52 protein-coding genes (1 of these 52 running past the window's edge) are annotated in these 57671 nt (G+C 45.3%); 29 read left to right on the forward strand and 23 right to left on the reverse strand.

Going from position 1 to position 57671, the window contains the following annotated elements:
* Positions 1-17 precede the first annotated feature (17 nt).
* The 7 genes from GCHA_RS05265 to GCHA_RS05295 all read right to left on the reverse strand — a co-directional run bounded on the left by GCHA_RS05265 (position 18) and on the right by GCHA_RS05295 (position 7962).
* On the reverse strand, positions 18-536 hold the full coding sequence (locus GCHA_RS05265) for a PepSY domain-containing protein (RefSeq protein WP_007985873.1): 519 nt from the start codon (positions 534-536) through the stop codon (positions 18-20).
* Positions 537-756: 220 nt separating this feature from the next.
* Entirely contained in the window at positions 757-1932 is a 1176-nt protein-coding gene (locus GCHA_RS05270) for an exo-beta-N-acetylmuramidase NamZ family protein (protein WP_007985875.1), read from the reverse strand.
* Complete coding sequence (gene murQ / locus GCHA_RS05275) at positions 1929-2852, reverse strand: N-acetylmuramic acid 6-phosphate etherase (protein WP_007985876.1); 924 nt, start codon at positions 2850-2852, stop codon at positions 1929-1931. Before murQ ends, GCHA_RS05270 begins: the two co-directional genes overlap by 4 nt.
* A 17-nt stretch (positions 2853-2869) precedes the next feature.
* Complete coding sequence (locus tag GCHA_RS05280; RefSeq protein ID WP_007985877.1) at positions 2870-3751, reverse strand: glucosamine kinase nucleotide-binding domain-containing protein; 882 nt, start codon at positions 3749-3751, stop codon at positions 2870-2872.
* Entirely contained in the window at positions 3748-5328 is a 1581-nt protein-coding gene (locus GCHA_RS05285) for a sodium:solute symporter (protein WP_007985878.1), read from the reverse strand. Before GCHA_RS05285 ends, GCHA_RS05280 begins: the two co-directional genes overlap by 4 nt.
* A gap of 6 nt (positions 5329-5334) precedes the next feature.
* A complete protein-coding gene (locus tag GCHA_RS05290) occupies positions 5335-6783 on the reverse strand; it encodes an NlpC/P60 family protein (protein WP_007985879.1) in 1449 nt (482 codons plus the stop codon).
* A 12-nt stretch (positions 6784-6795) separates the two neighbouring features.
* On the reverse strand, positions 6796-7962 hold the full coding sequence (locus tag GCHA_RS05295) for a DUF819 family protein (protein WP_007985884.1): 1167 nt from the start codon (positions 7960-7962) through the stop codon (positions 6796-6798).
* A 153-nt stretch (positions 7963-8115) separates the two neighbouring features.
* Between GCHA_RS05295 and nagB-II the strand changes: the two genes are divergently transcribed.
* Genes nagB-II through GCHA_RS05310 form a run of 3 tightly spaced genes read left to right on the forward strand, consistent with a single transcriptional unit; the run spans position 8116 to position 11585 of the window.
* Positions 8116-9099 carry a glucosamine-6-phosphate deaminase NagB-II gene (nagB-II, locus tag GCHA_RS05300; protein ID WP_007985886.1) on the forward strand — a complete coding sequence of 328 codons (984 nt, stop codon included), beginning with the start codon at positions 8116-8118 and terminating at the stop codon, positions 9097-9099.
* Between the two features lies 1 nt (position 9100).
* The gene (gene nagA, locus GCHA_RS05305; protein WP_007985887.1) at positions 9101-10231 is read left to right on the forward strand and encodes an N-acetylglucosamine-6-phosphate deacetylase; all 1131 of its coding nucleotides are present in this window, start codon (positions 9101-9103) and stop codon (positions 10229-10231) included.
* A gap of 16 nt (positions 10232-10247) precedes the next feature.
* Entirely contained in the window at positions 10248-11585 is a 1338-nt protein-coding gene (locus GCHA_RS05310) for a sugar MFS transporter (RefSeq protein WP_007985888.1), read from the forward strand.
* Between the two features lie 37 nt (positions 11586-11622).
* Here GCHA_RS05310 and GCHA_RS05315 read toward each other — a convergent pair whose 3' ends face one another.
* Positions 11623-12693 carry a S66 peptidase family protein gene (locus tag GCHA_RS05315; protein ID WP_007985890.1) on the reverse strand — a complete coding sequence of 357 codons (1071 nt, stop codon included), beginning with the start codon at positions 12691-12693 and terminating at the stop codon, positions 11623-11625.
* Positions 12694-13010: 317 nt separating this feature from the next.
* Here GCHA_RS05315 and GCHA_RS05320 point away from each other — a divergent pair, with 317 nt between their 5' ends.
* Positions 13011-14054: a GGDEF domain-containing protein gene (locus tag GCHA_RS05320; protein ID WP_007985892.1), complete on the forward strand. Its 1044-nt coding sequence runs from the start codon at positions 13011-13013 to the stop codon at positions 14052-14054.
* Positions 14047-14268: a histidine kinase gene (locus GCHA_RS05325; protein WP_007985893.1), complete on the forward strand. Its 222-nt coding sequence runs from the start codon at positions 14047-14049 to the stop codon at positions 14266-14268. The genes GCHA_RS05320 and GCHA_RS05325 overlap by 8 nt, the downstream gene beginning before the upstream one ends.
* 53 nt (positions 14269-14321) lie before the next feature.
* Here the strand turns inward: GCHA_RS05325 and GCHA_RS05330 are convergent, their stop codons facing one another.
* The 5 genes from GCHA_RS05330 to GCHA_RS05350 form a co-directional block, all read right to left on the reverse strand.
* Positions 14322-15926, reverse strand: a complete 1605-nt coding sequence (locus GCHA_RS05330) for an ABC-F family ATPase (RefSeq protein ID WP_007985894.1) — start codon at positions 15924-15926, stop codon at positions 14322-14324.
* Positions 15927-16072: 146 nt separating this feature from the next.
* Positions 16073-16621, reverse strand: coding sequence for a DUF6436 domain-containing protein (locus GCHA_RS05335; RefSeq protein WP_007985896.1), 549 nt, complete (start codon positions 16619-16621; stop codon positions 16073-16075).
* A gap of 36 nt (positions 16622-16657) precedes the next feature.
* Complete coding sequence (locus tag GCHA_RS05340) at positions 16658-18154, reverse strand: methyl-accepting chemotaxis protein (protein ID WP_007985897.1); 1497 nt, start codon at positions 18152-18154, stop codon at positions 16658-16660.
* A gap of 140 nt (positions 18155-18294) precedes the next feature.
* Entirely contained in the window at positions 18295-19380 is a 1086-nt protein-coding gene (locus GCHA_RS05345) for a DUF2855 family protein (protein WP_007985899.1), read from the reverse strand.
* 1 nt (position 19381) lies between these two features.
* Positions 19382-20800 (reverse strand): NAD(P)-binding protein, encoded by a 1419-nt coding sequence (locus GCHA_RS05350; protein ID WP_007985901.1) that lies wholly within the window; start codon positions 20798-20800, stop codon positions 19382-19384.
* Positions 20801-20953: 153 nt separating this feature from the next.
* Between GCHA_RS05350 and GCHA_RS05355 the strand changes: the two genes are divergently transcribed.
* The gene (locus tag GCHA_RS05355; RefSeq protein ID WP_007985902.1) at positions 20954-21544 is read left to right on the forward strand and encodes a TetR/AcrR family transcriptional regulator; all 591 of its coding nucleotides are present in this window, start codon (positions 20954-20956) and stop codon (positions 21542-21544) included.
* Between the two features lie 54 nt (positions 21545-21598).
* Here GCHA_RS05355 and GCHA_RS05360 read toward each other — a convergent pair whose 3' ends face one another.
* Together GCHA_RS05360 and rpmE are read right to left on the reverse strand one after the other, a co-directional pair.
* Positions 21599-22846 carry a malic enzyme-like NAD(P)-binding protein gene (locus GCHA_RS05360; RefSeq protein ID WP_007985904.1) on the reverse strand — a complete coding sequence of 416 codons (1248 nt, stop codon included), beginning with the start codon at positions 22844-22846 and terminating at the stop codon, positions 21599-21601.
* 335 nt (positions 22847-23181) lie between these two features.
* Positions 23182-23397 (reverse strand): 50S ribosomal protein L31, encoded by a 216-nt coding sequence (rpmE, locus tag GCHA_RS22475; RefSeq protein ID WP_011576878.1) that lies wholly within the window; start codon positions 23395-23397, stop codon positions 23182-23184.
* Between the two features lie 225 nt (positions 23398-23622).
* On the opposite strand from rpmE, the gene priA reads away from it, so the two are divergent.
* The 4 genes from priA to hslU all read left to right on the forward strand — a co-directional run bounded on the left by priA (position 23623) and on the right by hslU (position 28591).
* On the forward strand, positions 23623-25800 hold the full coding sequence (gene priA, locus GCHA_RS05365; protein ID WP_007985908.1) for a primosomal protein N': 2178 nt from the start codon (positions 23623-23625) through the stop codon (positions 25798-25800).
* Between the two features lie 132 nt (positions 25801-25932).
* On the forward strand, positions 25933-26463 hold the full coding sequence (locus GCHA_RS05370; RefSeq protein WP_007985910.1) for an SPOR domain-containing protein: 531 nt from the start codon (positions 25933-25935) through the stop codon (positions 26461-26463).
* A gap of 194 nt (positions 26464-26657) precedes the next feature.
* Positions 26658-27182 carry an ATP-dependent protease subunit HslV gene (gene hslV / locus GCHA_RS05375; RefSeq protein WP_007985912.1) on the forward strand — a complete coding sequence of 175 codons (525 nt, stop codon included), beginning with the start codon at positions 26658-26660 and terminating at the stop codon, positions 27180-27182.
* A gap of 77 nt (positions 27183-27259) precedes the next feature.
* A complete protein-coding gene (hslU, locus tag GCHA_RS05380) occupies positions 27260-28591 on the forward strand; it encodes an ATP-dependent protease ATPase subunit HslU (RefSeq protein WP_007985913.1) in 1332 nt (443 codons plus the stop codon).
* Positions 28592-28665: 74 nt separating this feature from the next.
* On the opposite strand, the gene GCHA_RS05385 is transcribed toward hslU, so the two are convergent.
* From GCHA_RS05385 to nhaA, 5 genes are all read right to left on the reverse strand, one after another.
* Complete coding sequence (locus GCHA_RS05385) at positions 28666-29808, reverse strand: EstA family serine hydrolase (RefSeq protein ID WP_007985915.1); 1143 nt, start codon at positions 29806-29808, stop codon at positions 28666-28668.
* Between the two features lie 582 nt (positions 29809-30390).
* Positions 30391-31401 (reverse strand): PA2778 family cysteine peptidase, encoded by a 1011-nt coding sequence (locus tag GCHA_RS05390; protein WP_007985919.1) that lies wholly within the window; start codon positions 31399-31401, stop codon positions 30391-30393.
* A gap of 27 nt (positions 31402-31428) precedes the next feature.
* Positions 31429-31803: a PA2779 family protein gene (locus tag GCHA_RS05395; RefSeq protein ID WP_007985921.1), complete on the reverse strand. Its 375-nt coding sequence runs from the start codon at positions 31801-31803 to the stop codon at positions 31429-31431.
* Between the two features lie 554 nt (positions 31804-32357).
* A complete protein-coding gene (locus GCHA_RS05400) occupies positions 32358-32876 on the reverse strand; it encodes a hypothetical protein (protein ID WP_007985923.1) in 519 nt (172 codons plus the stop codon).
* Between the two features lie 52 nt (positions 32877-32928).
* Positions 32929-34146, reverse strand: coding sequence for a Na+/H+ antiporter NhaA (nhaA, locus tag GCHA_RS05405; protein WP_007985925.1), 1218 nt, complete (start codon positions 34144-34146; stop codon positions 32929-32931).
* Positions 34147-34268: 122 nt separating this feature from the next.
* On the opposite strand from nhaA, the gene GCHA_RS05410 reads away from it, so the two are divergent.
* From GCHA_RS05410 to secF, 8 genes are all read left to right on the forward strand, one after another.
* Positions 34269-35156, forward strand: a complete 888-nt coding sequence (locus tag GCHA_RS05410; RefSeq protein ID WP_007985926.1) for a LysR family transcriptional regulator — start codon at positions 34269-34271, stop codon at positions 35154-35156.
* Positions 35157-35326: 170 nt separating this feature from the next.
* Complete coding sequence (locus tag GCHA_RS23185) at positions 35327-35623, forward strand: SH3 domain-containing protein (protein ID WP_318248938.1); 297 nt, start codon at positions 35327-35329, stop codon at positions 35621-35623.
* Between the two features lie 38 nt (positions 35624-35661).
* Complete coding sequence (locus GCHA_RS05415; RefSeq protein WP_318248939.1) at positions 35662-36735, forward strand: N-acetylmuramidase domain-containing protein; 1074 nt, start codon at positions 35662-35664, stop codon at positions 36733-36735.
* Between the two features lie 49 nt (positions 36736-36784).
* Positions 36785-37216, forward strand: a complete 432-nt coding sequence (locus GCHA_RS05420; RefSeq protein ID WP_007985927.1) for a 3TM-type holin — start codon at positions 36785-36787, stop codon at positions 37214-37216.
* Between the two features lie 567 nt (positions 37217-37783).
* A complete protein-coding gene (locus GCHA_RS05425) occupies positions 37784-39958 on the forward strand; it encodes a glutamine synthetase III family protein (RefSeq protein WP_007985928.1) in 2175 nt (724 codons plus the stop codon).
* A gap of 223 nt (positions 39959-40181) precedes the next feature.
* Complete coding sequence (locus GCHA_RS05430) at positions 40182-40766, forward strand: hypothetical protein (RefSeq protein ID WP_007985929.1); 585 nt, start codon at positions 40182-40184, stop codon at positions 40764-40766.
* Between the two features lie 173 nt (positions 40767-40939).
* Complete coding sequence (gene secD, locus GCHA_RS05435) at positions 40940-42766, forward strand: protein translocase subunit SecD (protein WP_007985930.1); 1827 nt, start codon at positions 40940-40942, stop codon at positions 42764-42766.
* The gene (gene secF / locus GCHA_RS05440) at positions 42763-43749 is read left to right on the forward strand and encodes a protein translocase subunit SecF (RefSeq protein ID WP_007985931.1); all 987 of its coding nucleotides are present in this window, start codon (positions 42763-42765) and stop codon (positions 43747-43749) included. Before secD ends, secF begins: the two co-directional genes overlap by 4 nt.
* Before the next feature lie 88 nt (positions 43750-43837).
* On the opposite strand, the gene GCHA_RS05445 is transcribed toward secF, so the two are convergent.
* Positions 43838-44638: an RMD1 family protein gene (locus GCHA_RS05445; protein WP_007985932.1), complete on the reverse strand. Its 801-nt coding sequence runs from the start codon at positions 44636-44638 to the stop codon at positions 43838-43840.
* A 305-nt stretch (positions 44639-44943) separates the two neighbouring features.
* Positions 44944-46293 (reverse strand): glutathione-disulfide reductase, encoded by a 1350-nt coding sequence (gene gorA, locus GCHA_RS05450; protein ID WP_007985934.1) that lies wholly within the window; start codon positions 46291-46293, stop codon positions 44944-44946.
* Between the two features lie 266 nt (positions 46294-46559).
* Between gorA and prlC the strand changes: the two genes are divergently transcribed.
* From prlC to ubiB, 5 genes are all read left to right on the forward strand, one after another.
* Positions 46560-48602 (forward strand): oligopeptidase A, encoded by a 2043-nt coding sequence (gene prlC, locus GCHA_RS05455; RefSeq protein ID WP_007985936.1) that lies wholly within the window; start codon positions 46560-46562, stop codon positions 48600-48602.
* Positions 48603-48633: 31 nt separating this feature from the next.
* Positions 48634-49341, forward strand: coding sequence for a DNA-3-methyladenine glycosylase I (locus GCHA_RS05460; protein WP_007985939.1), 708 nt, complete (start codon positions 48634-48636; stop codon positions 49339-49341).
* Positions 49342-49474: 133 nt separating this feature from the next.
* Positions 49475-50275: a bifunctional demethylmenaquinone methyltransferase/2-methoxy-6-polyprenyl-1,4-benzoquinol methylase UbiE gene (gene ubiE, locus GCHA_RS05465; protein ID WP_007985941.1), complete on the forward strand. Its 801-nt coding sequence runs from the start codon at positions 49475-49477 to the stop codon at positions 50273-50275.
* Positions 50276-50929 (forward strand): ubiquinone biosynthesis accessory factor UbiJ, encoded by a 654-nt coding sequence (locus GCHA_RS05470; RefSeq protein ID WP_007985942.1) that lies wholly within the window; start codon positions 50276-50278, stop codon positions 50927-50929.
* Positions 50930-50932: 3 nt separating this feature from the next.
* Positions 50933-52567, forward strand: coding sequence for a ubiquinone biosynthesis regulatory protein kinase UbiB (ubiB, locus tag GCHA_RS05475; protein WP_007985944.1), 1635 nt, complete (start codon positions 50933-50935; stop codon positions 52565-52567).
* Positions 52568-52614: 47 nt separating this feature from the next.
* Here the strand turns inward: ubiB and GCHA_RS05480 are convergent, their stop codons facing one another.
* Positions 52615-53556 carry a hypothetical protein gene (locus tag GCHA_RS05480; protein WP_007985946.1) on the reverse strand — a complete coding sequence of 314 codons (942 nt, stop codon included), beginning with the start codon at positions 53554-53556 and terminating at the stop codon, positions 52615-52617.
* A gap of 119 nt (positions 53557-53675) precedes the next feature.
* On the opposite strand from GCHA_RS05480, the gene GCHA_RS05485 reads away from it, so the two are divergent.
* The 6 genes in view from GCHA_RS05485 to GCHA_RS05510 are tightly spaced (at most 14 nt apart) and all read left to right on the forward strand, a layout consistent with a single transcriptional unit that may run on beyond the window.
* Positions 53676-53930, forward strand: coding sequence for a twin-arginine translocase TatA/TatE family subunit (locus GCHA_RS05485; RefSeq protein WP_007985948.1), 255 nt, complete (start codon positions 53676-53678; stop codon positions 53928-53930).
* A 14-nt stretch (positions 53931-53944) separates the two neighbouring features.
* The gene (tatB, locus tag GCHA_RS05490) at positions 53945-54244 is read left to right on the forward strand and encodes a Sec-independent protein translocase protein TatB (RefSeq protein WP_006995013.1); all 300 of its coding nucleotides are present in this window, start codon (positions 53945-53947) and stop codon (positions 54242-54244) included.
* A gap of 6 nt (positions 54245-54250) precedes the next feature.
* Entirely contained in the window at positions 54251-55045 is a 795-nt protein-coding gene (tatC, locus tag GCHA_RS05495) for a twin-arginine translocase subunit TatC (protein ID WP_007985954.1), read from the forward strand.
* Entirely contained in the window at positions 55042-55572 is a 531-nt protein-coding gene (locus tag GCHA_RS05500) for a hypothetical protein (protein ID WP_007985956.1), read from the forward strand. Before tatC ends, GCHA_RS05500 begins: the two co-directional genes overlap by 4 nt.
* Before the next feature lies 1 nt (position 55573).
* Positions 55574-56362: a TatD family hydrolase gene (locus GCHA_RS05505; RefSeq protein ID WP_007985958.1), complete on the forward strand. Its 789-nt coding sequence runs from the start codon at positions 55574-55576 to the stop codon at positions 56360-56362.
* 6 nt (positions 56363-56368) lie between these two features.
* Positions 56369-57671, forward strand: the 5' portion of a protein-coding gene (locus GCHA_RS05510) for a sensor domain-containing diguanylate cyclase (protein ID WP_007985960.1). It continues 593 nt past the right edge of the window; the window shows 1303 of its 1896 coding nt (coding positions 1-1303); it begins with the start codon at positions 56369-56371; its stop codon lies beyond the right edge, outside the window.

Here is a 57671-nt window from a genome sequence, read left to right on the forward strand (position 1 = left end):
CTTTTTTATATATTCAGTTACGAGCCGAAAATAACCACAAGTAGGGCAAACAAAAACCCAGCACTCGCTATTTTCAAACCGTTTTTAAACAACTTCGCTTTGGGCAAAAACATCAAAAAAGCGGAAACCACAAAAAACAGCAACACCACCCCAAAGGTAATATTCAACACAAACAGTGGGCTGTTGGTTGTCGCTTTATGCAAACTGACTAATTTTCTCAGTACCAGCGGATAATCCTGTTTAGTGACTTCGGCCTGTCCTGTGGCTTTTTGATAAACCCCATAGTTAAAGCGGATTTCAGTTTCGTTTTCCTGTTGAAATTTATACCCTTTAAGATGCAGTTCTTTTTGCAGCGCTTGAGGGCTCAGCTCGGCTGCGAGTTCATGAACTGTGGTGTATTCATACTTTAATAAATCTGTGCTTCTGAAAATTAGCAAAATACCACTTGTCGCATAAACAGCCATAATACCTGCGAGAAAAAACCCCAACCATCTGTGATACTGCCTAAAGGTATTGTGAAACTTTGCTGATGCCATACTGCCCTCTGATATTAAAATGAACGTGCGTCTAAAAAGCCGCAGCATTTAACCACAGTGGGGGAAATATGTCTGAAATCTTTACTTAAAATGACAGCATTAAAATAGCTGTTTTAAAAACCTGGCTTAAAAAAATGTGTCTTAACAAGAGAGCCCTGAAAAAGCGGCTTGAAAAGAACATCAAGCCTACTCGTAAGTCCCGAAAGATTAGGGGTATATATTAGGGGTATATAAGGTACGGCTGACGCTGTTTTTTGAATTTAGCCAAGTCAGGCTGCCAGCTTTGTTTAATTTGAGCTGAGCTTTGGCCCGCTTCAATGGCTTTGCGCAGCGCATCGGTACCGGCTAATTTGTCCATAAAATCAGGACGAGTAAACAAGCTCATATCATGCTCAGCAAACTGCTGCTGCGCGTTTACAAGCCAAGATAAATCAAGCCCTCTTTTTGTGCTGTCTCGCAAGTCAATCCCCAGCAATTGTTTACCTTCTAGTTTGGGGTGCAGCGCGCTGCCAGGGCGAGATTCTGGACTAAACGCAAACTCTCCTAACGGAATATCGTCGAAACCGATAACCTGAAACGGAAAGTCGGTACCGCGCCCGACACTAATGGGCGTGGCCTCAAAGAAGCACAAGCTTGGATACAAGCCAATACCTTGGTCGTTAGGTAAATTAGGGCTAGGGGCAACAGGTAATGAATAATGCATCTTTCGGGTGTAATTAGCCACAGGAACTGTCACTAAATCCAAAGCTTGCGCCTGGTTTATCCAGCCCTCCCCTTTGATCATCTGCGCCAACTCAGCCACTGTCATCCCGTGTAAAATAGGAATGGGGTGCATACCCACGAATGAGCGAAACTCAGGCTCAAGGACTGGCCCATCAACGAAGCGCCCGTTAGGGTTTGGCCTATCAAGCACCATAAACTGAATACCCGCTTCAGCCGCCGCTTCCATCATGTAGTGCATCGAACTGATATAAGTGTAAAAGCGCACGCCCACGTCTTGAATATCGAACACCACGACATCAAGTTGTTGCAGCATCTCTACGGGTGGCTTCTTGAATTTTCCGTAAATAGACGTAATAGGAATACCGGTTGCGGCATCTATTTCGCTGTTTACATGAGCTCCAGCATCGTGATCACCACGAAAACCGTGCTCAGGAGCAAAAATACGCGCAACATTAATTGATTTATCCAGCAGATAATCCACTAAGTGTGAGCCACCTACCTTCGAGGTTTGATTCACCACTAAGCCAACACGTTTACCTTGCAGCTTTGGCAGGTACGCTTGGGGGCGCTCAGCCGCCACTTTGAGCTCATGAGTATTATCCGCTTGAATATCAGGGCTTGCAGTGCAACCCCCTATCAGCAAAATAAAGCAGGCGAGAAGCGCAATCCTCATAAGGGTTCCTGTGATACAGCATTACGTAAAAAGCCCTTTTCCTTCGCCAACGTTTCCCTGGCCTGTTGAGCATTGACCTGTGTAAGAAGCATCAAAATAGCCACTTTTACTTCGTTATTTGCTTGGTCGAGGGCGTCGTAGGCGGTTTGTTCATCGCAGTCAGTGGCTTGCATCACGATGCGCACCGCTCTTGCGTGTAACTTTTGATTACTTGCTTTTACGTCGACCATTAAGTTTTGGTAGGTCTTACCAATGCGGATCATGCTCGCTGTGCTAAGCATGTTTAAAACTAACTTTTGTGCAGTGCCCGACTTTAAACGGGTAGAGCCCGTCAGCACTTCAGGGCCAACTTGGGCGCAAATGTCGATGTCGGCAATTTGCCCGATCACCGAGTTAGGATTACAGCTAAGTGCGATGGTTTGCGCATTGCATTGCTTTGCGTACTCAAGCCCAGCTGCCACATAAGGGGTGCGCCCGCTTGCTGCAATACCTACCAACACATCTTTATGGCTAAAATTCAGCGCTTTTAAATCAGTCACGCCCTTTTCGCGGTCATCTTCGGCCCCTTCAACTGCGTGGATCACCGCATTTTCACCTCCGGCAATTAACCCAATGACCATCCCTTCAGGTACACTGAAGGTAGGCATGCACTCTACTGCGTCGAGTATGCCTAAGCGCCCGCTTGTTCCTGCTCCCATGTAAATTAACCTACCACCTCGGTTAAAGCTCGACACAATGGCATCGACCCCTAGGGCAATATCGCTTAATGCATCATTCACTGCGCCGGCAACTTTATGATCTTCTTGATTAATTTTTTCTAAAATCGCCAAAGTGGGCAAAGTGTCTATGTCGAGCGTATCTAAATTGCGCCCTTCAGAAGCAATGCGATTTAATTCACTGAGCAAATTTAATTGGGTCATAAAATCAGTATTTTCGGTTAGTTAGTGATTGCTGGCGAGCATAATTGCTTGGCCAACAAACAAGCGCCATCAAGAGAATTCCCCTTAGAAGGCATGATTAAATTGCGATAAGTTTCGCTGAGCAAGGCCTGACTTGGCTCAGCCAAGCCTCCCATTAACACCAGAGGTAAATTACTGGAGCCGCAGGTACGTTTTATTAATTTTTCGATCATGGTGACATGGGCGGTAAGCACTTCTAGCGCTACCACACAATCATCTTTTAAGCTGAATATATGTGGGGCAAGTTTTGCAAAATCTGCGGGTTTAGCGAGCGCCAGCCATTGCAAGATTGAGTGACGGCTGTAACCAATTTGACTGGCAACATATAGACTCAAAGTGCTTTTTGCCACACCGTTTAAGTCCATTTCTAGCAGTAGTTTTTGTACCGCTAAATAGCCCAGCTTAGCGCCGCCGCCTTCATCTCCGATACAAAACCCCCAGCCGCCTATCATCTTTTCAGTACGATTTTCATCCATACGCATACCTACCGAACCTGTGCCCAATGCAACAACGGCCACGGGTTGACCGGCATTAGCGCCATACAGGGATGTCTTGGCGTCAGACACCACTTTTAGCTGTGCAAAATTAAACGGTAAATCACGCAGTAGCTTCACCACCAATGATTTATCCCCTGCACCTGCCACGCCGAAAACCGCTGAAACCTGTTCAGCATTGCAGCCTGCTTCTGCCAAGAGTTGTTCACAAGCATCTGTGATGCTGCTCAATGCTAATGAATAATCGTTACTTAACGAAGTGGCTCCAGCGTTAACTTGCCATTGCATGGAAGTGCGCAGGTTGACGAGTCGGGCGACCGTTTTGGTCCCTCCGCCATCTAACCCAAGTATGTATTGAATGCTCATGCTTTCTGTCCTTGAAATTGCACTTCGCTGCTGCCTTTAGCGGACAAACACACTAGGCTTGCCACCAAAGTGGCGATACATAATTGCCATGTAAAGCCGATGTGTACTATCCACTCTTGAGGCAAGTACAGCGTCATAATATAAGGTTGAAATAAAAGCGTAGTCATAAAGCCGCAAATTAGCGCCGCTAAGACGCTTTTGGGACTACCACGCTTAGTGAAAATGGCGCTGAAATATACCCCTAATAAACCACTATAAGAAAATACCATCACCCCTAATGCAAATTGTAATAAAGGGGTGTCTGTGTATTGTTGCCAGTAAAAGCACAGGCAAGCCATAGCGCCTAGTGCCGTTGCCACCAACGCCATTGCCACACGCCCTGCACTGACAAAATGCATATCACTGTGACGCTTACCTTTCTTTTCTTGCCAAGGTGCGTAAATATCTTGAACCAATACCGACGCCATAGAATTCAATCCTGAATTAAGAGTCGACAGTGCTGCAGCAATAATGCCAACCGTGACCAAAGCTTTAACGCCAGACGGGATATGGTTCAGCACGTAATACATAAAAATGGTAACGGGTTCACCGTCAAACGTAGGTAATACCTCGCCTGCAGCGCCACTTTGCATTAAATCTGGGCGCTGATAATACACATACAAAAGCAGGCCAATAACAATAAAAAGCAGCATAATGGGGATGACCATGACGATAGAATACAGCATGGCTTTACTGCCTTCTTTGGCATTTTTACAGGTTAGTACCCTTTGTGTCATATCTTGATCAAGACCGAAGGCCGCTATATTCAGCAGCACAAAACCGGTAAATACCGACCAAATATTAAATACGCCTGCAGGGCTAAAATCCCAATCAAATTTGAACAGTGCCAGCTTTGACGCTTCACCTGCACCAGGCTGTGCGAGTACGGCTAACACGCTAGAAATATCACTGGGGATCGCATCTAACAAACAATAGATAACAGCAACCGCAGCCCCAACGTAAACACCACATTGAATAACATCGCTGTAAATAACGGTTTTTATCCCGCCGTAGACTGTGTACAGCAAACCGGCAACGGTCAAAATGCAAGTGGCTGTGATCACATGTGCGGCTTCTATGTCGGCAAATAAAATCATCGATACGGCAATAGCCGCCATGTATAAGCGCGCCCCACTTGCGAATATTCGCCCACAAAGATACATCAAGCCCGCTTGTTTCTTGGCATTAGAGCCAAAACGGACTTCTAGTAATTCATACACTGTGTACACATTGAATTTATAAAACTTGGGGATGAGAAAAGTAGCCACAAAAAATGCGGCCACAAACGCGCCTAGGTTAGTAGCCAAATAAGACAAATCACCACGATAACCTTGATCTGGCCCACCTAAAAAAGTGGCTGCTGACTGAGATGTCGCTAACACCGAGATTGCAACCGCCCAGACTGGCATAGTGTTACCACCGCGAAAATAGTCTTGGCTGTTGGCTGAACGACGATTAAAAAACCACCCCGAGCCAATGAGCAACAAGCCATAGGCAGCAAACACTAACCAATCTAATCCTGCGTACTGTGCGCTCATTTATGCTTACCGAATACGTTTAATGTTGTACAGACGATCCACATAGCTGTTTTTCTCTGACAATCTAAGGGGCATTAGCGGCGTAACAGACACACCATTTAGCGTACCTTTATACAGCTTTTTATTCTCGTCGAAGTAAGCTAGACCTTTCACATCGTGGATCACAAAGGGTTGCCCGTTTTCATCACCAAGATAAAGCATAACGTGACCGGGGATATAAAGAAGATCGCCCACTTCCATGGCATCAATCGCTTTACGCTTCTCATCCATTTTGGATTGCTTGTTAAAACGTGTATCGATGCCAAAGTCAGTTCCGCCTTGGTCACCTGAATTACGCGGCATTAGAATACCGAATGAGCGATAAATTTCTCCTACAAATCCGGTACAGTCACGGCCATTATAATCATGTCCCCATCCGTATCGTTCGCCCAAAAATTTAAACCCTTGGCGAATGACGTTAGCTTTGGTGTATGCCATATACCCTAAATGCACGTCTTGGCTGCGCCCGATAAGCGCTTTTTGTAACTTCAACTGGCCTTGCTCTGTACGCGTAGGAAGCCAAACCACATAATTAGCATAGGGATTTTGCGCGTATAGCGCTGTGGGCACCTCATCTTTTGCCACCAATGGCAAACGTACACTCATGTCCAGTTGTTGCTGTGAAATTGCGGGCATTTCGGGCACATATTGAGTGAACACCTTGGCACCGGTGACGACCAGAAAATCATCTTGCTTGGTAAATTCTGCCACTTGCTGTTTACTGCCAAGGGCGAAATTTTCAACTCGTGTCCAGGCCAAGTAATTAAACCCTTGTACCAATGCCCACTTCTTATCTTTGCTGTAGGTAAGAACGGCTACTGCGTCGCCTGGAAACAAAGCGCTTTCTTGAAAACGGTCAAGGTCCACGTCCATTGCCGAATTAAGCACTCTGTCATCCGTTGGAAACGTGCGCAGTGCAGCGCGTTGCACAATCAATCCAAACTCAACTTTATGCCCATTAGGCGCTGAATCAAAACGCATGTTGTCTTGATAAAGCCCAAAGTCTTTGCCAGTTAATTGGCGACCATCCACAAAGAAACGCGCACTTTTGGGCACCTTACTAATGCTGTTAATCTTGCTTGTTAGCTGCTTATCGCTGAGCACATTTGAGCTAGCAAGGGGATCGTTTACAAAACGATTGTGTTCGACTAAGGCTTTGTTGTGAGCGCTTATTTGCGCTTTGCTCATAATCACTTGGTTTGGGCTGGGTAATTTTGCTAACCAGTGTTGTGGGTCTAATTGCGCTTGGGTTACGTTCATCACATCAGTTCCCCAGTTTTCTTGATAAGCAGTGGCTTTCTCTTGCTGGGCCCTCGATTCTTGCTGGGCCCTCGATTCTTGCTGAGCATTGGCAGAGTGAGTCGCACTGCCCACGGTAAAGAGCATTGCCAGCCCGATTGATAAAAAACGTTTCATATAGTTCTCCGTTTAGACTGCGCTTAGCCATGCTAACGCGCGCCCTACTAATAAACCGCCGCCAGTGCCTATGATGTAACCCAGCATAGCCATTAGCACGCCCACGGGGATAAGCGCACGAGAATACGCAGCAGCGAGTATTGGCGCTGACGCCACACCACCAATATTGGCTAATGAGGCGATACCACAGGTGAATAAATCAAGTTTGAATACTTTTGCTACCACCAGCATTAACCCGCCGTGAATAGCCAAAATGAATAAGCCGAGCAGGATATAGATAGGCGCTTGGGTTAACTCGTTAAAATTTGCGCGAGAGGCAATCAAGCCGATAATGAGATACAGCATGATAGATGAAATCTCTTTACCGCCCCACATTTTACTAATGGGTGTCAGTGCACATATTACCCCTAGTACCGTCACTAGCATCACGGTCCAAGCGGTTCTGGTGAAAAATGCTGTGACAGGCAAGGTCGCAGCAAAGTATTGGCATAAAATGGACACCAACATGGCCCCTGACAACAAGACCAACATAGACGTGGTTTTATTGCCCGTATATTCCTGCTGCTTACTCGCCAAGTTCGCACTGACTTCTTCTAACGCTTTGCCATCTGCTTTGGTCCAGTGGTTAAAACGACTTGCTATAGGCACCAATGCCAGCAAGAACATGACCCACATGGCGTAATCAATTGAGTCAATAAGTAAGGTATACCCCATGCTTGAATCAGGCACATTTAATGCCGCCTGCACGGCAGCCATATTGCCTGTGCCGCCCATCCAACTACCGCTCAATGCCGCCAGCGTCTTCCACGCCTCTGGCGCCAAAAAGCCTTTAAATAATCCAAAGCCGAGAATAAATGCACAGCCAATGCTGATGGCAGCAGCAAAAAATGCCAAGAGCATTTTAGCGCCTAAACGTTTGATCTGGCGCAGGTCAGCATCCAGCAGCATCAAAAAGATCATCGCCGGAAGAATATTCCCTTTTAGGGATGAATACGCCTGATTTATCTCGGTCGTTTTGCTCCACAAACCTAGCGTAGACATCATCATCACTGTGAAATACAGCAATACGATTGCCGGCAGGTAATGAAAGAGTCTCCAACGTGTTTTTTCTTCAACAAGGGCTAACGCTCCCGCAATGAAGAGCAAAACACTGATGTAGGGAAAAGCAGTCGTGATCATAAAAAATTTGATTAGTTTGCAGTAAGCAAACAGTACCCAGTTGAGGCCTATTTGTAAATAACTATTATAAAATATAGAAAAATAAAGAATAATTTATTATTCTGACTTTAGAGAGCAATTTTTCAACATAAGGGGTTCCCATTGAGTAGCTTCATGGCGCAAGAAACTGCGCAAACACCATCCGTTATACGTCAGCAACTCATTCGCAACGCTAAGGTATGTGAAACTCTCGTCCGCCAGATAAAGGCGAAAAACCCGAGTTATGTGTTGATGATAGGCCGCGGCTCATCAGATCACGCTGGGGTTTACGCCAAGTATTTACTGGAAACAGAGCTCGGTTTACCTGTTATGGCCTCGGCTCCTTCGGTATTTGGCATTTATCACAAGAAGGTTGATCACAAAAACGCGCTAGTCATTGCGATCTCCCAATCTGGTCGTAGCCCAGATATTGTTAATCAAGTAAAGTCAGCCAAGGCCAGTGGCGCTATGTGCGTGGCATTAGTGAATGATGAACAATCTCCCCTCGCCCAAGCTGCAGATTCAGTATTGCCAATGTGCGCCGGATTAGAACAGTCAGTTGCCGCCACCAAAAGTTACTTAGCCAGTTTGAGCGCTTTGTTACAGCTATGTGCGTATTGGAATAACAACCAAGCGTTACTCAATAGCTTACAGACTTTGCCCGATGCGCTAGATGATGTACTAGCGGCCCCTGCTCAACTGACCCCAGAAAGACTGGAAAATACACAACACTGCGTCATGTTAGGGCGTGGTTTTGGCTATGCGATTTGCCGCGAAATGGCACTGAAGCTAAAAGAAGTGTTGGCCATACATTGCGAGGCTTTCAGCAGTGCAGAGTTTATGCATGGCCCCTCAGCAATGCTTGTTAATCAATTAGATGTGATTGATGTTCAAGTTGAAGATGAATCAGCTGACGTGCATAGTAGCCAGATACAGACCTTCGCCCAACAAGGGGGTCGTGTTGTATCTCTTTCACACCCTAAGCTTTCGCTTCATCCGCGCTGTTTGCCGTTATTAGTGGTATTGCGATTTTATGTGGACGTTGAGCGCATAGCGCTCGCTTATGGCCGAGATCCCGACCGTCCTCAGGGCCTTAAAAAAGTAACAGAGACCCATTAATATGCAGTTTAAATGTGAACGCTTACTCACTTCAAATGCCTGGTTAAATAACCAAACCATACACGTTGAACACGGCTTCATTCGCAGCATTAGAGACACAGCCTCACAAGACGCACATCTAGATTTCATCACAGGCTCTTTAGTACCTGGCTTTATTGATGTGCAAGTTAACGGCGGGGGCGGTGTGTTGTTCAATCAGGCTCCCAGTGTGGCTGGTTTAACAAAAATCAGCCACGCCCATAGAAAGTTCGGCACCACTGGCTTGATGCCCACCCTAATCACCGATGAATTACCTGTTATGCAAAGTGCTGCGCAGGTCATGGCCGATGCAATCAGCCAAGAAGTAGAGGGGATCCTTGGTGTGCATTTTGAAGGGCCGCATTTAAGCAAACCGAAAAAAGGCGTTCATGATGAATCCTTTATTCGGCCAATAACTGATGAAGAGTTGGCGCTCTATTTACGTAAAGATTTAGGCAAGGTGATCGTGACATTAGCACCGGAGAATGTCAGCCCTGACGTTATCAAGCACCTAAGTCAAAATGGGGTTAAGGTCTGTTTAGGTCACTCGAATGCCGATGCGGATACTGTGCTCAGGGCGATTGAAGCCGGCGCAGATGGATTCACTCATTTATTTAATGCGATGTCTGCCATGCAATCACGAGCACCAGGCATGGTAGGGGTAGCACTAAATACACCAACCACCTTTGCCGGCTTAATTTTAGATCACTATCACGTAGATCCGATTTGCAGTGAAATAGCGATGAAAATCAAAGGCAAAGAAAGGTTAATGCTAGTCACTGATGCAATGGGGTTAATCGGTACAGAGCAAGACAGCTTTATGTTTGGCAGCCAAAAAGTGACCCGAGTCGGGAACAAATTAACCACGGATAACGGCACCTTAGCAGGCTCGCATTTAGATATGCTCAGCGCAGTGAAAAACGCTGTGAATGACATTCACCTACCACTAGAAGACGCCATTACCATGGCCAGTACAACTCCTGCCCATTATCTAGGATTACAGGAAACCCACGGTGATATTGCACTTGGTAAACGAGCAGATTTTGTTGCACTTGATGATGACTTAAACATCACAGCTTTGTGCCAATCAGGGCAATTTATAACAAGAACATAATAAAAAGGGACAACCCATGACACACTCATCTTCAAACGCGCGCTCGAGCATATTACCCATGTGTATTATTGCACTGCTGTTTTTTATATTCGGTTTTGTCACATGGCTCAATGGCGCGCTAATTCCGTTTTTGCAAGTGGTGTGTCAGTTATCTGAAACTCAAGCCCTGATGATTGCCTCGTGTTTTTATTTTGCCTATGTAGTGATGGCCTTACCCATGGCGATGATCTTAGAACGGGTTGGGTATCAGTCTTCCATGGTATTAGGGCTAAGCATCATCGCTCTTGGTTTACTAGGCTTTATTCCGGCAGCGCTGTTGCAAGAATTCTGGATATTCCTTGTGGCGCAGTTTGTGATTGGCAGCGGTTTAACTATTTTACAAACGGCAGCAAATCCTTATGTGGTGAACGTGGGGCCAACCCAAAGCGCTGCTGCGCGTATTGCCATAATGGGGTTGCTCAATAAAGGGGCCGGCATCTTAGCCCCGCTGCTATTTACCGCATGGGTACTTGGCGGCTTTAGTGACATTAACCTTGCCGCGGTCAATCAATTACCAGCTGGGCAGCAACAAGTGCAAATCGAGAGCATGGCACATCAGTTGATTGCGCCATACATCGGCATGGCAATAGCACTGCTTGTACTAGCTGGCGGTTTGTCTCGTATTTCCCTGCCAGATTTGGCCTTACTAGAACTTGAAAGCACTGATAACCTCGCTCAAGACAAACCAGCTTCACAACAGATGAAACGCACAATATGGCAATTTCCTCAGTTGGTTCTTGGGGCAATTGCTTTATTCTTTTATGTGGGCGTTGAGGTTATCGCAGGTGATACAATCGGCCTGTACGGCGCGAGTATAGGGGTGGCTAATGCGACTACGCTCACCTCATACACTATGGGCTTTATGGTACTGGGCTATTTGCTGGGCTTAGTGTGTATACCGCGCTTTATTTCTCAGGCGAATGCGCTGCGCGTAAGTGCGCTAGCAGGTTTGGCGATTACCACTGTACTCTTGCTCTCATCAAATGAAGCTACGTTCATCGCCACTATATTGTGGGGTTGGTCGGGCATAGCAACCGTACCAGATTCTATTGCCCTCATTGCCCTTTTGGGCTTGGCAAATGCCATGGTATGGCCGACTTTGTGGCCCCTAGCTCTGGCCGATTTGGGCCGATTTACCCCTAAAGGCTCGGCTATTTTAATCATGGGAATAGCCGGCGGTGCCTTAATGCCGATCATTTACGGCGAATTAGCCCAAGCGAGCAACAGCCAGCAAGCTTATTGGATACTGCTGCCCGGCTATTTCATCATTGCCTTTTATGCTTTTTACGGCCACACGCTGCGCAGCTGGCGCTGAGTAAATAGAGTAACCTAGGTACCAACAAGACGCAGTGTTAAAGCACTGCGGCTTCATCTAGGGTTAAGCGCTGCTTGGTAGCATCTAAAGTTGCCAATGCGCCAACCGGTACGGTTGCCATATCGTCAATATGCCCAATCATCACGCCGCTTAGCACAGGTACCTTTAAATCACCCAAGCGGTCTTTAAGCACATGCTCGACGCTAAACGAAGGCCCGCTACCCGGTTCACAATCAGTGCACTTACCAAAAACGATACCCGCTACTCTATCTAACCTGCCGGCTAACTTAAGGTGAGTAAGCATGCCATCTATACGATAAGGCGCTTCTTCAACGTCTTCTAAAAACAAAATCTTGTCGGTGTAGTCTGGCTCATAAGGGCTGCCCACCAATTTAACCATAAGCGACAAGTTGCCGCCAATCAGCACACCAGAAGCCTTACCTTTGGTAACTGTGGTTAAACGATTCTCTTTTTCAGCTTGGCCCTCAGCCGGTTCAAATGCTGGTGGTGTTGCCAGCACCATACTATCAACAGGATTAAACAATACGTTTTTGAATTCACCCAAGGTGTATTCAGTAAAACTTTGCTTTGCTATGGGCCCATGAAAGGTCATGATGCCGCTTCGGGTATAAATCGCATTGAGTAGCGCAGTTACATCGCTATAGCCAAGAAACACCTTAGGGTGCTGGCGAATTAAATCATAATCTAAGTAAGGCAAAATACGCGGTGAACCATACCCTCCACGCAAACAGAAAATGGCATCGACTTCATCATCCGCAAACATACTATTGACGTCGTTCGCTCTGTCTTTGTCAGTTCCCGCCAGATAGGCAGTGCGATCAAAAAGATGAGTAGCCGTTTTTACCTTGAAACCAAACGAACGAATGATATCCATGGCGAAGTAAATCTCTTGATCTTCCCAGGTGTTGCTGCTCGGCGCGATAAGCCCAATCGTTTGGCCCACGCGCAAACGTTTAGGTTTTCGAATTACATTAGCGCCCATGGGGATATCTTCTGCGGCTATGGCACTCATAGGAACAACAGGTAACAAGGCACTGGTTAATGCAGACGAAATAAAGGCTTTCAGTAACGTTCGACGGTCTAACATGATTTCTCTCGCTTTTTTTGTTTAACTTAGCAAATTAGCGGCTACGCCAAAAGAAATAATTATTACAAAATATAAGAAAAACAAGAATAATGTAGTAACCCATAATTACCGTTTCAGTCTTTTGAAGTATGTAAAGACTACAATTCCCTTTCGTAAGAATGCGCAATTCCTGCTAATTTAAACGTATCTGGTAACAATTATCCGTGTAAAAAACAAAAAATATCAATAAGTTATCCGTTATTGTCTAGGTTGGCACTTAAGCTGCTTAAAGAACGATTTACTCACCAAATTATAAACTTAGAAACGGGGAAGCCACCATGAGCGTATCTGAACTACGCCCGAATCAGGAAATCGATGCCAGTGCAGTAGCGCTATCCTCTGGAACTTCGGTGGCCAACAGCGAGTTGCGTAAGCAAACCCTGATGGTGGTTGACGATTATCAAAGTAACTTACAGGCGATGAACGCCCTTTTCGAGTATCAATATCAAGTGGTGCTGTTTGATAATGCCAAAGATGCCTTAACGCACGCTCAACAGGAGTCTGTAGATTTAATTCTATTAGATTTAGACATGCCAGATATGCACGGATATGAAGCCTGTACAGAATTGAAGTCAAACCCACTGACTGCGCATATTCCGGTTATATTCGTTACCGCTTCTGACAGCACAGACGACGAGGCTCATGGGCTATTACTCGGTGCGGTAGATTACATCACTAAACCGGTTAATTTGACCATTTTACGCGCTCGTGTGCGTAATCACATGGAGCTGGTGTATTACCGTAAACAATTGGAATTTTTATCCAGTGTGGACGGGTTAACCGGCGTGGCAAATCGTCGCCAATTAGATACGGTTTTATTGCAACAATTCGCCTCTACCATTCGTTTTGGCCGCTGTTTGACCTTAATGATGATCGATATTGATGACTTTAAACCTTACAACGATTTTTATGGGCATATGCAGGGAGACGACTGTTTAAAGCGCGTTGCGCATGCCATTCAATCGGTACGACGACGAGAGTCCGACTTTGTAGGCCGTTACGGCGGAGAGGAATTTGCCATGGTGTTGCCAGATACGGACTTAGAGGGTGGCCTTGTAGTGGCACAAAAGCTACTGCAAACCGTCCGAGGTTTGAATATTGAACATCAAGGGGCAACCGCCGCAGACCGAGTGACAATCAGTATTGGTTTAACCGTATATGAGGCGAAACAAGACTACCCTGAACATATTTCGGTAGAAGAACTGATTAAACTAGCGGATAGACAGCTATATGCAGCAAAACGGGACGGTAAAAATCGGGTGAATTATTACCAAGTTCCCAAACTTCCCACACCCATCAAGGACGATACCCAACATGAATGATGATGAAGCAACAAAAATTCGCAAACATATCCACAATGTACGCAACCCATTGAACAGTATCGCGCTGCATGCAGAACTGGGCAATATGCTGTTAGAAGGGCACGCCAGCAACAAAGAGCTGCAAAATGCTTTTTCGGTTATCTTGCAGCAATGCCGACAATGTGACACTGAGCTAGGTAAAATTCGTAACTTGGTTGTTTCTGAGCGACCTTAAAAAGCGAGCAAACACCTGACATTTGTCCGCTCGGCTAGACTCCCCAAAAGCGCCTAAGCTGCGACACTTGCCTCTTTACGACTTGCAAAGTACTCATCGTAAGTGCCTTGGAAGTTAATCACTTCTTGGTCTTTTATTTCAATCACACGCGTGGCTAACGACGATACGAACTCGCGGTCATGACTGACGAAAATCAGTGTTCCGTCAAACTTTTTAAGTGCGCTGTTTAGCGCTTCAATGGCTTCCATATCCATGTGGTTGGTTGGCTCATCCATAATCAAAACATTGATATCAGACATCATCAGCTTACCAAACAGCAAACGGTTCTTTTCACCACCAGAGCACACATTCACTTTTTTGTTGAAATCATCAGCACTGAACAACAAACGTCCCAACATGGCGCGAACGGCCAAATCGTCGTGTTTAGGTGTTCTCCACTGTGACATCCAGTCGAACAAAGTGATATCCATAGCAAAATCTGCAGAGCTATCCTGTGGACAGTAACCAATCACGGCGTTCTCTGACCATTTTATTGTGCCTTCGTTGAGTTCAAGCTCATTCACAAGGCAACGTAAGAAAGTGGTCTTCCCCACGCCGTTTTCGCCGGTAATCGCTAAACGCGCGCCTGCTTCTAAGATCAACTCCCCTCCACTGAACAAAGGCTGGCCGTCAAAGCCGTGACCGAAATTTTCTAAGATCAGTGCTTGGCGATGCAATTTACGATGCTGCTTTAAGGTAATAGACGGCGTGCGACGACTAGAGGATTTCACCTCGTCTAACTGAATTTTTTCAAGGCGTTTTGCCCGCGAACTGGCTTGTTTAGCTTTTGAAGCATTCGCAGAGAAACGCGCAACAAACCCTTGCAGGTCTTCCATCTCAGCGGTTTTCTTGGCATTGCTGGTCAACAATTGTTCTTGAATTAAAGACGATGCTTCAATAAAGGCCTCATAGTTACCTGGGTAAATACGCAGCTCACCATAGTCAATATCTGCCATGTGAGTACAGACTGAATTTAAGAAGTGGCGATCGTGAGAAATGATAATCATGGTGCACTTACGTTGATTCAGCACATCTGCTAACCAAGAGATAGTGTAAATATCCAAGTTGTTGGTCGGCTCATCAAGCAGCAAAATATCAGGGTTTGAAAACAACGCTTGCGCTAATAACACACGTAGCTTCCAGCCTGGAGCCACTTGGCTCATTAAGCCATAGTGATAATGCTCTGCAATACCCGCTTCTAATAATATGTCACCGGCGCGTGCTTCAGCTGTGTATCCGTCCATTTCAGCAAAGTCAGTTTCTAGCTGCGCGACTAACATGCCGTCTTCTTCTGACATTTCGGCTTTAGCGTAAATTTCGTCTCGCTGCTGCTTAACCTTCCACAATGCGGCGTCACCCATAATCACTGCGTCAACGACACTGTATTGCTCAAAAGCGAACTGGTTTTGACTTAAAATACCCAGTTTGTCCCCTGGCGTAATAGACACATTACCCGAGGAGGGTTGCAAATCACCGCTTAGAATTTTCATAAAGGTCGACTTGCCGCAACCGTTAGCACCAATAAGGCCATAACGATTACCTTGACCAAATTTGGCCGAAATATTTTCAAATAAAGGCTCAGCGCCAAATTGCATGGTGATGTTTGCGGTAGATATCAAAAGAAAATTCCTAGGGATGGTGTCAGTATGTCAAATAAAGAGGGAGTCATAATAAAGCCGTTAAGGCTTAGCGCGGCGCACTATAAAGAAACACGGGCAATATGTCGAGGTATGTTGCTTATTTTATCAACAAAAAACAGAAACAATCAGGCTTTATTATTTGCACAATAACAGCCATAACCTTCACTGACCACCGCGCTACCTAGATGTTTATCAGCAAGGATATTGTCAAGAAATCGATCAACGATTGCAGTGTCTGCGGAGCAAAAATAACCAGATGAATAAGGGCCAAAATACCCTAACTGGCCTTGCTCATCGAAGACCATAATAGCCGGTAGCGAGGGTAAAATAACCTCATCAGGAATGCCGCTAGGGGCAACATGAAGTGAGCGATAGCCCGAGTGGCCTAATGTATAGTCAAGGCGGTCAACATGTATATCATTGGAAAAATTACAGCTGCACCCGGCTTGCTGAATGTGAATAACGGTTTTACTTAAAGCGGGGTATTGCTGCGCCATCATGATGGTAACATTGGGGGCAAATTCAGCACTCATAGCGGCCAAAGCAAATTTTTGCTCCGGATCGAATTCCACCTGACGTTGTAAGCCCGAGTACGCAAGCCCACCGATAACCACCATAACCCATATGATAAGCCCAAAATAAACCAGTGCCTGCTTTAACGGTTTTGACATCATACGGGTTTAGTTATTTTTTAACCTGACACTCGCGCATTAGGAGCGAAAGCTCGACAATTGGCGATTTAACGCTTCGCTCATATCATTTAACACTTGGGCATCTTGATTCATCGCTGAGATGGTATCGAGTTCAGTACTGTTGCTTTCTTTTAGCGTCAGCGCTGCATGATGTATTACATCGCTATTGCACGCTTGTTGTTCACAGGACTGACTCATCAAGGCCACTGAATCAGATACTTCTTGAATGTTATGTTGTATTTCAGATATCAGCTCACTCACTGAACCTGTGTGTGCGCTAGTCACTTGGCTGAGCTCAACACAGTTGGTCATTGAGCTACTGGACTCTTTTGAAGAGCTTACCAAGTTAACAATGATTTCGTTGATTTCTTCGGTGCTGGATTTTGTACGTGAAGCAAGTGTACGCACTTCATCCGCGACAACAGCAAAACCGCGACCATGCTCACCTGCTCGTGCGGCTTCAATGGCAGCATTTAAGGCCAGTAAGTTAGTTTGATCGGCTATCGATTGAATGGTTTCGAGTACTTTAGAAATATCCTGGCAATCTGCCGCTAGCTTCTGGATCGTTGCACTGGTTTGCTCAAGTTTTTCACCTAGCTGGGTGACATCATTGTGGGTTTGAGCCATCGTTTGCTGGGCATCTTCGGTATTCGCCCTGGCTTTGTCAGATGCTGATTTTACCTGTTCATTGTTATTATTCATCGCGTTGGTTGATTGCATCATCTCTTGCGACGATACCTCAATATGTGCCACTTCTTGAATGCTTTTCTCTTTGGCTTGGCGCAGAGAAGTATTGTACTGGCTGTTCGACGTCGAATTTTGGTCAATTTGCTGCGCGGCCAAACGCATATTGGTAATCAACCCATTAAATAAATCGAGTAAATTATTAAATGCAGGAACCGAAGTGGAACCCATTTGTTCATTTGCGCGAATCGTCAAATCAATGGCTTTTTTGTCTTGCATGATGGTTTCAACGCTCGATACCAACGATGCAGTGGCTAGCGACTCTTTACGATTGTCATTGGCCATCTTACCTAACATGGTTGCTTGCAAAATTGCGTACAGGGCGTGCACGCCAATTAGCCAAAATGCCAGCCCCCCATCGAGTAACACGTAAACCGGCACACCATTTTTTTGCAAAAAGAAAAATGACACGTGATGCACTACAACCACAATTATCGCCGTGATATACACATGCCAATTGCGGTAGTAGGCCAAAAATGACAACAGCACGAATACCCCAAAATGCATTTCAACTAAGCCATGCATTTGATGAATTTGCAGCGCACTGTAAAGCATTAAACCAACGGCAACTATGTGCTGAGTTAAGCGTGATTGTGGCTTAAGGCGGATCGCAGCGATCCCAATAAGAGACGTAGACACACCCACAAGAATAGCTTCCCACCAGGTTTCATTTACCCCTGCTATGGCCAAACTGATCACAAGCAACGCGACGAATGTCACCTGCATACCCTTATTTGCGCTATCTACCCATGGGCGGTCAATATTGTTCAATGCGCTTCTCCACTAGAAAAAATATAGGTGCAAGACTAATACACGCCTTGTGCTTATCAATTACACACAATAGACAAAAAATCGCGATCAAGCAGACACTTAACCGCGATACACTTATATTTGTTATCGGACCATACGCATTAAAGTTTAATAATTAACCCCTGCTCCGGGGGAATTTGTCCTGCACACACTTGCCCATAAACTTGGGCTAACGCCTCTAAGCCGTTAAGCTCTTTTACCTTTAGCCAGCTGCGACATTTCATTGCCGTTTCGGCCATAAAGCCAGTTGTACGTTGTTCAAATCCCTGCGGCCCCCAATCTTTCATACGTTTTTGGATATGTCCTGGCGCGAAGAAAAACTCACTTTTATCTGATTCAGTCGCATTATCAGCAGAAAATTCATCCCAGTGCGTTAAACCCACATTGATGCAATATGTCAGGTTATCGCCTAGGTGTGAGGCTAATTTAGTCAAAATATCAGCACTGCCCGACATATCCACAATGACCGTTGGCTTACTCGCGTCAATATCACTCATTTGGTTGTAAGTAACCACCTGATCGTATACGCCTACTTTTTGTACAAACGGCTTGTTGCTACTCGAGGTCAGGCCGATGCTCTGAGGTGCAGAGTCATCAGCATGTAAGGCGTAACCTAAGCCCAAGCTTGTTTTACTAGATGCGCTTATCACCACCACTTGCTTCGCATCGAACCAATTGTTGTCTTGCAAGCGATCCCATAAACAAAACGAAGTAATATGCAGCGGAAACAACAACATGCGTTCTTTATCATATTCAGGATTGTAACCTTCTTCGCCACTTAAACGACTGTAAGAGTTGTATCCAGGTGGTAGAATGGCTCGGTGTGCTGAACCGTCAACCAAACGTTGAGGGGACACATTTTTGGGCGTCATCACCAATTGTTCAGCAGGAGGAAAATAACCGAATAAGCGCTCTCCCACTTCAATCCCAGTGGATTTAGATTGCGTCACTTGAGCGAATCCCCACACTGGGATGATCCCCCACTGTTTGTCTTGATTATCCGCGGGTGGAAAGAACTGCCAATAACCTAACTTATCTCCCATCATGCCGTAGGTAATGTTGTTCGCAGTAAACGAAAAGCGCTCTACTTTAAGCAGTATTTGCCCCTCATCTATGCTGTCAATGACAGGAGTCGTGACAACTCGTTCTTGGGTTAATTGTTGCTGCTTGACCTGAAACTCGCTCATTTTATGCTCCTTGTGCAGCTTCGGCTGCCAAATACTGTTGTAATTTGCCCATGGCTGGCATGGCGTTTTCACGCAAACGCCCTAGAATCATCATTTTTTCCATGTCGGTTTTATCCACACTGCGCACCAATTGGCTAAAGCCATCTAGGCGGTTTTCTAGTAACCACTGCTTAAGATCGTCATCCTGAGACCAAATATGCTGATTACGCATAAAGGCCGCGGTCAAGCGCACCCAATCCATAACGCCATTGGGTAATGGCACTACCCCACAGATATGATTTTTGCTTTTCTCATCTGGGTACTTTTCACTGGCTTCAATATGCGCAATAAACGCCGCACTGAACGCCGGCTGATATGAGCGCACGGTTTGAGGGGTAACGACATTGCCGCTGAATATAGGTTTTACTGCTAAGTTGGTAATGGCGCTAGCAGAGCAATCGACATGAATATGCTCAGGGCTGGTTTTTATCTCACCTTGCTCTAACTGAATATTATCCTGTCCTACGTGAGTCACTCTGCCCTTGCGCACCACATTCTTGATCTTTTTAAGCTCTGCTAATTCCATCTGACTCACAGTGGCCCCGTGAAACATTTGTGGCCACACAGTTTCATCTAAGCGCAGAAATACACCGGCTTTTTCAAGACGAGAAAACATATCATCCACTGAAGTGGATTGAGCAATCGCCTCCATCTGCGCAGCTTGAGCGCCTATCGCATCATTGAAGAACTCGATTGTCGGTTGAGTATTTTTTCTATCTATCAACCACGCGTCACGGGGTACTATCCACTGAATATCGTCAGGGTTAACCTTATTTTCAAGCAACCATAAACAGGCATCGATTCCGGTTTTACCCCCACCGATTATGACGAATCCGGCCGGTTTCTTATCGATATTCACCAAATCATTGATAGGCATAAACTGGGCGCTATCATCCACTGTGAAGCTTGGTTTATGAGTACTTGGCACTGAAGTTTTTAAGTAAGTTGCATCAACTATTTTTTTATTAACGGTCACTTGATGCTCATCATCATTGATCACTGAAACGAATTGGCCGTTACCTTTATATTCACTCATTGGAAAATAACTCACGCGCCCAGAGGGCAAAAATCGCTCACGCATGACATTATCAAAATACGCGCTGACCTCAGCGCCGGTAGCGAGTTCATTCAAGCCTTTGTTTAATCCATTTTTATCGATGCACCCTTTGCTCAATTCAGTTGAACTAACGCCGTAAAACGCCGAAGGTTGATGCAAGGTCACGAAGGGATAGGCTACGTTCCAATGGCCGCCAGGCTTGTGATATTTGTCTACTATCATGATGTTCGCGTCAGTCTCACTTAACAAAACGTCCGCAAACGCCATACCGACGGCGCCAGCACCAACAATTAAATAATCTGTTTCATGGGTAAAAGTCGTCATTCTCGTTCCAGTCTCTCTCGGGTTAGTGTTTTGCACGCGAGATTCGACACGAGTGCAATGATTCTATGCTCCACGACTTTGCTAAATTATCGATTGAACATAACAGTGTTATATTAAAGAATAACACTGTTATGTATGTCAAGAGAATGTTAATTGAATATTGCTAAACGTAAAATACTCAAAGCGGCTTCAGAGTTATTTTTAGAAGGGGGCATAGCTGCTCTAAGTGTGCGCTCGATCGCTAAAAAAGCAGGTGTATCAACCATTGGCATTTACAGCCACTTTCAAGGAAAAGAAGGTATTTTGGATGAGTTATACATCCAAGGGTTCGAGTTGGTTATGCAAGCGATGGATTTTGAACGCAAAGCGCTGTCAGCCAAAGACATCATGCTCAAAGGGGTTCGTGGCTACTTTGCCATGGCAGAAGCCCATGAAGGCCATTATCGTTTAATCTTTGGTGAAAATGACAACCGTTACACCCCTTCTGAAGAGGCGAAAGCCGTCGCCGAAAAGGCCTTCGGTCAATTATTAAAAGTCACCGCTCTGTTGTTACCAGACAACGCCAGCATGGCATTAAAGCAAAAAAATGCGTTAGAAATATGGGCGTTTGTGCATGGTTATGTCAGTTTAAAACACCATGCTGTGGCCAGCATTTTTGAAACGCCAGACTGGTATGCGATGGCCGAAGAAGCGGTGTCAGTTCATATCGACGCCATACTGGCTAAACCTGAAAATCAGCCATAAAAAAAGCGCCAAGAGATATCTTCTCGTTAGCGCTTGGTTTATCGAGCAGGTTTGCTAACCCTGCATATATCCCGCTGGTAGCTCTTTTAACATAGCTACACCAGAATCTATCGCCGCTTGAGCAACTGCTGTTGCTACACGTTGCAGTAAGCGCGGGTCCATCGGTTTAGGGATAATATACTCTCGGCCAAACGTCAGACTGGTCAAGTTACTCGCAGCGAGCACATCCGCAGGCACTGGCTCTTTGGTGATACCACGAATTGCCTCGACGGCTGCAATTTTCATTTCGTCGTTTATTTCAGACGCGCGTACATCTAATGCCCCGCGGAAAATAAACGGAAAACACAGCACATTGTTCACCTGATTAGGGTAATCAGACCGTCCTGTAGCCATAATGACATCATCACGCACTGAGTGAGCAAGTTCAGGTTTAATTTCAGGATCAGGATTAGAGCAAGCAAAAATAACCGGATTAGGTGCCATCAATGCTAATGCTTCAGCAGGCAATACGTCTGGCCCTGACACTCCAACAAAGACATCTGCGCCGTCTAAGGCATCTTCTAAAGTGCGCTTGTCGGTATTATTGGCAAACAACTTTTTGTGATGGGTAAGGTTGTCACGTCTGGTATGAATAACGCCCTTGGTATCAAGCATATAGATACGCTCGCGCTTGGCACCACATTTAATCAATAACTCCATACAGGCAATGGCAGCCGCGCCAGCTCCCATGCAGACGATAGTGACATCAGTTAATTCCTTGCCTTGTACCTCAAGCGCATTAAGCATTCCTGCCGCTGTGACAATCGCAGTGCCGTGCTGATCGTCGTGAAATACCGGCACACTGCAACGCTTAATCAGTTCTTGTTCAATTTCAAAACATTCTGGAGCTTTAATATCTTCTAGATTGATCCCACCAAAGGTATCAGCAATGTTCGCCACGGTATTAATGAAATCTTCCGTGGTGCTATGCTTTACTTCAATATCGATAGAATCTAATCCAGCAAAACGCTTAAATAACAGGGCTTTACCTTCCATAACCGGCTTAGACGCCAGCGGGCCCAAATTGCCTAAGCCAAGAATAGCAGTGCCATTTGAGATCACAGCCACCATATTACCTTTAGCAGTGTACTGGTATGCGGCATTTGGGTCTGCTGCAATTTCTCGGACGGGCTCAGCTACGCCAGGGCTGTATGCTAGGGCTAAATCGGTCACGGTTTCCGCCGGTTTCGTTAGCTGTATTGCTATCTTGCCCGGTACAGGTTTAGCGTGGTAATCCAATGCTTGTTGACGAAAATCAGACATCTTGGTCTCGATCCTTAAAATGTAGGGTTGAATCAGAGTACGTTAACTTTCTTATTGTTTTGTTCCAGACTTACGGTTTCACCTTTCGATTAGACGGAATCAAGAGTCCAAACGCCTTATTATTATTCTCGTGAAAGCCCGTTAAACAGTAACTTATCAGGTATGTGTTTATGCTGGTAAGCTTCACTACATCATAAATGAAACGAGATAGCCAAGGCTAATAACCATGGTGAATTATGAATAAAGTTTTACTGAAATATTAGACAGTTAGGAAAGAATAAATGACAGGCACAAAAAAGGGCGCTAAATGCGCCCTTTTTGTCACGTACTTACGCTTACTTCTTGGTGCTAAGTGCGCTGAAACGTTTGTTGAACTTGTCAACACGACCGCCAGTATCAACGTTACGTTGCTTACCAGTGTAGAAAGGATGGCACGCTGAACATACGTCCAGGTTAAGATCTTTCTTCAAAGTTGAACGAACAACGATAACATTGCCACATGAACATGTTGCTTTCATGTCTTGGTAGTCTGGATGTATACCTGTTTTCATGGATTACCCCTAAGTAAGGCCGTATCGCTATCCAACCCGAAGTTGAACACCATACGAAAATTAAATTCGATTTATGCGATCAATGCGGCTTGCCGCAAAGAGCCGGGCATATTAATGTAACGCCTTGCCCTGATCAAGCTCTATTGGCGAATATATGGTCAAATAAGCAAACTTCAACTGTCAGCTCACTTTAAAACCACCAACTTACAAGATGATTAGTCCGTTATGCCCATTATCCGCGTTGCCGTTCCTGTTCCTAAGCGCCAATTTTTTGAGTACCAACACACTAGCGCCTTAGAACCTGGTATTCGTGTACGCGTACCATTTGGGCCACGTAAGTTAGTGGGTGTTGCCCTTGAGACCACGGATGAATCGCAGTGGCAAAGTGACAAATTGAAAGCCATTTTAGAAGTATTAGATGACGCACCAATTTTCAGCCCAATACAACTTAAACTATGTCAATGGCTGAGCCAATACTACCAACACCCAATTGGAGATGTACTGCACAGCGCCATGCCTGTTTCTTTGCGCAAAGGAGGCTCGAGCGAGCCTAAACCAGTCAGCTTTTTACAAGTGAGCAAACAAGGTCAACAAGCCGACTCAGCCAGTTTAGGCAAAGCACGTAAGCAACAACAGTTGCTTGCGCAATTACAGCAAGATGAAGCCAGCTATTCCAGCATTCTCGCCCAGTATGCTAGCACCACTGTCAAGGCGCTGATCGAAAAGGAATTAATTGAGCAAGTTGAGCGTATACCGTCACTTGATACCAATTGGTTAAACGATTTGAATATTGGCGAAAAGCCACTGCCTAATGTTGAACAAGCAATAGCCATTAGCCAGATCACCGCGAAAATAGGCGAATATGCGAGCTTTTTAATTGAAGGGGTAACGGGCAGCGGTAAAACCGAAGTGTATTTGCAGGCGATTGAAAGCGTGCTAACTCAGAGCAAACAAGTGCTTATTTTAGTCCCTGAAATCGGGTTAACCCCGCAAACCGTCGAGCGTTTTGCCAAGCGTTTTAATGTGCCTGTGGGTATATTGCATTCCAACTTAACCGATAACGAACGTTTACTCGTTTGGCAGCAAAGTCATGCTGGGCAACTACCGATCATCATTGGTACCCGTTCTGCGATATTCACGCCAATGAAATCCCCTGGCATGCTGATTGTGGATGAAGAGCATGACTCGTCTTACAAACAACAAGATGGCCTGCGTTACCATGCAAGAGACTTAGCCGTAATGCGCGCCGCCCAAGAAAAAATTCCGCTAATATTAGGATCAGCTACGCCAGCCCTAGAATCACTGAATAATGCCTTAAACGGCAAATATCAGCACCTTATACTCAATGAACGTGCTGGCAATGCTTCCCATCCAAAACAACAAGTGTTGGATATCCGTAATCAGCCCCTAGAGTTCGGTTTAGCCAAAGGCATTATCGAGCGTATTGGCCAGCATTTAGCCCAAGAAAGTCAGGTAATGCTGTTTATTAATCGGCGCGGTTATGCACCTGCGCTGGTATGCCATACCTGTGGGCATGTTGAAGAATGCCCTGGCTGCAACAAACCTTATACTTTGCACAAACAACTGTATAAATTGCAATGTCACCACTGCGGCAGCGCTAAAGCGATCCCTAAACGCTGTCAAAGCTGCAACAGTACCGAGCTCAGCGCGATGGGCTTAGGCACGGAGCAACTCGAACAAGGCTTGCAAACGCTATTCCCTCAATACACCAGCGTACGCATCGACAGTGACAGCGCCAGAGGCAAAAACCGCTTAAATGACATGCTGGATAAAATTAACCGCAATGAATATCAAATTTTAATCGGCACACAGATATTGTCTAAAGGTCACCATTTTCCGAATGTTACCTTGGTAGTCATTTTAGAAGTGGATGGCGCATTATTTAGTGCCGACTACCGTGCTGCAGAGCACCTAGCGCAATTAGTCACCCAGCTTGCAGGGCGTGCAGGTCGCGCTGAAAAGCCCGGTGAAATGTGGTTGCAAACCCATGACCCGAGTCATCCTTTACTGCAAGATTTGCTCAACAATGGGTATTCTCACTTTGCTCGCTATGCGCTACTTGAGCGCGAGCAGGCCATGTTGCCGCCCCATACCTATCAGGCCTTATTTAGAGCTCAGTCCAGCGATCCCCGTTTAGCCAATCAATTACTGATGGATATATCTCAACAGTTTAGCTATTCAAAACACGTGCAATGCATTGGACCACTGCCTGCTTTAATGGAAAAACGCCAAGGTAAGTTTCGCATGCAATTGGTGTTAATCAGCAGTAATCGTGCGGCATTGCAACATACGTTAAGCCAAGCCATGCCCAATATCGAACAGTTACCCCTTGCCACTAAAGTGCGCTGGGCATTGGACGTGGATCCGCAAGACTTCATGTAAATACCCCAATCATTAAGATGCCGCCAGGCAGCGTGACAATTATATTTTGCAGATCCACCAAATTCTGATTGAGGATTAGGCTGAGCAAGGTAAAATCCGCGATTCTTCTAGCCTTAGTATTCGGAAGTAAATATGGCTCACAAAGATTATGTCGCCCGCGGGCGCAACCCTAAAAAGGCCCCAGAGCCTGAAAAACGCCCATTGCCTTGGTTGCGTATTATTATCACGCTGGCCTTGTTGCTGGGCTTTGGCTATTTTCTGTGGAGTATTAATGACAAAGCGGAAGACCCAGCGCACAAAAAAGCCCAGTCTCAAGCAACCCAGGTAGATCCCTTGCCTGAAGTGCCCAAAGAAGAGTGGGAATTCATTAAAACTTTACCCGAGTACAGTGTAGAGGTTGAGGTAGAAGAGCAAGAAGCATCAGATAAACGCTACTTGATGCAATGCGGCTCCTTTAGAAAGCAAGGCCAGGCAGAAGAACTAAAGGCGCGCATCGCCTTTCAGGGATTCGAGGCTCAGGTACGCCCTAGCGAAGGCAGCTCAGGCCGCTGGTATCGTGTCATTATTGGCCCTTATGAAAGCAAGCGCCTAGCGGAAAAACAACGCCATACATTACAACGAGCCAAAATTAATGGCTGTAAAATTTGGCTTTGGAACCTATAAACGAGCTTTACAGTCCTGCTATTGAGTTATGCATAAAGAGCTACTTTCAAGTAGCTCTTTTTTATTCATCTGGTTTGTAACTAGCGCCATGCTATTTACTTGAAAATTTATGAATCCTCCCCACATCTAAGTCAATTGTCGCAATGGTCTTCCTATTCGAGGAAACATTGCAGTTAAACCATTGAGGAATTCCTGTGACTACAATCGTATCTGTACGTCGCGGTAACCAAGTTGTTATCGCTGGCGATGGCCAAGTTTCACTTGGCAACACCGTAATGAAAGGTAACGCCAAAAAAGTGCGCCGTTTATACAATAACAAAGTCCTTGCGGGCTTTGCCGGTGGTACCGCCGATGCATTCACCTTGTTCGAGCGCTTTGAGTCAAAACTTGAAATACATCAGGGCAATTTAACCCGCGCCGCGGTGGAATTGGCCAAAGATTGGCGAACGGACCGAATGCTGCGCAAGCTCGAAGCCTTGCTAGCCGTAGCCGATGAAACAGCATCTTTTATCATTACCGGTAACGGTGACGTGGTGCAGCCTGAAAACGACTTAATTGCTATAGGCTCAGGTGGCCCATTTGCGCAGTCTGCTGCCAGTGCATTGTTAGATAACACCGAGCTGTCGGCTGAGGAAATCGCTGAAAAAGCCTTAACGATAGCTGGCAACATCTGCGTGTTTACCAACCATAGTCATACAATAGAAAAAATCGATTATTAACTCAGTGTTTGCGTTCAAACGCTGCTAGTAGGCCGTTATCACGGCCGTTTAAGACCAAATTATATAAGGGTTAAATTATGTCAGAGATGACCCCAAGAGAAATCGTCCACGAGTTGGACCGCCACATTATTGGCCAAAAAAATGCTAAACGAGCCGTGTCAGTCGCTTTGCGTAATCGCTGGCGCCGTATGCAGTTGAGCGGAGACTTGCGTCAAGAAGTCACGCCAAAAAATATTTTGATGATTGGCCCAACTGGGGTCGGTAAAACCGAGATTGCCCGTCGTTTAGCGAAGCTCGCTAACGCCCCTTTTATCAAGGTTGAGGCCACTAAATTCACCGAAGTAGGTTACGTGGGTAAAGAAGTAGAGACCATTATTCGCGACCTAGCCGACATCGCAGTGAAAATGGCGAAAGAGCAAGAAACCAAAAAAGTGAAATACCGCGCCGAAGAAGCCGCTGAAGAGCGCATTTTAGACGTGCTATTGCCACCGGCTGAGAATCAGTGGGGCGAGAAAGAAAAGAACGAAGACAAGGGCACTCGCCAAACCTTCCGTAAAAAATTGCGTGAAGGCCAACTTGACGACAAAGAAATCGAAATCGATGTTGCTTTGCCACAAGTAGGCGTAGAAATTATGGCGCCTCCTGGTATGGAAGAAATGACCAACCAGCTGCAAGGCATGTTTCAAAACTTATCTGGCTCGCAGAAGAAAAAGAAAAAGCTGAAGATCAAAGAAGCCTTCAAACTATTGATTGAAGAAGAAGCCGCGCGTTTAGTGAATCAAGAAGACTTAAAAGCCAATGCGATTGAGTCACTTGAGCAAAACGGCATCGTGTTTATCGATGAAATCGACAAAATCTGTAAGCGCGAAGGCTCAAACAGTGGCGGTGACGTATCTCGTGAAGGTGTGCAACGTGACTTGCTTCCTTTAGTCGAAGGTTCTACGGTATCGACAAAACATGGCATGGTTAAAACTGACCATATTTTGTTTATTGCTTCAGGCGCGTTCCAAATGGCTAAGCCATCTGATTTGATCCCAGAGCTACAAGGTCGCTTACCTATCCGCGTAGAGTTAGAAGCCTTAACAGCTGAAGACTTTATTCGCATACTGACTGAGCCAAATGCCTCGTTAACTGAGCAATATATCGCCTTACTAAAAACCGAAGGCGTAGAAGTAGAGTTCACCCAGGACGGTATAGAGCGTATTGCTCAAGCGGCATGGCAAGTGAATGAGCGCACTGAAAATATCGGTGCTCGCCGCCTGCATACAGTGATGGAACGTTTAATGGAGGAGATTTCATTTGATGCTTCTGAGAAAAACGGTGAACAGCTCACCGTTGATGCGAAATACGTGAACGATCACTTAGAAATGCTGGTTGAAAACGAAGACTTAAGCCGCTTCATCTTATAAATTCAAAAACCTAACGATAGAAAGCCAAAAGGCGAGTTCAGTATACTGAACTCGCCTTTTTTCTTGTAAGTATTCTAAGCTATTTCTCCGATACACGCATAGACTTGCTCAATCAAACTCTGACTACGCGCATCTCCGACCAAATCTGGACTCATTTGGCTGCAAATATAGCCAAAAGACAGCTTATTGACTGGATCATGGCAACCAAACGAACCGCCCCAACCACTGTGCCCAAAGGTACTCGGCTCTTTGCCGTACGTATTGCCCAGCGCATTCACCACCAGTCCCATACCCCAATGAACAGGCAAACCCAACAAGTCATCCGTTCGGGAGCTATTCACCTCTGTGGTTTTAGCCAGCGTATCAGCACTGAGCAATCCGTTTTCGGGGCGATATAGCTCGTACAAGTTCGCAATGGCTTTAGCCGTACCATGGCCATTAATGGCAGGCAGCTCAGCTTCACGGGCTTGAGGTGTTAACATAAAGTCAGCGCGCAGCAATGGGTTAGTCATACCAGCAAGGGCGTGAGCAGGCATGTTCTTCGGCATGTATGGTGCGCGGGTTGGTGGCAGTAAATCCGCTACTCTTTCATGTTGGTTTTCAGGCAAACCAATTTGAAAATCAATATTTCTAGGCTGGCATATCTCTGTATTGAGGTACTCCCCTAATGTAACGCCAGCGGCGCGTCGAACAATTTCCCCCACTAAGAAACCAAAGGTCACCGCCTGATAACAGGTTCTGGTGCCTGGCGGAAAAAACGGCGCTTGAGCGGCAAGTTTCTGACAGCAGTCATCCCAATCTAGTAGCCCTTCCATGGCGATAGGTTCCTCAAATGCGTTAAGGCCGCTTTGGTGTGACAGCACCTGAGCAATGGTTATATCCTGCTTACCGTTCGCAGCGAATTCAGGCCAATGCTTAGCAACCTTATCGCTGTATTCTAGCAACCCACGCTCAACCAAATGAGCAACACAAAGAGCTGCAACCCCTTTGGTGGTTGAAAAAACGTTCACTATTGTATTTTCTTGCCAGGCTTTTTCAGCTTCTGATTGGGAGTAAGTACCTGCGTAAATATCGACCACCAGCTTGCCTTGGTGAAACAAGGCAAATCCCGCGCCTTGTTCTGGCGTGGCACTTTGCGCATCAAAGTTCGACTTAAACGCTGCCACGAGAGGCTCAAATTCAGTATCCCAACTGCCCGCTACTTTAACTATCGACATAAATCGCTCCCACTGATTAGTTACTACAGATAGGTAATCACCTTGTGTATAACCTTTTTTAACACGGTTAAAAACACAAGTAACATCAGCTTTTTTTATGCTCACTTATTAGTCACAACGCCCCTCAATGCGAATCGCAGCTCATTTGTAGTGGTTAAACAATCCCCCACAGAATGACATAACACCCCCCCCCCTTATTTTTATCAAGCCACCCATGTTAAGAATTTTTATATGGACACCAATTTTTATATGGACACCCATGTTAATAACATCCACTTCTAAAGCCATAAGTGCCTTTGAAATCAAAGCTTAACGCGCAACGGCTCACTTAGATTAATCATGGGTGTCTCGATAATTTATCCTTCGTATCAAAAGGATTTTTATATGGACACCCATGTTAATAACGTCCGCTCCTAAAGCCATAAGCGCCTTTAAAAACAAAGCGTAACGCGCAAAGGCACACGCAGATTAATCATGGGTGTCTCGATAATTTTTCTTTTTTATAGCGGGTAGAGGCCGGCGATTATGAAATCGTCGGCCTTTAATAAGCATGTATTTAGATTAGATTTGGAGTTTTGCGGATTAGCGGATTAATGGACATTGTGTTGCCGCTTTATGACTGTTCTCGGTAGCATTGCGACTGAGTTCGGCAATTTGCTGCTTGGTATCAAGTAAATTGGCGTTTTGCGGCTCATAAGCCAATGCGCGGTTGATCAGTACGTTCGCTTGCGGATCGCAACCTAACGTCGCTAAGGCATAGGCGTAATTGTTTAGGTAAGGTAGGTTTTCATGGTCTTTTTTTTCAATGCTGCCTTGACGATATGGATAGCCTTTTTGATACCACAGCGCCGCCCGCTGGGGATCATTTTCTAAATAATCATTGGCCAGTAAAAAGTAATTTAGCCATTTATCCGGCCATTCGGTAATCGCCGTTTTTAGCGCTTCACGCCCTGCTTTTTTCTGGCCAGTACTTAGCAAATCTTGTGCAGCTTGAGTGTAATTAAGTGGGGTAAATTCATCGCCCATTTTATCTGGGGGCACGGCTGCTAGCAGCCAATATTCACCGCGAGCCCACGTGCGCTCGAATGTGGTGAAATTTAGCCGATGATTTTGCGTCTCACCAGTGTGTAAAATCATTTCCCGTGTATTTAGGTCATAGCCGATTACGAGTGCGTAATGCCACATAGGTATTAAGGCCACCGAAACATTTTGCAGCACCACCACAGGTACATCGTCACGGATCAAACCGAGCAATTGCTGTAAATCACCTTTTTGTGCATACGCCAGCATGCCTTGCTGCCGGCTAGCCGAAACCATTTCGAGCTGCAAACTGCCTTCAAGCTCAGGTACGAATAAACTAGGCGCTATCTGCTCTGGCGTGGTGTTAGCACCATAATAATTGAATACTTCTGCTAAGGTGGTTGGCCCACAATAGAATGCTTGTTGAGGGTAGAAGGGAACATCTTTAATCAGGTGCTTGGTAGCAAAATCATTTTGCTGAGCAAATAGTTGTTCGGTTTGTGGTGCGCTTTGACAGGCACACAATAAAAACAAAAGGCTGACGAGTACGCCAGCCTTAACATTATAAAACATATCGTTATTTCTCGATCTTAACCGCTTCTAGCTGTTAATGGGACGAATGAAAGGATACACATCAGTTACACCTAGAAGGTCGAGTAAAGCAACAACAGCAAGCACAGTGACTATTGCGCCCACAATACCACCAGCGGGCATGTTGTTCATTTGCTCATTAAGCGCAGTCAATTCATTTTGCGTCATGTCATTGATACGCGACTTAGCATCCGCTGGGCTTACACCAAGCGCTTCTAATTGTGTTTGAACCTCACTGCTGTCCACCATAGTTAAAACTTGCTGCTTACTAAATTGATAATGCGCCTGATTGAGTACCTCGTTTGAACTATAAACGCCCGCGGAGGCAGTCCCCATACCAAGGGTTAACAGTAGTGCACTAACAAGTGTGATTAGTTTGGTCATAGTGTTCTCTTTATTGTTGATTAAGTATGTGAACAGCACATGCTTATGGTGAAACAGTGCGCCAAACAATAAGGCGGCACTGTTATTCTTTTCATATTCTATTCACCGTACTACAAGTCTTATGCCAAGGTCTGTCACATGCATTTAAAACTCAATAATTTCAATACAATTCAAATAGTTAGAAAGAATCGACTGGTCAAATCAAGGTTAGGCACTGTCGCAAATAACCAACGAATTCAGTAAAGGCTGCCTAACTGTGTAATAAGTTCACAGCGAAACATATTTCTCTTATACCATTCCACTTTAATAAGTGATCACTCAGCGAGAGTTTAAAAGGGCTTAAACAAGGCGCATGACTGAATGAATAGTTGTTCTCTTTCGAAGTCATGCAAAGCAGTGTAAGCCCTTTTAAAACTCGCCTGAAAGGAATGCCCCAGCAGCTTTTGCTCTGCGTTCTCACTATTCGAAAGGGAACAACCATTACTTCATAGCGACGCCTTAATCAAAAACCGCTGGACGCATTCTGAGGGGGCACTTATTAATGCGGATTGGTATTACCTCTTTTCGCAGGGATAGGCCGACTGCACAGCTTGGTAAATGACTTCTCCCAACGTTTGAGAACGTTCGAACGTGTCCGGTAAGAAGTTCACCACTGCCAACACCGCTTCTTGGTCAATTTCTGGATTAGGTAAGCAAAAATTAGCGAGATAGGTGTCGGAATCTGTCGATCGGCCATTACCAATACGTGTGCGCATTGCTCGCTGAGCAAACTCAGATAACTCTTTTTTATTTTCTAAGCCACGCATTATTTGTGAATCGGTCAGCACTGCACCGTATAAAAAACCGCGAATAAATTGATAACAACTGTCAACTCCCTGCTGAGCAGAGCCCGCATTTTCGCGCAGGGCTTGACAGCTTTGCCATACATTACTGGCGCTACTAATACCTCTTTGTTTTGAATCTGGGTTCGCAAAAGCTTGAGTACAAAACAGCGAACTTCCAAATAATAGACTCAAGCCTACAAATACACTTTTGACTTTTTTTATACAGGTTACATTAAACATATTCCGCATCGTATTCCCCTTATTGTTAGGTTTATTCACGGCCTTAACGCATAAGTGAACACTACATTGCTGCGTCAACCGTTGTTTGTTTATCTGCTTCAATTCTTTGTTTCGACTTTGCATTACTTCTGGCTAAAAGTATCGCACCTAAAACCGCTGAGACGAGCGAGCCAAGTAATACCCCTACTTTAACACTTGTTTGGTAAGCTAAACCTTGCTCTTCAAACGCTAAACTTCCAATAAATAAACTCATTGTAAAACCAATACCGCACAGTAAACTCACGCCATACAACTGCACCCAGTTAGCACCTTGAGGCAAGTTCGCTAACCCAGCTTTAACCGTTAACCAGCACACACCGAATATACCTATCTGTTTACCCACAAAGAGGCCCGCTGCGATCCCCAAGGTAATTGGGTTTAATAAATCGGAAAAACTTGCCCCAAATAATGAGACGCCCGCATTTGCGAAAGCAAAAATAGGCAGCACAACAAACCCTACCCAAGGATGCAGTTTATGCTCTAAATGGGGCAACATAGGGTGACCATCTTCATTTTTTAGTTTCAGCGGAATAAACCAGGCCAAAGCAAAGCCAGCTAACGTCGCATGCACGCCAGATTTGAGCACCGCGGCCCACACCACAACACCAATAATGATATAGGCAGCTTGACGACGCACATTAAAACGATTTAACAGAAATAGGCCGACTAAGCCTACACATGCCACTACCAAAGAGGTGGTAGATAAGTCTTGAGAGTAGAACAAGGCAATAATGACAATCGCCCCTATATCATCAAATATCGCCACACTTAGTAAAAACAACTTCAAGCTTAGCGGTAAGAATTTACCAAAAATGGTGAACACCCCAACGGCGAAGGCAATATCTGTCGCAGACGGAATTGCCCAACCATTTACCGCAATAGGATCTTCAGCATTAAACCATACGTAAATTAATGCAGGAAACACGATTCCGGCTATCGCGGCCACAGCAGGCAAGGTGACTTGGGAAACCGATGATAATTGCCCATCCAATATTTCACGCTTAACCTCAAGGCCAACAAGAAAGAAAAATATTGCCATTAACCCATCGTTAACCCATAGCAGCAGTGGTTTAGCAATTTCGAAAGCACCAAACCGAACACTCACAGGAATTTCTAACAGGCCATTGTAAAAGCCAAAAGCGGGGGAATTTGCAAGGATCATAGCTAGCGCAGCCGCAGCGACCAACAATACACCGCCTGCTGCTTCATGCTGAATTAACTTTGACAAGTAAGTCTGCACAGTTCAATCCTTCTAACAGGGAATTCTAGGTTTAATATACGCACCAGTTTCAATTAGGTATAGTCGTTTTCATCTTCATTTCAATCAGGAATTTCCTGATAAGAACCAAATGGATTACCGCCGTGCATCAATTAAATTATCAACACTTGTATTACTTCTACGTTACGGCAACCGAAGGCAGCATTATCAAAGCAGCGGGGCTTTTACATCTCACGCCGCAAACAGTAAGTGAGCAAATTCGTACCCTCGAGGCATACTTTGGTTTCGATCTGTTTGACAGAGTAGGTAAACGCTTGCAACTCAACAGCCAAGGTCAGTTAACCTATAAGTTTGCCAAGTCCATTTTTAATATGGGTAACGAACTACTGCTCTCGGTGAAAAATCAACAGCAAAACCAGCAGCAAGTCTTTTGTGTAGGCGTAACAGACGTACTGCCAAAAGTACTCGCATTTCAGATGTTTCAGCGCTGTTTAACCGCCCACCCTAATGTGCGTCTGGTGTGTAAAGAAGGTGATCTGAACAGCCTCACCGCCGAGCTGGCCTTAAATAAAGTAGATGCTATTTTGTCTGACAGGCCTTTACCCAGTAACAGCAATGTCAAAGCCTACAACCATTTGTTAGCCCGCAGTGGACTAAGCTTTTTTGTCGCCCAGAATTTAGCAACTAACTTTGGCAACTTCCCTCATTGTTTAGATAATCAACCCTTTCTATTGCCAGGGGATAACTCAGCTCAGAAGCTTTCAATACTGGCCTGGTTTGCTAAACACAAAATCAATCCACAAATTGCGGCTGAGTTTGAAGACGGCGCGTTAATGAAACTCTTCGCACAACAAGGCTACGGAGTATTTTGTGCCCCGACCTCAGTAGAGCGCGATATAGAACAACAATACACAGTGAGTGTTATTGGGCGCACCCATTTACTTACCGAACGCTTGTACCTTATTTCCCCTGAACGAAAAGTCACTAACCCATTATTGTTACCCTTATTGCTCAAAGGCAACGAGACATAACCTAAGCCAATACCTACCCTACAATATTTACCTGTATATTTTTTTGTACAAAAGCTGGCGAGACAACGTAAACCTGCTATCACTGTAAATGAAGATATTTGATATGCAGGAGGCACCATCATGTACCTTGTTTACTCTCCGACTCCCCCATCGTATTTATTGACAAATATATGTTGCGTCCTTTGCTGGGAGAGTTTGTCATGTTAGATGCTGTCAGCGCCAATTTACTTAATGTACGGAGTTTACCCTCTACTTCCAGCACGGTTGTCGGCCAATTAACGCGAGGCATGGTGATAGTCACCACGCCTGTACAATACAATTGGGTGCAGTTTCGCTTTGGCAGTACTTTTGGTTTTGTTTCAGGCAGTTACTTACAAAAAGTACACGATTTGTCACGCCTTACCGGTTCAGTAAACACTGATTTACTCAACATACGTCAAGCACCAAGTACTAGTGCAAGGTATTAGCCACTGTCGCGCTTGGGGCATCCATTAAAACACTCGCCGTGGCAGGTGATTGGCTAGAAATAGAGTTTAATGGCCATCAAGCTTACACCTTCGCCAAACACGTGGACTTGGTGTACGCCGACAACGGCTATTACGCTAACGTCACCGCCGCTGCACTAAACGTAAGAAGTGCTCCGAATAAACACGCCAGCATTTTCGGGCAACTTGCTGCCAATAGCCTAGTTTGGGTTGAAGGTAAGCAGCAAAATTGGTGTCAAATACGTTTTAATGGGAACCGTGGGTACGCGGCCAGTGCCTATTTACAAGCGGCCCCTGAAATTAACGATACTCACCTATTAAAAGAGCAAGACCACCAAGACCCAAGAGACGAGTCGCTCACTCACCACCTAGCTCCGTCGTCGAACCGCTTAGAACCGTCAGACCAGTTAACCCCAGACTTGATACTCACGGTCGCAGGAAGCAAAGAGCAGCGTGCCGTAGCCGCGACGTGGAATCGCTGGGGCCGTCTACTGACCACTTTGTGCGTAGAAAAGGACATTGATGTGGCCTGCGCCGTAGCCGTCTTGTGTGTAGAAAGCCGAGGAAAAGGGTTTGAACAAAATAACGCTGACCGGCTGATTATCCGCTTCGAAAACCATAAATTTTGGAGATACTGGGGAAAGCATCATCCCCAGCAATATCGTCAGCACTTTTCCTACAATCCTAAAAAAGTCTGGACTGAACACCAGTGGCGCATGAGCCCCAGTGATCCTTGGCAAAGTTTTCACGGTGTTCAAGCGAAAGAATGGCAGGTATTCGAGTTTGCTCGTAGCTTAGACGAAGACGCCGCTATGTTGTCAATCAGCATGGGCGCCCCGCAAATCATGGGCTTTCATTACGAACGAATTGGCTATCAGTCCGTAGTCGAAATGTTTGACGCGTTCTGCCAAGGCATACCCGCCCACATACACGGTTTATTTGAATTTTTTGATACAAACATGCATCAGCACCTGCGGGATCATTCATTCGAAAATTTCGCAGCTCTATATAACGGTAGCGGGCAAAAAGCGCTATATGGCCGCCTAATTAAAAACCACAACGACGCCTTTGCCAAGCTGCATCCGAATGCTTAGCGAAACACCTAGTCACTCACTTTGTGCAAAAAATAAAAGGAACAAAAACATGAACGTATTTTCATTTATCAGCAATTTATTTGAACCCGCTGTAAAGTTAGTTGATGAATTACATACCAGTGATGAAGAGCGCTTGCAGTTACAAAGTCAGATAAAAGCGGTGGAAAACGAATTATTAGCGAGAGTCATTGCCTATGAAAACCAGTTACTGCAAAGCAAAACCGATATTATCACTGCCGAATCTACCGGCCAGTCTTGGATCCAGCGTAATTGGCGTCCTATCACTATGCTGACGTTTTTAGTTTTAGTCGTAATGGACAGCTTTGGTTGGTTACCCAATCCACTGGCAGATGAAGCATGGACCTTATTACAGATAGGGTTAGGCGGCTATGTTGCTGGCCGCTCTGCGGAGAAGATCACTCACCAATATCTGCAAGCCAGGCCAGCAGACAGCAAAAATACCAATACAGCTAAAGGCTAACTTGACGCTTGTTAAGCATTGGGGCAAACACAATTATTAGTTGGTCGTAAACCGCCCTTTGCTGGAAAATATAAACTGTGTTCTCGGTATATACGTTTCGCAAGCGTTCAATGATTTGATTAGTGCTTTTCTAAAAGACCGCTAGTTCACGTTGGTGTTTATCTGGGCGTAAAGCCACGGCACAAAATAGCAAAAGAGTCCAAACTCGCCATAATCCCACTTAAAAACGAGGCCCACACGTCAAAAGCACTATTTTAGTGCAACAAACAATAACCCGAAGTCTTGCTGCACTAAAATGGATCTCCGTGCTCTTTCCATTTAGCGGATTAAGGGGTATGCGATTTTTTGTTAAGCAAATTTTAAAAGTGTAAGCCTTTGTTTTAATTAATTTTAAATTAACCAAATGGGAAATTATTAGCCTTTTTAAATAAGTTTTAGCTGAATCACGTTAAACGCCATGTTCTGGCTCGTTTATTGAATAGCCAAACCTAGTAGGAAAGTCGCATTTTACCGGTACTTTTGCCACTGCACAGACTCACCCCAATATCCATATATAAAGGAACAACTATGTCGGGCCATGCTTCACGTTTAAACGCAATTACACAAATTACTAACAGAGCACCAAAAGAGTGCAAGGCAACAAGCCCGCTAACAGACATTTGGGCAACCGATGTATTTAGTCTCGCTAAAATGGAAGAAGCTCTGTCTAAAAATGCCTTTAAAGCGATGAAAAACACAGTGACCACCGGCGCTCCGTTAGACCCAGCTACTGCCGATGTAGTGGCCTCAGCCATGAAGGTCTGGGCTATTAGTAAAGGTGCCAAGTTCTTCTCACACATCTTTTACCCAATGACCAACATAACCGCTGAAAAACACGACGGGTTTATTATCACTAACCCTGAGGGCGCAGCTATCACCGAGTTTACGGGTAGCCTACTGATTAAAGGCGAGCCTGACGGTTCATCATTCCCTAACGGCAGCTTGCGTATGACCAACGCGGCCCGTGGTTATACTGCATGGGATCCAACCAGCCCTGCCTACATTATGCATACTGCCAATGGGGCGACCTTGATGATCCCCAGCGTATTTATTTCGTGGACAGGCGAGGCATTAGATAAAAAAATTCCATTGTTGCGCTCAAACGCCGCCATGGACAAAGCCGCGCGCAAAGTGCTTAGCCTGATGGGCGAACAAAGCATTGCTCCGTTAAACGCCAGCTGTGGAGCCGAGCAAGAGTACTTCTTAATAGACGAACATTTCGCCAATTTACGCCCTGACTTACTATTAGCAGGACGCAGCTTATTTGGTGCATCACCAGCCAAAGGTCAGCAATTCGATGATCATTATTTTGGTGCTATTCCTGCCCGCGTGCAGGTTTTCATGCAAGCATTTGAAGATAAACTTTATCGTTTAGGTATTCCTGCCAAAACACATCACAATGAAGTGGCGCCGGGCCAATTTGAAATAGCCCCTTATTTTGAGTCATCAAACGTGGCTGCAGACCACCAACAGTTAATGATGACATTGATGAAAAGCACGGCAAAAGAGCACGGCTTCTTGTGCTTGCTACATGAAAAACCTTTCGCTGGAGTCAACGGTTCAGGCAAACATGTTAACTGGTCTGTGGGGAATGCGACGCAAGGCAACTTGCTAGACCCAGGTAGCACGCCACACGATAACCTGAACTTCTTATTGTTCTGTGGTGCAGTTATTCGCGGTGTACATAAACATGGAGGCTTGTTGCGCGCGGTTATCGCTTCAGCTTCAAATGATCATCGTTTAGGCGCCAATGAGGCGCCACCAGCAATTCTATCGGTCTATTTAGGCGACCAGCTAGAAAGCGTATTTAAAGACATCAAAGCCGGTAAATTGCTTGAAAAAGCTAAAGGTGGCTTGATGGACTTAGGCTTATCACAAATATTGAAGTTTGAACGTGACCCTGGCGATCGTAACCGCACCTCTCCTTTCGCGTTTACTGGTAACCGTTTCGAATTTCGCGCAGTAGGGTCGTCTCAGTCGGTGTCAGGCCCGCTTGTTGCAATGAACACCATGCTCGCCGACTCATTAGACTGGATTGCAGAGCGACTTGAGGCCGCGTTAGCCAACGGCACAGATCAAACCGCGGCTGTTATTGTCGTACTAAAAGAGCTAATGGAGCTGCACGGCGATGTAGTGTTTGGTGGCGACGGCTACAGTGAACAATGGCACAAAGAAGCTGTTGAGGTACGCTGCCTTAAGAACCTGCCCACCAGCGCCGATGCGTTACCAGAATTTAAAGCGCCAGAAGTCATCGATTTGTTTGTTAATACGGGCGTGTTATCAAAAGACGAATTACTTAGTCGCTTTGAAGTGTACGCTGAGCAATATATTTTATCGCTAGAGGTAGAAGCTAAGCTGGTTATCGATATGGCTACCACCCAAATATATCCAGCGGTTACTCAGCATCTAACCCACCTTGCCGATGTAAGCCAAACCTTGTCTGGCCTTAGCTTGAGTTTAGAAAACACTGACTTAAGCGAAGCAGTTGAACAAGCTAACGCGATGATGAGCGCGGTAAAAGAGCTTAAAGTGGCACTGGCTGAGCACAGTTTTGCCAGCACAGAGGAACACATGACCTTTAGCGCCAAAACCATATGCCCGCTGTTGGTTAAGGTACGTGAACACGCTGATACCCTTGAAACCATGGTCGCAGATGATTTATGGCCACTGCCTAAATATCAAGAGATGTTGTTTATTAAGTAAATAAACTTCAGTCCAAAAACACTGGCTTGAAATAAAGCGTAGTAATACCATTCCACGTTAATAAGTGATCACTTATTAATGCGGATTGGTATAACCCCAAAAAAGGAGCTTAGGCTCCTTTTTTATTAGCGTCTTTAGTATTTTGTCACACTTTATTTGTTGTGTTTGTGTGTTTCGCTACTATGATGGCATGTCTCTTATTTTCGGATTAAATTAACTTTCCATGTTGGTTTGGCGCGCATTTGTATTCAGCTTAACGATTGCCCTTGTTTTGGCGATATCTTCCCCTGCCCGCGCTGCAGAGCATTTTGACAACTCAAAACAAGCCAATAGTGCAGTTCAACTCTTTCACTATAATGCGAACTCAGTCAGTAACTCACAAAGTAGTGACGCAAATACTCAATACAATAAGGTTTACGTATTTCGCCAAGCCTTAGCAGCAAAGCTGAAAACGCTAGATCGCAAAAAAGCCCCTGACAAACTACCTGATAACCACGCCCCTAGTAAAAAAGAGGGCAATGATTCTCCTGATTATCAGGTTGTTATTAACCACAATGTCAGCTTACCTCCGTTTGAGCGTCAAGCTGCAAGTGCGTTTGGTTCAGTATTTCAAAGTGAACCGAACTTTGTTCTATTATACGAATTTCTACCGGAAGTATTAGGCCTAAAATATTTTTTGGCGCCCCTAACCACCAATAATGCCGTTCCTTGGTATTTACGCCCTGATGCGTCAAGTACTCATAGCCGCCTTGCCGGCTGGAAAGACGGTAATACCCAGTACACCGCGACCATTACCTACCTAAGTTAGCTCGTTCTCGCGCCATTCTTTTTATGGCCTACCTACTTTATGTTGCTCAAGTACCTAAGCGTACTTAGCTAGCGAATTTTTCGTGCTTGCGTATGACTGCGCTTGCACCTCTCGATTGGACCTAATGCTTTAGATTTTAAGCTGAACCAATCGGGTTATTTAAGAGAACGAACATGCGTAAATCTACTTCAAAGCCCAAGTATACTTGGCAAATTTTAGTGATTATTGTCACTGTAATCATTTTAGGCTTGAATGCCATTCCGACATTTTATGGCAGCAACAATGCCTTACTCGTCAGTGCCGTTAACCCTACCCAAACATTGCCTAATACCCAGAAACTGCGCGAGTTGATGCAGCAACAACAGGTCGATGTTGAGCAAATTATTAACGGTGAAAGTGATAGTAAAATCGTTATCGAAGGAGACGACGAAACCCTTATTCAGGCACAAGCTCATCTTAAAAACACCTTGGGTGACGATTACCAAGTGCGCTTGGGTAGTCAATCTGCCGCACCAACTTGGCTGCAAGGTATGGGTATGTCGCCGATTAAACTCGGATTAGATTTGAGTGGCGGCGTACTGTTCGTGCTTGAAGTCGACACCAATAAAGCGGATCAAGAACGTTTAGGCAATGCTAAAGACGAAGCGCTACAGATTATTCACGACCAAGGTCTGCGCGGTATGAGCGTAAAATTCGTCGAGACTGAAAATAAAATCAACTTACACTTTTTAAGTCACCAAGCCGCAAGCGTTAAAAGCGTTGTCAATGAGCTACAACAACGTTTACCCGGTGTTACATATTCCTCTAGCGGTGATCGCGATGGAACATTGGTATTTTCAGAGCAAAGTATTACCACCTTTCATCATGAGATCATGGCTCAAGCCCTGACTACGTTGCGCGGACGCATTGAAGAGCTCGGCATTACCGAAGCGGTGACTCAGCGCCAAGGTCAAAATCGTATCCGTATTGAGCTTCCTGGAGTGAAAGATCCTGAACAAGCCAAACGTATTATTGGTGCAACCGCCTCGCTAGATTTCTATGAAATGGCGCAAAGTGGCACCGTAGGTATCAAGACCTTTACTGATGAAAACGGGCGACGTTTACGTTTAGCTCCAAAGCCTATCTTCACTGGCTCAAATATTGAAAACGCGACGTCTGGCCGCGACGAGATGGGCGTTGCATTAGTGAACTTAGCGCTTGACGGCATAGGCGGTAAAAAGATGTCTGAATTCTCTAAAGACAATATTGGCAACCCTATGGTGACTATATTTTCTGAATACCATAAAAACAGTGCCGATGAGATGGTCAAAAGCAGCAAGGTTATCAGCGTTGCTACCATTCAAAGTCAACTAGGCAATCGTTTTAGCATCACCAATTTAGACAGCCCACAAGCAGCGTCCGATTTAGCCCTACTTTTGCGTGCAGGTTCATTAGATGCACCCATTACCATAGTGCAGCAACGTACTATCCAAGCATCACTAGGACAAGAAAACGTCAGCAACGGCATAATGGCACTCGCCATAGGTTTAGGCATCACCCTGCTCTTTATGGGCTTGTGGTATCGAAAGCTTGGGCTTATCGCCAATACCAGCTTGGTACTTAACTTGATTTGTTTGTTGGGATTAATGGCGCTACTACCTAACGTGGTGCTGACCTTACCTGGTATCGCCGGCCTAGTACTCACAGTCGGTATGGCTGTCGATACAAATGTGCTGATCTTCGAGCGCATAAAAGAGGAGCGAAAACGAGGACGCAGTAACTTTCTGGCCATCGAAACTGGCTATAAAGAAGCGTTTGCCACCATATTAGACGCCAACGTTACCACCATGATCACTGCGCTTATTCTGCTTAGCATTGGCTATGGCCCCGTAAAAGGGTTTGCGATGACCTTAAGTTTGGGCATTTTAACCAGTATGTTCACAGGCGTCTTTGTCGCCCATGTTCTTACCGCCCTGGTTAAACCGCAGATCCCAGTTAAACAGCAGGAGCTAAAATCATGAGCACAAGCACATTGAAAACGAAAAACGGCCTTCAAGGTACTGGCAAAACAGTTAAGCAATCCAAAGGAGCACATTCCCCCATGGCTATGTTCAGTAAAGTTCGCTTGGCAGGTTTCTACTTAGCCATTTCTTTAATGTTGCTTTCAGCCATTGGTTTAGGTTTTAAAGGGTTGAATTTAGGCTTGGATTTTACCGGTGGGTACATGACCGAGTTCACCACTTCGCAAAGTATCGACAAAGGGCAAATGCAAAACCAACTCGGTGCAAACCTGTCGGGAGACTTTGAGCTAAGCAGCAGTGCAGCGAATACCCATTGGACAATCCGTCAAGCTGATGGTGCCGCCCATGTAATCGATAAAGACTGGTTAAACACCTTTGCCACTCAATCTGGCTATGACATTGCTCCACAAGATTCGGTGTATATCGGCTCTCAAGTAGGTTCAGAACTGATCGATAATGGCGGTTTAGCTCTGATAGTCGCCGCGGTGGCCATGATGATTTACCTAACATGGCGTTTTGAATGGCGCTTAGCTTGCGGCTCCCTGATGGCTTTAGTACATGACGTGTTAGTTGTACTGGGCTTATTCGCTTGGCTAGGTTTACCCTTTGATTTAACTGTACTTGCCGCTGTGTTGGCAATTATTGGTTACTCATTGAATGACTCAATTGTTATCGGTGATAAATTGCGTGAAGTCATGCGCGCCAAAACCAATATGAGCATGAGTGACATAGTCGATACCGCGGTTAAATCAACCTTAACCCGCTCGCTTATCACCTCAGGTACAACGCTGGCGACGATAGGCGCAATCTGGATATTCGGTGGCCAACCGTTACAAGGCTTCGCGATAGGTCTATTCGCAGGTGTCGTATTCGGTACGTTATCGTCTATTGCGGTATCGGCGACTATTCCACAACTCATCGGCTTGAACCCGGAGTTTTACCAGCATCGCGCCCAAGAGTTGTTACTCAACGATGAGCCGTAAGTAACGCGCTAACGCTTAGAATAGCCCATCAAAAAAGCCCGCTACTTTGCGGGCTTTCAAGGTTAACAATATGCTTGACTTGACTCGCTTATAAGCCAAGAAGCATTTGTAATTCTTTGGCACCAAACATCACTATTTCTACCGCGATCAGAATGATAATAATCCACTCTAAAAACGATGAATGCTGGTGGTTTTGTTCCCCTGCAAGCATGTCGAACAATTCATGTATAGTGGCTAGTTTTTTGGATAATAAATCCACCCTTGGGTGAATTTCCAAATAGCGAGCAGCCAAATTGTAGGTGCTTTCATATTCTGGATACTCCCAGAAAAACTCCGGTGTATCGAGTAACCCGTAGTGCAAAATAATGTCACTTTTAGTACTAAACAACTTACCGCGGATCTTCGCTATGTTGCGTCTAGATAGTTTAATTTTACCGGTTTGTGCCAAGGTTTGCGGAATATGCGCATGATCTTGGATCGTTTGTTGAGCCTGGCTTTCATACTCATTTAACTTCAACGATTGTGCTAACGCGTGACTAATAGCCAGACGCGCCAAATGATCGTCTTGGGCTAAACTGATATTGTCTTGACTAATGCGTGATTCCGGCGCATTCAGGGTAAACCTAAAGTGCTCCTGACTCGCATTGGTTAACAGGCCTTCAGCTAAATTCAAGCGGTGCAACAGCGCCAAGCGCTCGTCTTCGTCTATGCCCCAAAAAACCGCGATGCCATAATCAAATAGCCAGACTTCACCACCAGGCAAAGCAATGTGCACTGCATCACGATAACGTGCGCCGCGTTCAGCATTTAACCAATCTTGTTCAGAGCTTAGAATTGACTCTTCATTACCCAAATAAATCGCAGAAATACGATCATTACTAAAGTTCACAAATGTCCGGTAGGCCTGTGGCCAGTAAGATAAAATCGGCGCTAATGTAAGGCCGATTTACATCCTTGTACAGTAGAATTTTTGCGCAATTTGAAAATAATTTTCGCTGTGAAAACACCGCCAAATAGCAAGCTAAAATGTGCCCTAAAAAATACGCCTATGTCGCTTACACCTTTGACACCCCTGCGCCGCACAGCAATAAAAAAACGCCCTTATTAATAAATAATAAGGGCGTTTATCAACAATCATTTAACGCTTTATTCAGGCAATGTTTCGCGCTGAAACCACGCCATTGGCAAAAGTAACTAGTTCAGGGTCACAAACTCTTCAGCACTTGTGGGGTGAATCGCCACACAGGCATCAAAATCAGCTTTGGTTGCGCCCATTTTCATAGCGACAGCAAAGCCTTGCAGAATTTCATCCATACCGTAGCCGATACCGTGCAATCCAACGACTTTTTGCTCTTCACCCACACAAATTAGCTTCATGCGTGTCATTTGTCTGTGGCTGGTCACCGCTGTATACATAGCAGCAAAGCTAGAGTTGTATACTTTTACATTGTCTTCACCAAACTCAGCTTGAGCTTCAAGCTCGGTCAATCCCATAGTACCTATTGCTGGGTGGCTAAAGACAACGGTCGGAATTAAGGTGTAGTCCATATGAGCGTCTTTCTGACCATTAAACAAGCGCTCTGATAGTAAGCGGCCTGCTTTTACTGCAACGGGCGTCAATTCAACTTTACCTATGTTGTCACCTACCGCGTAGATACCATCAACACTGGTATTTTGGTATTTATCCACCGCGATATAGCCACGCTCATTGACCGTAACGCCCGCTTTATCAAGGCCCATATTGTCATTGGCTGGTATACGGCCTATCGCCCAAATCACGCAGTCAGCTTCGATTTTTTCACCACACTCAAATGTCAGAGTTAAGCTGCCATCTTCGTTCTTTTCTAGTTTTTCAGGGATACGATGAGTATGCAAAGTGGGGCCGTCTTTTTCCATGATCTCGACCAAGGTCTGGCTCAACATACTATCGAAAGAACGAAGTGGTGCGTGCTTACGTACCACCAAATGGGTTTCACTGCCTAATGAGTGCAATACACCTGCTAATTCAACCGCGATGTAACCTGCGCCAACCACCACTACACGTTTAGGTTGCTCGGTTAGCTCAAAGAAACCATCAGAATCAATACCTAGTTCGGCACCTGGAATACTTGGCGTAACCGGACGCCCACCAGTAGCGATAAGAATATGATCAGCCGTGTATTCCTTGCCATCGACCTCAACGGTATTTTTGTTTACGAAACGAGCGAAACCGTTAATTACAGTAATGTCATTGTTGCCCAGTACACGATCGTAAGAGGCATGAATCCGCTTAACGTAGGCTTCGCGGCTTTCTACCAGTTTTTTCCAGTCAAATTTGTTGACCGTCACATCGAAACCGTAATCGGGGGCATAATGATTGATGGCTTCTGCGACTTGGGCACCGAACCACATGGCTTTCTTAGGCACACAACCAACATTCACGCAGGTGCCTCCAATGAGACGCGCTTCTATCAAAGCGACTTTTTTGCCATGCTTTGCTGCTCGATTTGCTGAAGCGATACCACCGCTGCCGCCGCCAATACAAATATAATCAAAATCTGCCATCTCTACTCATCCTAAATTATTAAGCTGTGGGTACACGATATAAGGTTCGTCTCTACAAAGACAAATGAATTTTTAAATCGAGCTAATCGATAATAATAAACCTGAGCATTATAGACCCAAGATCAATGGATTATCTTACAGGCAAATAATCATGTCTCAATGCAGCATAAACAGCATGATTTTTAGCTAACTCGAACCGACCACTTGAATTTCACCATGAACTGCCTTACTTACTATTCATTATTTCCTCGACAAAAGAGTTCATTATGTCCCTAAGCCCGCTGCAAGATTTATCTGGATTACCGCGTTTTTCAGACATTACCCCGGATCAGATTCAGCCTAGCGTTGAACAAGCCATTGAAGATGCCAAAAAGACCATTGAAACCTTGCTTGCTCAGCCCAGTTACACCTGGGACAACTTTGCGGCTAAATTAGAAGACAAAGACGACGAACTTGGCCGTATGTGGTCGCCTGTATCGCATATGAACTCTGTGGTGAGCAATGATGAGCTACGTGAAGCGCACGACGCTTGCTTGCCATTATTGTCGGAATACGGCACTTGGGTTGGTCAACATAAAGGTTTATATCAAGCCTATCTACAGATTCAAAACAGCGCTGAATTCGCCGAGCTCGACGAAGCAAAACGCAAAGTGATTGACAACACAGTACGCGATTTTGAATTATCTGGCGTCGGCTTAGACGATGACAAGAAGCAACGCTACGGCGAGATTAAAAGTCGCCTATCAGATTTATCTTCAACCTTTAGCAACAACGTAATGGACGCCACCTTAGGTTGGCAAAAGCACATTACCGACGAGAAAGAGCTAGCCGGTTTACCTGAATCAGCATTAGCCGCGGCTAAGCAACTCGCCGAAAGTAAAGAGCTAGACGGATGGTTATTCACCCTTGATATCCCAAGCTATTTACCGGTAATGATGCATGCAGACAACCACCTACTGCGCGAAGAAATGTATCGCGCTTTCACCACACGCGCTTCCGATCAAGGGCCAAATGCCGGCAAATGGGATAATGGCCCGCTTATCGACGAAACCATGGCATTGCGCCAAGAATTGGCCGAACTGTTAGATTTCGCAAACTACGCCGAGCGCTCATTGGCCACTAAGATGGCCGAGTCGACCACACAGGTTAATGGTTTTTTACAAGACCTAGCTAAGCGTTCAAAGCCTCAAGCTCAGCAAGATCTGCAAGAGTTAACTGAATTCGCTAAAACTCAATTTGATATACCTGAGTTACAAGCCTGGGATTTAGCCTATTACAGCGAAAAACTCAAAGAGCAAAAATACGCTATTTCAGACGAAGCGCTACGTCCTTATTTCCCTGCACATAAAGCAGTAGACGGCCTATTTGAGGTTGTTTCGCGTTTATATGGCTTAAACATCACCGAACGCACTGGCGTTGACAATTGGCACAAAGATGTACGCTTTTTTGATATCAAAGATGCCAAAGGTGAGTTACGCGGAAGTTTTTACTTAGACTTGTATGCCCGTGAGCACAAACGTGGTGGTGCCTGGATGGACGAATGCCAAACACGCCGCGTAAAACCAGATGGTTCAGTGCAATTACCTGTAGCGTACCTAACCTGCAATTTCAGTGGTCCTGTGGGTGATAAGCCTGCTTTGTTTACCCATGATGAAGTTATTACCTTGTTCCATGAATTTGGTCATGGCATTCACCACATGTTGACCCAAATTGATATTGCTGGCGTATCAGGCATCAATGGTGTGGCTTGGGATGCAGTAGAGTTACCCAGCCAATTTTTAGAGAACTGGTGCTGGCAGCCTGAAGCATTAGCGTTTATATCAAGCCATTACGAAACGGGCGAGCCGTTACCGCAAGACTTGTTAGATAAAATGCTTGCGGCGCGTAACTTCCAGTCGGCCATGCAGATGGTACGTCAGTTGGAATTCAGCATGTTCGATTTCAGCTTACACGAGCAATACAACGCTGAGCAGAAAACCTCGGTTCAGGCCTTATTAGACGACGTGCGCAGCCAAGTTTCTGTGGTAATTCCACCTGAGTTCAATCGCTTTCAGAATAGCTTTGGGCATATCTTTGCAGGGGGTTATGCCGCTGGATATTACAGCTACAAATGGGCCGAAGTATTATCCTCAGACGCCTTTAGTCGTTTTGAAGAAGAAGGCATATTTAACCAACAAGTCGGCCAAGATTTCTTGAACAACATTCTAGAAAAAGGGGGCAGCAAAGAGCCAATGGAGCTATTTGTAGCATTTAGAGGCCGTGAGCCAAAAGTAGATGCCTTATTACGCCACAGCGGCATTGAAGGCTAATCCCCAATCGATCTTTGAAATAGGAGTAAGGGTGAGCGACAACGTTTTAGCTAATTTAGAAGATTATCACGCGATTTATCAACGGGCATGCGAGCGCAAAGGCGGCCCTAATGCAGTAGAATCGTTACTCAGCGAGCCCTTATCTGATAACGCCATCGCCCATTTGGGCGATGATCGTTTTTTAGCAGAATTTAGCAAAAAAGTTTTTCAATCCGGTTTTGTGTGGCGAGTCGTTCGCAATAAATGGCCTGAATTCGAACGCTTGTTTTTCGAGTTTACAATCGACAAAGTCCTTATGATGCCAGATGAAATGCTGGAAAAGCGCGCGCAAGACCCGGCAATCATCCGTAATTACAAGAAAGTCCAAACCATTCGCGAAAATGCCATCATGATCGATGCGGTTCGTCGTGAGCATGGCAGCTTTGCGCAGTTTGTCGCAAATTGGCCGGCTAACGATATTATTGGCTTGTGGGCATATTTAAAGAAACACGGCGCACGTTTAGGAGGCAACACAGGCCCCTACGCCCTGCGTGCGTTAGGTAAAGACACCTTTTTACTGACACGCGATATCACCAGCTACTTTACCCGTCGAGGTATTATTTCTGGCGGTGTGAATTCCAAGCGCAGCTTAAACGCTATTCAAGCATCCTTTAATCAGTTACAAGAGCAAAGTGGCCGTTCGATGCAAGCCCTTAGTATGTTGATTGCGTTCAGTGTTGGAGACAATTTAGCCAGCTGATCTATCAGCGTTCTAGCCTCAAGTTATACCCTTTATTTTGTCGATTAATCTTTTGCGACCGCTTACGTAATTTTTTTAGATTGGCACTGTGAATTTCGATACACTAGCCCTAAGAGTTTATTAAGGAATTGACATGAGCGTTAGCGAGCATCACGCAGGTACAGATACCAGCCACGAGCAAGCCCCTGAATCATCAGAAAAAACCCATTTTGGCTTTCAACAAGTAGATAAAAACGCCAAGGCATCTATGGTGGCTGAAGTGTTTCAATCAGTGGCAGCCAAATACGACATCATGAATGATGTTATGTCTATGGGTATTCATCGATTATGGAAACGCTTTACCATTGATTGCAGTGGTGCACGGGCTGGGCATAAGGTGCTCGATTTAGCCGGCGGTACAGGTGACTTAACCGCGAAGTTTTCGCGTATCGTAGGCGACAGTGGCGAAGTAGTGCTAGCTGATATCAATGACGCTATGCTGCGCGTAGGCCGTGATAAGCTACGAGATAAAGGCATTGTTAGCAATGTGAAATACGTGCAAGCCAATGCAGAAGCCTTGCCCTTTCCTGACAACAGTTTCGATATCATTACCATTGCCTTCGGCCTGCGTAATGTGACCGATAAAGATAAAGCGCTAAAATCCATGTACCGGGTGTTAAAGCCAGGTGGGCGCTTGCTCGTGCTAGAGTTCTCTAAACCCACCAGTGACGCTTTAAACAAAGTATATGATGCTTATTCATTTCATTTGCTACCTAAAATCGGTGAACTGGTGGCCAAAGACGGTGACAGCTACAAATATTTGGCAGAATCAATTCGCATGCATCCTGAACAAGACGTACTGAAAGAAATGATGCAAGACGCAGGGTTTGAGCAAGTCACCTACCACAATCTAACCGGTGGTATTGTTGCCTTGCACCGCGGGTTTAAGTTTTAAATGTTAGTCGGGCAATTATTAAGCGCGGGCGTTGAGTTAACCCTTAACCAACTTTTGCAGCTCGACCCTGATTGCAAGCCTCGCTTGAAAAAGCTCGCAGGCAAGCAACTACAGGTCAGCATTAATGAGCTGCCATGGTCTTTACTGTTTATCTTTTCTGAGCAAATCGATGTCAGTGCACTGCCAGCGACAAACGAGGATCAGTCAAGTGAAGCACAAGCCGAGTCCTCGGCAGATTGTCATATTACGCTTAGCCTAAGCACCCTAGGTGAGTTAAGTGATAGCAGTAAAATCAGTCAGCTTATTCAACAAGGAAAGCTGGACTTAGACGGCGATATCAATGTTGCTCAAGGGTTCAGTAACCTGATGAAAGAGTTGGATATTGACTGGGAAGAACAGCTATCAAAGTACACTGGGGATGTGGTTGCCCACCAAACATTTAGTAGCGTAAAAGCGTTTTTTAACACTGCCCAGCAAGAAGTCGAGAAACTAGCTGACCAGCTCAGCACTCACTTAACCCAACCAGACGCCGTAGCGGTTAGCGAAATCGAAGTTGCAGATTTTTGCGATCAGGTAAACACCTTGCGCAGTGCTAGCGACAGACTAGAAGCCCGCATCGACCAATTAATTGCCTTACAACAGGATGACTCTTAACCCGTGCGGATCCTTCGTTTATACCAAATCAATAAAGTATTTTTACAACACGGCCTAGATGAACTTATCCCAGAAAAATGGCTACCTTGGTATGCCAAATTAGGTCGATTTGGCTTTTTCTGGCTGCGTAATAAACATAAAGACAAATCACAAGGCACACGTATTCGTCTTGCGCTGCAATCTCTTGGCCCTGTTTTTATTAAGTTCGGCCAGATGTTGTCCACTCGCAAAGACTTGCTCAGTCAAGACATAGCGAACGAACTGGCTATTCTGCAAGACCAAGTCGCGCCTTTTGACAGTGAAGTGGCCCAGCAAATTATTCGCCATGCATTAGGCGTGAGTGACCTAAAAGAAGTATTTAGCGAGTTTGACGCCACGCCTTTGGCTTCTGCGTCTATTGCCCAGGTGCATGCAGCCAAACTAATTGGTCACAGTGAAGAAGTCATCGTTAAAGTCATACGCCCAAATATCGGCTCGGCTATTCATGCTGATATTCAGTTAATGCGCACATTTGCGAATGCGCTGCAAAAATTGCTGCCTGACGGTAAGCGTCTGCGCCCAGTCGAGGTGGTTGCTGAGTATGAAAAAACCATAGTCGGCGAACTCGACTTACTCAACGAAGCGGCGAACGGTATTCAGTTCAAGCGTAATTTTGAAAACTCTGACGCCTTATATGTACCCCATATATACAGTGATTATTGCCATGCTAACGTGATGGTCATGGAGCGCATTTATGGTACGCCAATTTCGGATGTGGCGACCTTAGAAGCCCGTGGCACCAATATGAAAAAGCTTGCCGAGCGCGGTGTTGAAGTATTTTTTACCCAAGTATTCAGAGACAGCTTCTTTCACGCCGATATGCACCCTGGCAATATATTTGTTGCCCTTGATAACCCTGACGATCCCCAGTACATCACCATAGATTACGGGATTGTCGGTACGCTAAACAGTGAAGATAAACGTTATTTAGCAGAAAACTTTATCGCCTTTTTTAATCGTAATTACCGCAAAGTGGCAGAGTTACATGTGGACTCTGGCTGGGTACCAAGCACCACTAGTATTGATGAATTCGAAGCGTCGATTCGCAGAGTGTGTGAGCCTATTTTCCAAAAGCCGCTGGCCGAAATTGAATTTAGTAATGTGTTGCTGCAACTGTTTAATACTGCACGGCGCTTTAACATGATTATTCAACCGCAATTAGTGCTGTTGCAAAAAACCTTGTTATACATCGAAGGGTTGGGCCGTCAGCTGTATCCCCAGCTAGATTTGTGGCAAACCGCTAAGCCATTTTTAGAAAACTGGATGCGCGAACAAATTGGTGTAAAAGCCATGTACAACAAGGTATCAGCGAATCTGCCATTCTGGTCGGAAAAACTGCCTGAAATACCTGATTTGCTATATGACTCAATGCGCCAAATCAGGCGTTATCCTGAGCAGCAAAAATTGCAGTTTGAAAAGCAGCAATGGCATGTTAAACAACAACAAAGACGCTTGGTTTTCACCATCATAGGCGCGACGTTACTGGTGGTATCAAGTGTTATGCCTATCTATATTTACCAGTGGTGGGTGCCCGCGGGCGTGGCAACAGCTGGTATCGTAAGTTGGCTTATTGCTTGGCGCTGTAGAGTGGCTGAGTAACCTTTTGGCGCACTTTTTTAGTGGTGCGCCCTATTACGCGAGCCTGATTAAGTGTGCCCGAAAAATCCTTCAACACGTAACGCTAAACCGTATGAGGGTGAAAAATGTTCATCTCTGCGCCACAAAATGAAAGGTTCAACTTCGTAGAATAGCCACTCACGCAGGGCGTTTTGCCGCCAGCGCATACTCACATAGTGCTCGTTTAACTGATAGTTGGGCTGACTTAAGCCCTCGATATAATAGCCACTGATAATGGCGGTTTTTCGATCAAACTGATGCAAACTCTGCCAGCTATGGCGCCATAACCAGTCTTTGGTTCGATCCCGGTAATAAAAGTTGTTATCGAAACGGTATAAAGTGTCAGCATTGGCACTGTAATCAAACTTTGTTGAAAAATGACTGCCAAAGCCATCGTCACTGTAATAGTAAATGGAGCCTTCAATACGCAGTAGCGCATCGGGCGTGAGCGAATAATGATTGCGATAACGACTTTTAACGTAGGTTTGCAGCCCCCGACCAAAGCCGATACGATGAGAAAATCCGCTGTTAGGTCGTGAGCGCCAGCGAAGTGCTAAATTGAGCCGATCTGAATCGCCAAAGCTATCATCGCGGCCTAAACGCTCGTTGCCTAGCGCGACTTCATCGTCATAATCTGACAGTACTATGTCTAAACGGTTTTTTAGATTAGGTAAGCGTACTCTTACCCGAAAACGATTTTGAAATTGGTTCAATTCACGAGTACGTGGTTCCCAACCAAGGCGAATTCGCGCTTCGGCTTGCGCAACTTCTTGATGCATTACCCCGTCTAAGAAAAAGAAATCATCAAACCATATCGCAGTATCCTGCACTGATTGTGCAATATTTTTATGCATATCATCCAGCCAGGGAAATTGCTTATCCTGCTGTGGAGGTTGTCCCTGCTCGTTTTCCTGCCCTTGACAGTGGGATGCACTTAGCAGCAACAGCAAAAAAACGTGTTTGATTTTCAATACCGCACTCCCTGTTTCTAGTCACTATTACTGTGCATTGAAATGTTTGCTTAATCAAATCCAGTGACCTTTTTAATTTGCTACGTATAATGGGTCCAAACATTTAATAGGAGTGTGTTATGTTCGGTATTAGCCCAATGCAGTTAATCATTATTTTGGTGATCGTTGTTTTACTTTTCGGCACTAAAAAACTTCGTAATATGGGCGGAGATTTAGGTTCTGCGGTAAAAGGATTTAAGAAAGCAGTTTCAGATGATGACAAGGATGCGGATTTCAAAGCCGATGATAAAGTCGAAGATAACAGCAAAAATAACGAGCAAACTGTTCAACAGAATGTCAAAAGTGAATCAGACACTAAGACAAAAAGTGAGTAACGCGAGCATTATCCATGTTTGATATCGGCTTTTTAGAATTATTAGTCATAGGCGTTGTTGCATTGCTGGTGCTTGGCCCAGAACGTTTGCCCGGTGCAATTCGTTCAACCATGCGTACCGTGCGAAGTGTTAAAAGCATGGCCACGGGTTTTCGTCAGGAAGTGGAGCAACAATTTAAAATTCACGAACTGCATGAAAACTTGAAAAAAGCTGAGCAGCAAGGTCTCGAAAACTTATCTCCCGAGCTGCAAAAATCCGTGGATGAACTGCGAGATGCAGCGAAATCTGTTCAAAAACCATACGAAAAAAAGTAGTCACGGATGTCAGATCCTAATAGCTTAATTGCCCACTTAATTGAATTACGTGGCAGAGTGTTAAAAGCGGTACTTAGTGTGTTTGTGGTGTTTCTTTGCTTGGTTTATTTTGCCCAAGACTTATACCACTGGCTTGCTACCCCGTTATTAGAAACCCTTCCAGACCAAGCAGAAATGATTGCCACAGACGTTGCATCACCATTTTTCGCTCCCTTTAAACTGACCTTGGTACTGTCATTTTTTATCGCTATTCCGGTGGTGCTGTACCAGGTTTGGGCCTTTATTGCGCCTGGTTTGTATCGAAATGAAAAGCGCTTAGTCGCACCGCTACTGTTCTCAAGTACCTTGTTGTTCTATTCAGGCATGGCATTCGCTTACTATGTGGTGTTTCCTCTGGCATTCGCCTTTTTCACCGGAGTCGCGCCTGAAGGCGTCACGATCAATACCGATATCAGTAGCTATCTTGATTTTGTACTTAAGATATTCTTTGCCTTTGGTTTGTCGTTTGAGATCCCTGTGGCGATTGTACTGATGTGCTGGACAGGCGTGAGCACGCCAGACTCTTTGCGTGCAAAGCGCCCTTACGTCATCGTCGGTGTATTTACCCTAGGCATGCTGTTAACCCCGCCTGATATTATCTCGCAAACATTACTCGCTATACCTATGTGGATTCTGTTCGAAGTCGGTATCTTAGTGGGTAGCATGTATGCCAAGCCCAGTAACGATACTGACGAAAACGAGCTTAAAGAAGACGAGCCAAAAGGCAGCAAACAAAAAGAAAACGAACAGGAGCAGTCATGAAACATTTCCTTATCGGTCTCACTATTTTTATTAGCGGTTTCTCTAGTGCTCAAGCACAAAGCTTAATCAGCGAATTACAAGCTTGCCGTGCAGAAACGAACAGTACTGCTCGCCTAGCGTGTTACGACAACTTGCCGCCAACTAGCGCTCCTCAGCAGGCAGTAAAAAAAGCCCAAGATCAGCTCGCTTCAAGCAAATCCGCTCCCGCAGTTACGCACAAAGCAAAGCAGGCTCCTCAGCCTGAAGCGAGCCGTGAAAACCAAGTGAAAAACTTTGGTTTAGATAAGGTGATCGAACCAAAAGATAAAGTTGAAAAAATAACCTCGGTCATTAGCGCTATCCAAAAGACCCCTTATGGAAAACTGATTGTTACCTTAGAATCAGGGCAAGTCTGGCGTCAAACCAATAACACCACGTTACGCCTGAAACCGGGGCAAGAGGTATATGTTGAAGAGGGCGCACTTGGCTCATACTTTTTAGGTAAAGAATCGAGTAACAAACGCATTAGAGTGAAGCGGTCCCAATAGCATGCAGTGGTTTGATGTTGGTGTAAACGTACCAAGTGATGAAGGCGAGTTATCGCCAATGCTAACGCGCGCCGCTGAGGCAGGCGTAGCGCAAATTATGCTAACCGGTACGGATGTCGCCATCAGTCATCAAGCCGCGAAACTTGCTGATGCCTATCCTGATCAAGTTTTCAGCACCGCTGGCATTCATCCACACTATGCACAGCACGCCCCTCAAGATTACCGCGAACAAATTACAACCCTCAGTAAACAACCTCAAGTGTTAGCCATTGGCGAATGCGGTTTAGACTTCAATCGTGATTTTTCACCACGAGATACACAATTAGCTGTGTTCGAGGCGCAATTGGTCCTTGCTTGTGAAACCGGGTTACCGGTTTTTTTACATGAGCGCGATGCATTTGAGGCGCAATACCAGTTACTACAAAAATATCATCAGCATTTAAGCGGCGCCTTAGTACACTGCTTTACCGGCAATACCGAACAAATGCAGGCTTACTTAGCATTAGGCTGCTATATCGGCATTACTGGCTGGGTAACCGATGAGAAGCGTGGTAGCGACTTGAGAGCCGCTGTTGCGCACCTGCCGTTAGAGCGATTAATTCTCGAGACCGACGCCCCCTATTTGAAACCGAAAAAACTTGGCAGCGACAAAGTCCCTGGGGTTAAGCAAAATGAGCCTTGTTACTTACCTGTAATAGCTAAAGCCCTTAGCGACCTTATGCAAACGCCGATTGAGTCCCTTTCTTTGCACAGCAAACGCAATACTCAGCGTTTATTAGCGTTGAGCTAAATAAAGGTGGCTATCGACGCATTATTTCGTCGCGTTCTGACACAGCGCGCTGCCATTCAGCTCATGTCAGCCACCTGTATATTACTGTTTCTGATCACTGTGTTTTCGATAAAATTACAAGCTCCTGAGCAACTACCTCAAAGTACCCTGCTCTATTTAGACGACAGCCAGCAACAATATCAAATCAACACACTTCCGACTCCTACCAGTGGTAAATGGCAAGCCTTAGAGCGTTTTCAACTCGCATTACCCATGTCAGAGACGCCCCACTGGGTGAGCTTTACCGTGGCTAGCCTCAAATCGAATGAACATTGGCTTTTAGAACTAAATAATCCCTTTATAGACCACGTATCTGTATGGTTTATAGAAAATAATCAGCTACTCGATCATTATCAAACCGGTGATAGTCAGCCCTTCGCTTCAAGAGTCATGCCTTACGAGACTTTTTTATTTCCGGTGCCTAAGTTTGACGATGAATTGCGTGTTGTTATGCGTATTAGCAGCGAGGGTACATTGCAGGTCCCTATTCACCTATGGGCAGAATCCGACTTTCTGGTATTCAACGGCGAACACAGTGTATTGATGGGCCTATTTTTTGGTATCTTGTTCGCCATGGGGATCAGTAACTTGTTCTTTTTCGTGATCAGTCGCCAGCCTGTATTTTTACTTTACGCAGGTTACGTTCTGAGCTTCGCCTTGTTACTGTCAGCGATGCAGGGGCTTGGGTACAAATATATTTGGTCTGAAAGCCCATGGATGCAAAAAAACAGTGTGTCTTTATGGGCCAATGCCACCGTCTTTTATGCCATTGTGTTTACTAACGTACTGCTTGATATCAAAAGCGTTAGTCTGCGCTTACATAAAACCCTAAACATACTTGCCATGGCATTCGCAGCCATTTTAATTGCCAGTGTATTTGTGCCGAAATCGTGGTTTTTAGAGCCGTTTTTATTCGCTCTATGCGGGATCTGTATATTCATTTACGCAGTGAGTATTTGGGGCTGGTATAAAAAAGTCCATTTAGCTCGCTTTTACACCCTAGCGTGGACATCTTTACTGCTTAGCTGTTTGATGGCATGCCTTGAGCATCTCAATCTTATTTCCCTAACGATTTCCTCTAATTACCTTTTGATGCTCGGCGTCATCATCGAAACGTTTTTACTCGCTCTCATGCTTGCCTTGAGCGTTAATCATCAACGACGCCAATTATTTAGAGCGCAAAGAGAAGCCTTGCGCAAAGAACGTGAAATGCGCGCAGTACAAGACGACGTACTTGCCCAACAAAACAATGCCCAAGAAGAACTCGAAT

The organism is Paraglaciecola chathamensis S18K6 (genome assembly GCA_000314955.1).
In the GTDB taxonomy this organism is placed as follows: Bacteria; Pseudomonadota; Gammaproteobacteria; order Enterobacterales; family Alteromonadaceae; genus Paraglaciecola; species Paraglaciecola chathamensis.

What these genes read in the sequence shown, in the direction of transcription:
- GCHA_RS05360 (WP_007985904.1), bottom strand. Translation starts at nt 22,846, where the DNA reads ATGTCTGATTTTCGTCAACAAGCATTGGATTACCACGCTAAACCTGTA.
- tatB (WP_006995013.1), top strand. Translation starts at nt 53,945, where the DNA reads ATGTTTGATATCGGCTTTTTAGAATTATTAGTCATAGGCGTTGTTGCA.
- GCHA_RS05370 (WP_007985910.1), top strand. Translation starts at nt 25,933, where the DNA reads ATGGCTCACAAAGATTATGTCGCCCGCGGGCGCAACCCTAAAAAGGCC.
- GCHA_RS05320 (WP_007985892.1), top strand. Translation starts at nt 13,011, where the DNA reads ATGAGCGTATCTGAACTACGCCCGAATCAGGAAATCGATGCCAGTGCA.
- GCHA_RS05470 (WP_007985942.1), top strand. Translation starts at nt 50,276, where the DNA reads ATGTTAGTCGGGCAATTATTAAGCGCGGGCGTTGAGTTAACCCTTAAC.
- rpmE (WP_011576878.1), bottom strand. Translation starts at nt 23,397, where the DNA reads ATGAAAACAGGTATACATCCAGACTACCAAGACATGAAAGCAACATGT.
- GCHA_RS05395 (WP_007985921.1), bottom strand. Translation starts at nt 31,803, where the DNA reads ATGACCAAACTAATCACACTTGTTAGTGCACTACTGTTAACCCTTGGT.
- secD (WP_007985930.1), top strand. Translation starts at nt 40,940, where the DNA reads ATGCGTAAATCTACTTCAAAGCCCAAGTATACTTGGCAAATTTTAGTG.
- nagA (WP_007985887.1), top strand. Translation starts at nt 9,101, where the DNA reads ATGCAGTTTAAATGTGAACGCTTACTCACTTCAAATGCCTGGTTAAAT.
- priA (WP_007985908.1), top strand. Translation starts at nt 23,623, where the DNA reads ATGCCCATTATCCGCGTTGCCGTTCCTGTTCCTAAGCGCCAATTTTTT.
- GCHA_RS05385 (WP_007985915.1), bottom strand. Translation starts at nt 29,808, where the DNA reads ATGTCGATAGTTAAAGTAGCGGGCAGTTGGGATACTGAATTTGAGCCT.
- GCHA_RS05295 (WP_007985884.1), bottom strand. Translation starts at nt 7,962, where the DNA reads ATGATCACGACTGCTTTTCCCTACATCAGTGTTTTGCTCTTCATTGCG.
- GCHA_RS05285 (WP_007985878.1), bottom strand. Translation starts at nt 5,328, where the DNA reads ATGAGCGCACAGTACGCAGGATTAGATTGGTTAGTGTTTGCTGCCTAT.
- GCHA_RS05270 (WP_007985875.1), bottom strand. Translation starts at nt 1,932, where the DNA reads ATGAGGATTGCGCTTCTCGCCTGCTTTATTTTGCTGATAGGGGGTTGC.
- prlC (WP_007985936.1), top strand. Translation starts at nt 46,560, where the DNA reads ATGTCCCTAAGCCCGCTGCAAGATTTATCTGGATTACCGCGTTTTTCA.
- hslU (WP_007985913.1), top strand. Translation starts at nt 27,260, where the DNA reads ATGTCAGAGATGACCCCAAGAGAAATCGTCCACGAGTTGGACCGCCAC.
- GCHA_RS05315 (WP_007985890.1), bottom strand. Translation starts at nt 12,693, where the DNA reads ATGTTAGACCGTCGAACGTTACTGAAAGCCTTTATTTCGTCTGCATTA.
- GCHA_RS05500 (WP_007985956.1), top strand. Translation starts at nt 55,042, where the DNA reads ATGAAACATTTCCTTATCGGTCTCACTATTTTTATTAGCGGTTTCTCT.
- GCHA_RS05400 (WP_007985923.1), bottom strand. Translation starts at nt 32,876, where the DNA reads ATGCGGAATATGTTTAATGTAACCTGTATAAAAAAAGTCAAAAGTGTA.
- GCHA_RS05425 (WP_007985928.1), top strand. Translation starts at nt 37,784, where the DNA reads ATGTCGGGCCATGCTTCACGTTTAAACGCAATTACACAAATTACTAAC.
- tatC (WP_007985954.1), top strand. Translation starts at nt 54,251, where the DNA reads ATGTCAGATCCTAATAGCTTAATTGCCCACTTAATTGAATTACGTGGC.
- GCHA_RS05390 (WP_007985919.1), bottom strand. Translation starts at nt 31,401, where the DNA reads ATGTTTTATAATGTTAAGGCTGGCGTACTCGTCAGCCTTTTGTTTTTA.
- GCHA_RS05325 (WP_007985893.1), top strand. Translation starts at nt 14,047, where the DNA reads ATGAATGATGATGAAGCAACAAAAATTCGCAAACATATCCACAATGTA.
- GCHA_RS05265 (WP_007985873.1), bottom strand. Translation starts at nt 536, where the DNA reads ATGGCATCAGCAAAGTTTCACAATACCTTTAGGCAGTATCACAGATGG.
- GCHA_RS05345 (WP_007985899.1), bottom strand. Translation starts at nt 19,380, where the DNA reads ATGAGCGAGTTTCAGGTCAAGCAGCAACAATTAACCCAAGAACGAGTT.
- GCHA_RS05290 (WP_007985879.1), bottom strand. Translation starts at nt 6,783, where the DNA reads ATGAAACGTTTTTTATCAATCGGGCTGGCAATGCTCTTTACCGTGGGC.
- GCHA_RS05430 (WP_007985929.1), top strand. Translation starts at nt 40,182, where the DNA reads ATGTTGGTTTGGCGCGCATTTGTATTCAGCTTAACGATTGCCCTTGTT.
- ubiE (WP_007985941.1), top strand. Translation starts at nt 49,475, where the DNA reads ATGAGCGTTAGCGAGCATCACGCAGGTACAGATACCAGCCACGAGCAA.
- murQ (WP_007985876.1), bottom strand. Translation starts at nt 2,852, where the DNA reads ATGACCCAATTAAATTTGCTCAGTGAATTAAATCGCATTGCTTCTGAA.
- GCHA_RS05505 (WP_007985958.1), top strand. Translation starts at nt 55,574, where the DNA reads ATGCAGTGGTTTGATGTTGGTGTAAACGTACCAAGTGATGAAGGCGAG.
- GCHA_RS23185 (WP_318248938.1), top strand. Translation starts at nt 35,327, where the DNA reads ATGTTGCGTCCTTTGCTGGGAGAGTTTGTCATGTTAGATGCTGTCAGC.
- nagB-II (WP_007985886.1), top strand. Translation starts at nt 8,116, where the DNA reads ATGGCGCAAGAAACTGCGCAAACACCATCCGTTATACGTCAGCAACTC.
- GCHA_RS05485 (WP_007985948.1), top strand. Translation starts at nt 53,676, where the DNA reads ATGTTCGGTATTAGCCCAATGCAGTTAATCATTATTTTGGTGATCGTT.
- gorA (WP_007985934.1), bottom strand. Translation starts at nt 46,293, where the DNA reads ATGGCAGATTTTGATTATATTTGTATTGGCGGCGGCAGCGGTGGTATC.
- GCHA_RS05420 (WP_007985927.1), top strand. Translation starts at nt 36,785, where the DNA reads ATGAACGTATTTTCATTTATCAGCAATTTATTTGAACCCGCTGTAAAG.
- GCHA_RS05310 (WP_007985888.1), top strand. Translation starts at nt 10,248, where the DNA reads ATGACACACTCATCTTCAAACGCGCGCTCGAGCATATTACCCATGTGT.
- GCHA_RS05350 (WP_007985901.1), bottom strand. Translation starts at nt 20,800, where the DNA reads ATGACGACTTTTACCCATGAAACAGATTATTTAATTGTTGGTGCTGGC.
- GCHA_RS05280 (WP_007985877.1), bottom strand. Translation starts at nt 3,751, where the DNA reads ATGAGCATTCAATACATACTTGGGTTAGATGGCGGAGGGACCAAAACG.
- GCHA_RS05335 (WP_007985896.1), bottom strand. Translation starts at nt 16,621, where the DNA reads ATGATGTCAAAACCGTTAAAGCAGGCACTGGTTTATTTTGGGCTTATC.
- secF (WP_007985931.1), top strand. Translation starts at nt 42,763, where the DNA reads ATGAGCACAAGCACATTGAAAACGAAAAACGGCCTTCAAGGTACTGGC.